Consider the following 56,844-nt stretch of genomic DNA (forward strand, 5'->3'; position numbering starts at 1 on the left):
TCGACTTGCATGTATTAGGCACGCCGCCAGCGTTCGTCCTGAGCCAGGATCAAACTCTCCATTAAGGTAGAACTTTGATTTGCACTCATTCACTGCTGACGAGAATTTGCATTCTCTTATACTGCTATTTACTCACTCGTTGATTCAGTTTTCAAAGGACAATCATTTAATCATACATTATATGCACTCACTTTAATTAAATGTTATTAACCATTTAATTTTAGCGGCGACTTTTTTAATATACCACACTAACCTACTTCAATGCAAGCTTTTTTTTGAAATTAAGGATAACAGGCTTGATCTTGTTGGTTTTATGCTTGTACCGTTTTTAGCGGCGAGATGTAATGTATCATACCCCTGCTGTATAAGTCAAGCAATTCATTTCAATTTATTTTAACGTTGCATTTTATTCCTCGCATATTTCGAAATTTCTCTGGGCGAAGCCAGCCTTGCATACATTCGAAAAATCACTTTGTAACGAGATTCAATCGCTTTCTTGACTTCATTATCCAATTTTTTATCATTTAAGTCGAACAGCATTTCATCCAATTCTTTTTTTAACACGTAGTCGAGCTCACTGCATTCCCTTGCATTGAACAAAAAACCGAGCATCAGCCTCAATGCCCCTTTCATCTGAAGTTATCCTGACCATCTGAAGACGCCAAAAAGCATGCAATGTTAAAGCACTGATCCATCCAAATTCACTTCGCGCTTTAAACCTGCATGCCTAAGCCAGTTAAGCAGCTCGTCTGCTTTACTGTTATGCACATATTTAGTTTTTTTATGCGGTATACGCGTTAACTTTTTACAAGCCAGTAGGTAAATGTACTTTCGATCAGCGCAGCTACCGTCAATGTAACAACAAGCACGAGCACGACAGGACCTATCGCCTTAGCAAAGCCTAGCAGCTCTTCTTTATAAGCATTCGGTCTATTCGGGCTTATTAGAGCAGCTAAAGACTTCATCATCAGAACACCCAGGCGCATACCAAACGCAGCTGCAATGATGATCGCCGGAATTTCAAGAATGCCGTGAGGGACGATACCTTTTAAAACAAAGAGCAGCGATTCTTTATGTGCAGACAAAGCTCCTATATAACCGAGCAGTAATCCGTTCGTTAGCAAAAAAAACAACGGTAATATCCCAAAAAAAGCGCCTAATGCGATGACCAGCAGCGTCTTCAATACATTATTCCAAAAAATCAGCCAGAACATCGACCATTGCGGATTCGGTTTGTCAGCCATTGATTGTGTAAGCTGCTCCAAGGCTTTTAACTGTGTTTCAATAAAAGTCTGGAATGAATCCGAAAATCCCGCTCCAAGTATCATCCCAACAACAAAGACAAGTGTCGCTGCGATAAAATAATGCTTCATTAGCTTGAGTTGTATTCTTATATTATTCATGATTTCTCATCTCCCTACGTTTATTCTATTGGTTTCACAAGTAGTAGCCAAGCTCTTATCATATCTTCCTTGTCCCAGCATACACTGTATTAAATGCAAAATATACAAGCCCTTCTTGGTAAGCAGGGCTGCCGGGAGGTTAGGTTCATGAATTACTTTTATGTGGTGAACGGGAAAAAAATTAAGCAAGTTTTTATTATTGCTGTAGCGATCATTTTTGCAATTGGTATTATTTATTCAGAGCGAGATCAAGTGACGGTCTTTTCGCAAAGTGAGCCTGCAGCCATTTATAGTGTACAAACCGAGAAAAAGTGGATAGCACTTACCTTTGACATCAGCTGGGGAGACAAACGAACCGAACCTATCCTCAAGATTTTGGAGGACAAAGGGGTAAAGAACGCTACTTTCTTCCTCTCTTCACCCTGGAGTAAGGATCATCCCGAGATGGTGCAGCGAATTGTTAAAGGTGGATGGGAGGTTGGGAGTCACGGGCATAAGCATGTAAACTACAGCAGCCTCAACGACGATGAGATTCGGACACAAATTAAAACAGCCAACCAAATCTTAAACCAGGTTACTGGTAAAAATCCGAATCTGATCCGGTTACCTAACGGTGATTTTGACAAAAGAGTGCTCCGCATCGCTCACGAGCTTAATTACACGGTCATCCAATGGGATACAGATTCTATGGATTGGATGAATAAAGGCGTCGATAATATTATTAATCGTGTTGTATCCAAGGCTCACCCCGGAGACATCGTACTTATGCATGCCAGCGACTCCGTCAAGCAAACTCACGAAGCGCTGCCCGTCATTATCGATCAGCTTCGCGCCAAAGGCTATGAGTTCGTAACGGTCAGTGAGCTGATGAAGCAAACAGAAGTTCGCAACAAACCACCCGTCGAAGACCAAGCCATGAAACAGCTTCAATGATTCAGTGTTGACTAATAGAAATTAAGAAGAGCCGTCACAGCGGCTCTTTGTTTGTTTTTAGCACTTTCGATAAAATCAATATTTGCCATGCATTGCAAGCAAGCAAAGGGATCATCATAAAGAGAGTTGAAGCTGCACTATTGATCCTGAGCGCTGGTACTGCTTCGATGGCCGTAACGGCTGTCATAAAAAATAACGTAGGGATAAATCCATTTCTGTTGGTCAGCTTCACCTTCCACCAAGAAGTGGAGAACGCGACAACAAGTAAAATAAGCGGCAGCATCATGTAGGTAAGCCAGCTTTCTTGCGCATCTTCATGTCTTAGAAACACCAAATCGACCAAGGCAATAAGGACACAGATCAACTGCAGTGTATCTGTAATCCATTTAGCTCTTATCATGCCCATCACTATAAAACGAACAATCAAGTAAGAGAAAAAACCCATTTGACTGAGAACGCTGATCATGGCCCCACCAAGCAGCATCGTCACCATGTTAAAACCAATTTCATTACCATTAAGCACACTTATCTTCTGATCGGTGGACTGTAAAATAAAACCGATAATTAAAGCTGCTACAGCTCCAATCACAAGTGTCGTCCAGAATAAATAAAACCATTTACGTAATGTCACAACTTTTACCCCCAGCACATGCGTCTTTTCTGATGCTAATTGTACCAACCTTCTCAATAAAAAGCTAATGGGGAGGGGATTTCAAATAAGGCATTTTGGCGAATACTACACACAACAAATCATGAAAGGAGCCACGAAGTCATGAAATCTCAATGGTTGCGTCAGGTTGTTCTTCTCATTCTTATTGGGATGGTATTATCTTCTTGCGGCTCGGATAGCAGCTCTTCACAATCGCAAAACGGCGGTTACAAGGATACCAAAACGATGGTGCTCGACATATTAAAAACCGAGGATGGGCAAAAGGCTATACTCACAGCATCGCAAAAAGCAGCAGCACAAGACGGAGGTCAGTTAAAGTTATTGTCAGCCGGTGATGCCCAGCACATTCAACTTGCGGTTAAGGACGTACTTACCGATACGAGCAATAATAAATTTTTACAAACGGTTATTACAGATCCTAAATTTGCTGGTGAATTTGCCAAGGCGATTCAAAAGGAAATGAAGCAGCTGCAAAAGGATTTAATGAAAGACCCTGAATATCAGCAAGCACTGGTCAGCACCATGAAAAATCCGGATTTTGAAAAAATGCTTCTGGATACATTGAAAAGCACTCCTTATAGACAGCAGACCAAAACCGTCATTCAGGAATCCATGCAAAGTCCGTTGTTTCGTCTTGATTTAATGAATGTGATGAAAAAGGTGCTTGAGGAAGAATCACAACCCAAGGGGCAGAGTAAGTCAGGAGGAGAAAGTCAGAGTGGCGGCGGCTCTCAGGAAAGCGGCGGCGGTGGCAATCAGAAGAAATAATTCGAGAAGGCCAGAAAAAGCAGTTCAAAACAACTCACAAAAAAATGACCGCCCGATTACGATCTCGGACGGTCTGTTTATTTCTGTATTATTTATTAATGACCTTTAGTGCAAGTTCTTTATATAGGTTACCCGTTTCGGATTCAGCTTTGTAAACCGATGGTGAATAATCAGACTCAGCAGGGTGATTATCAGGCGCACCCAAAGGGATTTGAGCAAGCAGCTCTGTATGCAGCTCTTCTGCCAGCTTGCCGCCGCCACCTCTACCAAATACATAAGCCTTCTCACCACTAGAATCCTTGTAATAAGACATATTTTCAACGATTCCAATAATTTCATGCTCGGTATGTATAGCCATAGCACCAGCCCTTGCAGCAACAAAAGCTGCAGTAGCATGTGGAGTTGTGACAATAATTTCTTTGCTTTGCGGGATCATCTGATGTACATCCAAGGCAACATCGCCTGTACCGGGCGGTAAATCCAACAAAACGTATTCGACATCACCCCAGGTCACTTCCTGGAAAAAGTTCCGCAGCATTTTGCCAAGCATCGGACCACGCCAAATGACTGGCGTATTGTCCTCTACGAAGAAGCCCATAGAGATTACTTTGACTCCAAATCGCTCAATCGGCACGATTTTATTGTCAATAAGCTCAGGCTTATGGTCGATCCCCATCATATCCGGCACACTGAAGCCATAAATATCTGCATCAATAAGGCCTACTTTTTTGCCCAATCTTGCAAGCGCTACTGCCAGGTTAACGGTAACGGTGGATTTACCTACTCCGCCCTTGCCACTTGCAATAGCAATGAACTGCACACCCTCTGCAGCATCTAAAATATTACGAGCAGGCACTGAATGATCTGCAGGTTCCTTGGGTGTATCTGCTTGCTTTTGTGCCGAAGCAGCCTCCTGGATTTTGCGCGAAGCTTCATTCCGATCAAATTCAGATAGCCCTCGGAAGCGTAAATGCACCTCTTGAGCACCCACTTTTTGAAAAGCGGCTGTAATTTGATTTTCCAGAGTTGTTCGGTAGTCTTCACTTTCGTTGGACAACAGCACCGTAGCTGCGACACGCTCTTCTTTAATAACCATATCTCGAATAAAATGCAGCTCCACCAAATCCAGCAAAAACTCCTGATCATGAATTGAGCGGACTGCATCTAATAATTGTTCCTTCGTAACCATAGATTCACCCCAGCAATCTGTATTCATACTTGAGTGTTATTATAACATAGTTTGTTTATAAACCCACTTTTTCACCTGAGTAATATCTGAGTACACCTTGATAGATAGCAGCCGCGAGTTTCTTTTGATAATTACGACTCTTCAGCTTGTCAGCCTCCGGAGGATTCGATAGAAAACCTACCTCAATCAAGGCACTGGGCATTTGCAAAGTTTTTAACAAGAACACATTCCCTACTGGCTTTGCGATACGCTCTGTATTATTCAGATTGGTTTTCAGTTCCTCCTGGATGAACGTCGCCAATACAATACTGTCTTTATGATTAGGATAGTAGAACGTCTGTGCCCCAGACCATTTAGTAGAGGGTATGCTGTTTACATGGACACTTAGGAACAAGTCCGATTTTTTCTGATTAATAAATTGTGCACGATTCATAAGATCCTCGGTCTTTCTCTTACTGTAGCCCTTGGTGGAGGAGTCTGCCAAATCCTTATCGTCCTCTCGGGTCATTACAACGAGTGCGCCGGCTTCCTGCAAATAATCTCGGAGGTGCAATGAAATATTCAGGTTAATGTCCTTTTCTACAGTTCCATCCTTGCTTTCCGCTCCTCCATCAGGGCCACCATGGCCTGGATCAAGTGCAATGACCTTTCCAGACAAGGGCATCGTCCAGTATGTCCATGTTTTGGTTGCAGGCAATTCATAACTAAACATAATCAGCATGAGGGCAATAAGCAGAGCTGAGAGCCCGATCTTTAAGCTGCTTTGCAGAGTGAGCCATATGACGATTCGCTTCCTTCTTTTCCACATCAAAAATCCACCTCAAGTCCCTATAGATTCTGTACATCTATATGGGTTGAGGTGGACAAATATACCTTATGACTGTAAGCGTAATCCGTATGAATTTATACTTCGTTGTCCGGCTCCTTCATGCCTTCAATCAGCACTTGAGCTACTTCTGGTCGAGTAAATTCACCTGGTGGACATTGTCCATCACGCAGCAGGGCGCGAACCTTGGTACCAGACAAATGCAAGTGCTCTGAAGCGTCATGAGGACATGTTTTGCTTGAAGCCATGTTGCCGCATTTTTTGCAAAAGAAGCTATGCTCAAAAAACAACGGTGTAATACCCAGCTCATGCTTGGTGAAATTGCTGAATATTTCTTGAGCCTCATACGTGCCGTAATAGTCTCCCACACCTGCATGATCACGACCTACGATGAAATGCGTGCAGCCGTAATTTTTGCGAACCATTGCGTGAAAAATCGCTTCCCGAGGTCCTGCATAACGCATGGCTGCAGGGAATACCCCTAAGGATACACGATCCTTCGGATAGTAGTTTTCCAGCAATACCAGATAGCTTTTCATACGAACATCAGCCGAAATATCATCAGACTTCGTTTCGCCTACCAACGGATTCAGAAACAGACCATCCACGATTTCCATCGCTGTTTTTTGTATATACTCATGAGCACGATGCACAGGGTTGCGGGTTTGAAAACCAACAACCGTCTTCCAGCCCTTCTCAACAAATAAGCGGCGGGTTTCTGCGGGATCGAAATAAAACTCCTCAAACTTCTCTGCTTTGGGTCTGTTTAATACCTGCACGGATCCACCTAAATGGGTAGCAGGGCGGGAAAACAATTTTTGGACGCCAGGATGGGCAGAATCGTCGGTTTTAAACACTTTTACAGCCTCATGCTTATGGTCGACACTATAGACGCTTTGAACGTCCAGAATGCCATATATAACGTCATCTGCTTCACCAACCAGTGCGATTTGCTGTCCGATTGAAAAGCCTTTACCAATATGGGCCTCAACAGGAAGAGTTACCGGAATACTCCATACCGTACCGTCAGCCAAGCGCATCCGTTCAACAACAGATTGATAGTCCTCTTCTCCCAAAAAGCCGGTAAGTGGTGAAAATGCTCCTACCCCAATCAAATCCAGATCCGAGATAGCCCATGCACTTATTTTAAGTGTGTACAAAGTTTTGGCAAGCTCCAGCAGGTGCTCTCTCTCTGCACCTTCCACGATTCGGTTGATCAACGTGCCTCCATGAGGTTGAATCGTTTCGGTCATAGGTTCGCAAATCTCCTTTATAATTATTTGTGAAGTCCGCATTCTGTTTTTTCATTGCCAGCCCAACGCCCGGCCCGAGGATCTTCACCAGCAGCGACTTGACGTGTGCAATGCGTGCAGCCAATGCTTGGATAGTTGTTGTCGTGCAATGGATTATACAAAACATTGTTTTTGCGGATATAATTCCATACGTCTTCACTTGTCCAGCTAGCCAATGGGTTGAATTTTACTAAACCAAACTTGGTATCATATTCAACTTTTTTGGAATTAGCACGTGTCGGTGCCTGATCTCGGCGAATACCAGTAATCCATGCATCATAATTTTTCAAAATATCGGTTAATGGATCTACTTTTCTTATATTGCAGCATTGATTCGGACTGCTTTTCCAAAGCTCATCACCAAATTGTGCAGCTTGTTCGTCTAAAGTTAACTTCGGAAGTACTTGGACAAACTCCAAACCGTAGTGCTGCTGCAATTTATCACGTGTATCGTACGTTTCCTGAAAATGAACATTTGTATCTAAATAAAATATGTCTGTTTTCGGACTCAGCTTCTGCAGCATATCAACTAATACTACATCCTCTGCGCCGAAACTACAGGCTAATGTAATATTGGGAAACTTCTCTACAGCCAGTTCGATCAATGTTTCTGCTGACAGATTCTCATAATGCTCCGCTGCTTCCTGAATCCACCGCTCTTTTTCAAATAAATTCATTACAATTCCTCCCAAATGATTAATTCCGAGTATATTAATATGCTTTCTTTGTATAATTCCATTATAATGCCACCAGACTTTTTGTCAAATTAAATTTTTCTTCTGCCATTTGGAGTAAAACGACTACTATATCGATATGCAAATGCATAACAAAAAAAGCCTTTCCACCAAAACGGCAGAAAGACTTTTTTTTGTTCGATATGTGTATATCTTAACGCTTGGAGAACTGAGGAGCACGACGAGCGGCTTTCAATCCATATTTTTTACGCTCTTTCATACGTGGATCACGAGTCAGAAAACCCGCTTTTTTCAACGATCCGCGCAATTCAGGATCTACCTTCAGCAATGCACGAGAAATACCATGACGGATCGCTCCTGCTTGTCCAGAGATACCTCCACCGTTAGCAATAACCAATACATCGTATTGACCCAAAGTCTCTGTAAGATTCAATGGTTGCTTAACGATAAGCTTTAAAGTTTCTAAACCAAAATATTCATCCAATTCACGTTTGTTGATCACAATTCGGCCTTCGCCTGGTACTAGACGTACGCGAGCTACCGAATGCTTCCTACGACCTGTTCCATAGTATTGAACCTGTGCCACAAGATAGCCTCCTTTTAACTAACCGCGAAGTTCCCAGACTTCTGGTTGTTGTGCTTGGTGCGGGTGTTCGGATCCTGCATATACTTTAAGTTTCGTTTTCATTGCATCACCTAAACGGTTTTTCGGAAGCATTCCGAAAATTGCCAATTCAAGGACACGTTCTGGTTTGTTAGCAATCATGTCTTGAGCGGATGTTACTTTCAAACCGCCTGTGTACATGGAGTGACGGTAGTACATTTTGTTTTGCAATTTCTTACCTGTTAAATGAATCTTTTCTGCATTGATGACGATAACAAAATCTCCTGTATCCACATGAGGTGTGAATTGTGGTTTGTGTTTGCCGCGAATTAATGCTGCTACTTCGCTTGCAAGACGACCCAGAGTTTTATCTGTAGCGTCAACAATGAACCATTTGCGTTCTACTTCATTAGGCTTAGCCATGTATGTCGTGCGCATTTCGTTGTTCCTCCTAAACATTTTGCATATCGGTAATTGATTGATGACACAGTTTCGCTTTTGATACCGAGACAACCTGTCATCTCATCATCCAATTTATCTGTATCATTTAATTAATATGGTTTATACGGCTCCTGCTTGATCCGGGGCCGTGGGTTAGCCGATCAAGAAACGCCAAGTTGTATTATACTACGTACGGAAGATTAAATCAAGAACTAATCTCATCGTTATCGTATAAAACTTCCCAGAGTACCAGCCCATGAGGCATAGCGGTTGGTCCGGCCAACGCACGGTCTCGTAAAGACAGAATCTCACTCATTGCATCAGCTGATCGTTTGCCTTCTCCGATCTGGATCAGCGTACCGACAATAATTCGAACCATATTGTATAAAAAACCATTTCCGGTCACATGAATATGAATACCATATGATTGCAAAATGGGATCCACCGGTTCACATTCCAATGAGGCGGCATATATCGTCCGTACATTGGACTTCTTGGTAGAACGAATTGAGCAGAAAGAAGTAAAATCATGTTCTCCCACCAAACAGGGCAAACTTGATTGCATGGCTTCCGTATTCAATGGTGTAGGATGGAAGTATTCCTGGTTACGACGAAATAAATCAGGGTGTTTGCCGCAACGGATGGTATATCGGTAGGTTTTGCGGTCTGCACTGCGTCTCGAATGGAAATTATCATCGACCTGCCTTGCGTTACTAACGATAATGTCAGCAGGCAGAAGCGTATTTAAAGCCAAGCACCAACGAACGAGAGGAATCGGGGATGAGGTGATAAAGTTGATAACCTGGCATCTGGCATGAACACCTGCATCGGTACGTCCAGAAGAGGTTATTTTGATCGTCTCACCCGTCAGAGAACGTATCGCACGCTCCAGAATGTCCTGAATCGTGTTGTTGCTTGGCTGTGTCTGAAAGCCGTGATAAGCCGTTCCGTCATAGCTTACGGTCATGCATATATTTCTCAAGGCTAACCTCCGTCTCATATCCATAAGCTGAGGCTACAAAAAAAAGGGCTTCAGCAGAATCATAAGATCCTGTCCACCCTTTCCAATCCCTTTATGCACGATCTACTAGCTCTAAGTAAACCATTGGTGCAGCATCGCCGCGACGTGGTCCAAGCTTTAAGATACGTGTATAACCGCCTTGACGTTCCGCGTAGCGAGGAGCCAGATCAGCAAACAGCTTTTGGATAGCGTCCTGGTTTTCATTCGCTGCTTCGCGGCGAACAAAGGAAGCCACCTGACGACGTGCATGAAGATCTCCGCGTTTTGCCAAAGTGATTAATTTTTCTGCAATAGAACGTAATTCTTTTGCTTTAGCTTCTGTCGTTTGAATACGCTCATAAATGAACAGATCCGTTACCAGGTCACGAAATAATGCTTTACGTGAACTGGAATCACGACTTAACTTTTGATGTTGTGCCATTGTATGTGTAACCTCCTTATGCTTAATAATCGTTGACGTCTAGTCTTCCATTCGAAGACCAAGACCCAGCTCTTCGAGCTTCTCTTGAACTTCTTCAAGGGACTTGCGTCCAAGATTACGAACCTTCATCATATCTTCTTCGGTTTTCGTAATCAATTCTTGTACGGTATTAATACCCGCGCGCTTCAAACAGTTGTAAGAACGAACTGAAAGATCAAGCTCTTCGATCGTCATCTCAAGCACTTTCTCTTTTTTGTCCTCTTCTTTTTCAACCATGATCTCAGCATCTTTAGCTTCATCAGTCAAACCGACGAATAACATCAAATGCTCAGTCAAAATTTTGGCGCCCAAGCTTACAGCTTCTTCAGGTCGAATACTTCCATCGGTCCACACTTCAAGAGTCAGTTTATCATAATTGGTAACCTGGCCTACGCGAGTATTTTCGATGTTGTAATTGACACGAGTGATTGGCGTGTAAATCGAATCAATCGGTACTAAACCGATAAGCTGCTCTTCTTTTTTGTTCTTATCCGCTTGTACATATCCACGTCCACGATTTGCGTGAATTCGCATATGAAGACGGGAATCGGATGAAAGTGTAGCAATGTGCAAATCCGGATTAAGGATTTCAACATCACTATCACCACGAATATCGCCAGCTACGACCGCTCCTTCGCCTTCAGCGTCAATCTCCAACACTTTATCCTCGTCGGAATGAATTTTAAGCGAAAGTCCCTTTAAGTTAAGGATAATCTCAGTGACATCTTCCTTAACACCAGGAACGGTTGAAAACTCGTGCAGCACTCCGTCGATTTGAACCGAGGTAACCGCCGCCCCCGGTAAGGAGGACAGCAAAATTCTGCGCAGCGAGTTTCCCAAAGTTGTTCCATAGCCTCTTTCCAAAGGCTCTACAACAAACTTACCGTAAGTGCCCTCTTCGCTTAATGCTACGGTTTCTATTTTCGGCTTTTCGATTTCGATCAATGATAACCCTCCTTCAAAACGTCGTTTCCCTCTGGATAACTTAAGACGCATAAAACGTGCAGTATTCTTATCCACATAGTATTGTCAACTTTTGGATAAATATACCACTCTTCGTAATCTCAATTAGACACGACGACGTTTTGGAGGACGGCAACCGTTGTGAGGTACAGGAGTTACGTCTTTAATCAGGTTAACTTCCAGACCAGCTGCTTGAAGCGAACGAATTGCTGCTTCACGACCAGCTCCTGGACCTTTAACCATAACTTCAACGACTTTCATCCCATGCTCCATTGCCGCTTTAGCTGCTGTTTCAGCAGCCATTTGTGCTGCGAACGGAGTGCTTTTACGTGAGCCTTTAAAGCCCATGTTACCAGCACTCGCCCAAGAGATTGCATTACCGTGAGGATCGGTAATAGTTACGATGGTATTGTTAAACGTTGAACGGATATGTGCTACTCCGGTGTCAATGTTTTTCCGATCACGACGTTTCGTACGAACAACTTTTTTAGGTTTAGCCATTTTCAGTGTTAACCCCCTTTACTATTTTTTCTTATTAGCTACAGTACGACGAGGACCTTTACGCGTACGGGCATTTGTTTTAGTACGTTGACCACGAACAGGTAAACCGCGACGGTGACGAACACCACGATAGCAACCAATTTCGATTAGACGTTTAATGTTCAGAGCAATTTCACGACGAAGGTCGCCTTCTACTTTGACAGTTTTGTCAATAGCATCACGAAGCTTGCTTACTTCATCTTCGGTCAAATCGCGAACGCGAGTTGCCGAACTTACACCGGTTTCGGCCAAAATCTTTTGGGATGTTGTTTTACCGATACCAAAAATGTATGTCAGGGCAATTTCCACGCGCTTTTCACGAGGTAAGTCTACACCAGCAATACGTGCCATTTATACAAGCACCTCCTTAACCTTGTTTTTGTTTGTGCTTCGGATTTTCGCAAATAACCATTACATTGCCTTTGCGACGAATGACTTTGCATTTCTCACAAATCGGCTTAACCGACGGTCTAACTTTCATTTTTATTACCTCCTAAGAGTTTGCTTTAGCAAACTGACTTCGTAAGCATAAGCTGAGTTTTCAAGAGAAAACTGTCTTCGTAAGCATGAGCCGAGAAAGCTTTAGTGAGCTATCTTGGTAGGCATAGGTATATATATTCATACATTTATTTAAAACGATAGGTTATACGGCCTCTAGTCAAATCATAAGGTGAAAGTTCCACCGTTACTTTATCTCCAGGCAAGATCCGGATAAAGTGCATTCTGATTTTACCGGATACGTGAGCAAGTATCTTATGACCGTTTTCCAGCTCCACTTTAAACATTGCATTCGGAAGAGGTTCAATCACTGTACCTTCAACTTCAATAACATCTTCTTTGGCCACAGTCATTCTCCTTTCTCTTGTGCTTCTGATTGAATTTGGTTCACAACCTTATTGATTACAAAGCGCAATTTACTATTGGTTACACGTCCGCTATCGCTCATGCTTTCCACAACTTCGCTGCTAACCGTTGGTAACAATTCGAGATGAAGTATATTTTTCTTCTTAGGCTGGTCGAATCTCCGTTTGTCGCCGTCTACAATCCACACGAATCGTTGGTCTTCGACATTTATGATGACAGCGTACTTCCCGGAATCGTTGCCGCGAATAATCCTAACTAATTGTCCAAGCTGTGGTTTGTTTACCGAATTCACAAGGCTCACCTACGCTTTAGGCTTTTGTAAATATTTCGTAACCATCCGGCGTAATTGCAATGGTATGCTCAAAATGCGCGCACAGTGTGCCATCCACTGTAACAACCGTCCAATTGTCTTTCAGTGTCTTAACATAACGTTCACCGACATTGACCATGGGTTCGATTGCTAATACCATTCCCGGCTTCAGTCGAGGTCCTCGTTCTGGTAAACCGTAATTTGGAATCTGCGGCTCTTCATGTAATTTGGAGCCAATTCCATGCCCAACATATTCTCGAACAATTGAAAAACCTTCGTTCTCGACGTACTTTTGAATAGCATGAGAAATTGTATACAACCGAGCATCCGGTTTAGCTTCCTCTAGTCCTTTGTATAAGCATTGCTCAGTTACCTCCAAAAGCTTCTTGGCTGTATCCGATATGGTTCCAACACCATAAGTCCAGGCTGAGTCACCATGATATCCTTTATACTGAGCTCCGATATCAATACTGATGATGTCGCCATTCAACAACTTACGCGGTCCGGGTATACCATGTACCAATTCATCATTGACTGAAGCACAGATACTTCCAGGAAAACCGTTGTATCCTTTAAAAGATGGGATTGCTCCTTGACTGCGAATATATCCTTCTGCGATTTGATCGAGCTCCTTGGTTGTAATATCGGGCTGAACGGCCTTTTGTAATAAGCGATGCGTTTCGGCTACAATTCGACCTGCTTCTCTCATTAAGTCCAACTCAGCTGGAGATTTACAAATGATCATTTCGCTTGACCTCGCAATAGTAAGCTGATTTGTGCAGCAACCGTACCTATTTCTTGCTCACCGTTAACCTCACGCAAATTTCCTTTGTTACGATAATACGATAAAAGCGGTGCTGTTTTATTCAGATACTCGTCAAGCCGAGTTCCTACTTTTTCTTCGGTATCATCTGATCTTTGGTACAATTCGCCTGAGCATTTATCACATACATTCTCAGTATGAGGAGGGTTAAACAAGACATGATACGTAGCACCACAAGATCTACAAATTCTGCGACCTGTTAATCTCGCCAAAAGCAGGCTGCGATCAACATGAAGGTTTATAACATGATCAATGCTTGAACCTAAAGAATCCATGATCTTATCGAGAGCTTCCGCTTGCTCGATCGTTCTTGGAAATCCGTCAAGCAAAAACCCTGACTTACAATCAGGAAGCTGAAGTCGTTCTTTTACGATACCAATCGTAATTTCATCCGATACAAGCAAACCCTGATCCACATATTTTTTTGCTTCCAACCCAAGGGCCGTACCTTGCTTCATGGCTAAACGAAAAGCGTCGCCGGTTGAAATATGCGGGATTTGAAACTCATTGACGATTGATTCCGCCTGTGTACCTTTGCCTGCACCAGGAGGACCCATAAATATTACGTTCATAATGATTCCTCCCTATCACAGCAAATGATGCAACCAGAACAATAGGTGCCGATAGTGAAAGTTCACTATCAGAACCTATTTACTATTTATTGATAAAACCTTTGTAATGACGTTTGATCAGTTGACTTTCAACCTGCTTCATCGTTTCCAATCCTACACCAATAACAATTAGCAAGGAAGTTCCTCCAATACGAACCGACTCCGGCAAGCCTGCAAGATGGCCCAGTACCATTGGAATAATGGAGATCGCAGCCAAGAAAAGAGCACCAGACAAAGTAATGCGAGTCATTACTCTGGTCAAGTATACAGAAGTTGTTTTCCCAGGACGAATTCCTGGTATGTAACCTCCGTTTTTCTTCATTTGGTCAGCCATCTGTTCAGGATTAATCTGAACAAACGTGTAGAAGAAGGTGAACCCAATGATCAATAGTACATACAGTACCATACCGAGTGGTGCTGTATAATTTAAATTCGTAATGATCCAATCTGCTACTACATTACCTCTCCAAAAATTAGCAAGTGTTGGAGGAAAAACAAGTAATGATAAAGCAAAGATGACTGGAATTACACCCGCTGCATTTACCTTTAATGGGATGTGTGTCGATTGCCCACCATAAGTCTTGCGACCTACAACCCGTTTGGCGTATTGCACCGGAATTTTACGAATGCCTTGTTGTATGAAGATAACCCCAGCGATCAACGCAATAATAACAACTACGATGAGCACGACTTTGATAATATTCAAGAACAGTGCATCTCCAGCATCGGCTAATTGAGTTTTGTAAATCTGTGAAATTCCTGTCGGAATTGCAGCTACAATCCCCGCGAAGATGATAATGGAAATACCATTTCCAATTCCATTTTCAGTGATTTGTTCCCCTAACCACATCAGAAATGCAGTTCCCGCTGTCAGAACGATTGCGATCAAAGCATACGTTGTGAACGTAGGATCCACAACTAACCCTGTGTAGATTCGGTTAAATCCGATAGCCAAACCAAATGCCTGGATAATCCCTAATCCAATTGTACCGTAACGGGTAATCTGCGCTAACTTCTTTCTGCCCACTTCCCCTTCTTTTGCCCATTGAGCAAAACGTGGTATTACATCCATCGATAAAAGCTGAACGATGATCGAGGCTGTAATATAAGGCATAATTCCCATCGCGAAGATCGAGAATTGGAACAATGCGCCACCGGAAAAAGTATTCATCAAACCAAACACACCACCTGTGTTGGCTTGATCCTGAAGTTTGATAATATCTGTGTTGATGTTAGGTACCGGAATAAAAGCACCAATTCTGTAGACGATCAAAACGATTAAGGTGAAGAATATTCTTCTCCTCAGATCGTCTACTTTCAAAATATTGGATATGGTACGTAACATTAAATCACCTCGGTTTTACCGCCGGCAGCCTGAATTTTCTCTACCGCAGATTGAGAGAACTTGTTAGCTTTTACACTCAACTGAACAGTAAGATCGCCATTGCCCAAGATTTTGATTCCATCTCTTGCATTTTTGATAATACCGGACTCTTGAAGAATTTCTGGAGTCACTTCAGTACCAGCAGCAAATTTGTTAAGCTCAGTCAGATTTACAATAGCGAATTCCTTACGGAATCTGTTAGTAAATCCACGTTTAGGCAAGCGACGATATAGAGGATTTTGTCCCCCTTCAAAACCTGGACGAACACCACCGCCAGAGCGCGAATTTTGTCCTTTATGTCCACGAGTTGACGTTTTTCCCATACCACTACCGATACCACGACCCACACGCTTGCGGGCTTTACGTGCCCCGATAGCCGGAGTAAGCTCATGCAATTTCATCGTTTGCACCTCCTCTTAATACGTTTTGTAAAGCAAATTTATGCTTCCAGTTCAGTAACTTCAACTAAATGACTTACTTGATTAACCATGCCGCGAATCGCTGCATTGTCTTGTTGTACAACAGTTGAATTCAGTTTGCCCAGTCCAAGTGAAACTACAGTACGACGTTGTGTTTCTGGACGGCCGATCAAGCTGCGTTTGAGGGTAATTTGCAATTGTTTAGCCATGATATCCCTCCTACCCTAAAATCTCTTCAACAGTTTTGCCACGCAGCTTTGCAACTTCTTCAGCACGCTTTAGACGCTGTAAGCCTTCAAGAGTAGCATTTACCATGTTGATTGAGTTAGAAGATCCTAAAGATTTGGTCAAGATGTCGCCAACACCAGCAAGTTCCAGCACTGCACGAACTGGACCGCCCGCGATCACTCCAGTACCCTTGGAAGCAGGTTTCAAAAGAACATTACCAGCTCCAAATTTACCAATAACCAAGTGAGGGATAGTGGTTCCAACGATAGGTACATGAATCAGGTTTTTCTTAGCATCTTCAATACCTTTGCGAATTGCATCTGGTACTTCGCCAGCTTTACCGATTCCTGCGCCTACCCATCCGTTACCGTCGCCAACAACAACTAATGCACTAAAGCTGAAGCGACGTCCGCCTTTAACTACCTTAGATACACGATTAATGTTAACAACTTTTTCTGTTAACTCTAAAGTATTGGGATCAATACGCAAGTGATTTTACCTCCTTATATGTTCGATTAAAATTCAAGACCTGCTTCACGAGCTGCATCGGCTAATGCCTGCACACGTCCGTGGTACAAATATCCACCGCGGTCAAATACGATTTTTTCTACTCCGTTTTGCTTAGCGCGCTCTGCAATTAAAGCTCCGACCTTGCGAGCTGCTTCAGCATTACCACCATTGCCGATGTTTTCTTTCAACTCTTTATCTTGAGTGGAAGCAGATGCAATAGTTACACCTTTAACATCATCGATCAATTGTGCGTACATATGCTTGGATGAACGGAAGATATTCAAGCGCGGACGTTCAGTCGTTCCTTGAATTTTCTTACGGACACGTAAATGTCTTTTCAAACGAGCTTTGTTCTTGTCGCTTTTGTTAATCATTCGAGGTTTACTCCTTTCAACTTAAATGAAGGATGATCCTGCATTTATGCAAGCTTATTTCTTCTTACCAGCTTTACCTTCTTTACGAAGAATACGTTCGCCTTCGTACTTAATACCTTTACCTTTATAAGGCTCAGGCTCACGAACAGAACGAATCTTTGCAGCAACTGCGCCGACCAATTCTTTATCAATGCCCTTAACCGTGATCTTCGTGTTTGATGGAACATCAAACTCGATACCGTTCTCCGGTTCAATTTCAACTGGATGCGAGTAACCAACGTTCAAAACCAGCTTATCACCTGTTTTGTTAGCGCGGTATCCAACTCCAACTAGCTCAAGGTTTTTTGCAAAACCAGTAGTTACGCCGTTTACCATGTTAGCAACAACGCTTCTTGTAGTACCGTGAAGAGAACGATGTAATTTATTATCAGAAGGACGCTCAACAGAAATTTCATTTTCTGCAACGACCAGCTTCATATCTCTGTGTAACTCACGAGACAAAGTACCCTTAGGGCCTTTTACTGTGATAAGAGTGTTATCAAGAGTGATGTTTACTTCACTCGGGATTGTAATGGGCTTGCGACCAATACGTGACATGGTATGCACCTCCGTTCATTTAAATTCTTTATTACCAAACGTAGCAGATAACTTCTCCGCCAGCTTTAGTTTGACGAGCTTCTTTATCGGTCATAACGCCTTGAGAAGTGGAAATAATCGCAATTCCCAAACCGCCTAGTACGCGAGGAACCTCTTGACTTTTTGTGTAAACACGCAAGCCGGGTTTGCTGATTCTTTTAAGACCGGAAATAACACGTTCATTGTTAGGTCCGTATTTCAAGAATACGCGGATAATTCCTTGCTTGTTATCTTCGATATATTCAGCGTCGCGGATAAAACCTTCTTTTTTGAGGATCTCAGCAATTTCTCTTTTGACCGTCGAAGCAGGGATTTCAACCGTTTCATGACGCACAACGTTTGCATTACGAATACGTGTAAGCATATCTGCAATTGGATCTGACATCACCATTTATGTGAACCTCCTTCCCGAAACTTGGGTAATTACCAGCTTGCTTTTTTAACGCCAGGGATTTGACCTGCGTGTGCTAATTCGCGGAAACAAATTCTGCAAATTTTAAACTTCCGAAGAACCGAATGCGGACGGCCACAGCGTTCGCAGCGTGTATAAGCCTGCACCTTGAATTTTGGAGTGCGCTGTTGCTTCACGATCATTGAAGTTTTTGCCACTTACTTTTACACCTCCGGTTGTACCGTACCTTATTTGGTAAACGGCATTCCTAATTGGGTTAATAACTCACGGGACTCTTCGTCCGATTGGGCTGTAGTTACGATAACGATATCCATACCGCGTACTTTATCAACTTTATCGTATTCGATTTCAGGGAAAATTAATTGTTCTTTCAAACCCAATGTATAGTTACCGCGTCCATCAAATGCTTTAGAAGAAACACCGCGGAAGTCACGAACACGAGGAAGCGCAACATTGAACAATTTGTCCAAGAAATGATACATGCGCTCGCCGCGAAGCGTTACTTTTACACCGATCGGCATATTTTCACGCAATTTGAAGCCTGCGATTGATTTCTTTGCTTTAGTAACAACCGGCTTTTGACCAGCGATTAACTGAAGATCCTGAACAGCTACATCCAACACTTTGGAGTTCGAAACTGCTTCACCCACACCCATGTTAATGACGACTTTCTCAATCTTAGGCACCTGCATAACCGTTGTATAACTGAATTTCTGCATCAAAGCAGGAGTTACTTCATTCAAAAAACGATCTTTTAACCTTGCTGCCATCTTTCATGTACCTCCTTTCCTAACTTTTACGATTAATCGATAACTTCACCGGATTTACGAGCTACACGTACTTTTGTACCGTTGTCCAGAACTTTGTAACCTACACGGGTAGGCTGGCCGCTCTTCGGATCAATCAGCATCACGTTCGATACGTGAATAGGTGCTTCTTGCGAGATAATACCACCCTGTGGGTTAGATTGCGAAGGTTTGCTATGCTTCTTGATCATATTTACACCTTCAACCAACACGCGATTTTCACGAGGGTATGCTGCAATTACACGGCCTTTTTTACCTTTATCTTTGCCAGTAATTACGAACACTTTATCGTCTTTTTTAACATTTAGTTTGTTATTATGAGACTCCAATTTCTTGGGTTGCTTTGGCATTGAGTTTCCACCTCCTGAGAGCATTCGTAGAATGCTAACTTCGTAAGCATATTCTTCGTTTTCGTAAGAAAACTGTCTTAATAAAAACCATTTCTTCTATCGTGCAGCTGCTTAAGCAGCATTTAAATTAGATAACTTCTGGAGCCAGAGAAACGATTTTCATAAAGTCGCGATCACGAAGTTCACGAGCAACTGGTCCAAAGATACGAGTTCCACGAGGACTCTTATCATCCTTAACGATTACAGCTGCATTTTCATCAAAAGTAATGTAAGAACCATCTTTACGGCGTGCACCGCTCTTTGTACGAACGATTACCGCTTTGACAACATCACCCTTTTTGACAACGCCACCTGGTGTTGCTTCTTTTACCGAGCAGATGATCAAATCACCGATATGACCCACACGACGTCCAGTACCACCAAGAACGCGAATGCACATCAATTGCTTTGCTCCTGAGTTGTCAGCCACTTTTAAACGAGATAGAGGTTGAATCATTGTTTAAACCCTCCTTCCGGAATTGATGCTTCGTATCTTTTTTATACCAAAACAGCTTTTTCTACAATTTCAACCAATCTCCAACGCTTGTCTTTGGACAAAGGACGTGTTTCGGAAATTTTCACAACATCACCGATTTTGGCCTCATTGTTCTCGTCATGCGCTTTGAATTTCTTCGTATATTTAATTCTTTTGTGATAAAGATCGTGTTTTTTGTATGTTTCAACCGCAACAACGATGGTTTTTTCCATTTTGTCACTCACGACTTTACCGACTTGAGTTTTACGATCGTTACGTTCACTCATGGAAGATCCTCCTCTCTCACTCATTAACTAATGATCCCCAGTTCTCTTTCACGCAAAACAGTCTTTGCACGAGCAATCTCTTTGCGGACTTCCCGGATCTGTACTGGGTTTTCCAGTTGACCGGTAGCTAGTTGAAAACGGAGGCTAAAGAGTCTTTCTTTAAAGCCGGCAATTTTTTGTTCAATTTCAGCAGTGGTTAGGTTGCGAAATTCACTAGCCTTCATTTGCTTCACCACCTACATCTTCTCTTTTAACAAACTTGGTTTTGATCGGAAGCTTGTGAGAAGCCAGACGTAATGCTTCACGAGCAATTTCCTCACTAACACCGGCAAGTTCAAACATAATCTTACCTGGTTTTACAACGCAAACCCATTTCTCTACGCTACCTTTACCGCTACCCATCCGTACTTCAAGCGGTTTTTGTGTTGCCGGTTTCGAAGGGAAAATTTTGATCCATACTTTACCGCCCCGTTTGATGTAACGAGTCATCGCAATACGAGCAGCCTCGATTTGACGGTTGGTAACCCATGCAGGCTCCAAAGCTTGCAATCCGAATTCACCGAAACTTACTTCTGTTCCGCCTTTAGCGCGACCACGCATTTTACCACGAAACTCTTTACGGTGTTTGACACGTTTAGGAACTAACATTCTTAGTTGCCTCCTTCCGTAACAGCCTTTTTCTTAGCCGGTGGAAGAACTTCGCCGCGATAGATCCATACTTTTACTCCGATACGACCATAAGTAGTATGAGCTTCCGCTGTACCATAGTCAATATCCGCACGCAATGTATGAAGAGGCACTGTACCTTCACTGTAGCCTTCATTTCTAGCGATTTCCGCTCCGCCCAAACGACCACTTACTGCTGTTTTGATTCCTTTTGCTCCGGCTCTCATCGATCTTTGGATCGATTGCTTCATAGCACGACGGAATGAAACACGACGTTCCAATTGTTGTGCAATGCTTTCAGCAACCAAAATTGCATCCAATTCAGGATTTTTGATTTCAGAGATATTGATGTGAATCTTTTTGCCGTTCGACAGATTAGCAATGTAGTTACGAATAACTTCGATTTCTGCTCCGCCTTTACCGATAACCATACCAGGCTTAGCTGTTTGAATGGTTACATTCACACGGTTAGCAGCACGTTCGATTTCAATATGTGAAACAGCTGAATCTTTCAGCTTCGTTTTTAAGTATTCGCGGATTTTAACATCTTCAATAAGAAGATCGCCGAAATCTTTACCTGCGAACCATTTGGATTCCCAATCGCGAATAATCCCAACTCTAAGTCCTACTGGGTTTACTTTTTGACCCACACGTTATCCCTCCCTTATTTTTCGGATACCACTATTGTAATGTGGCTGGTACGTTTATTAATGCGGCTAGCACGTCCCATTGCACGTGGACGGAACCGTTTCATTGTTGGTCCTTGGTTAACAAATGTTTGTGATACGACCAAGTTGTTCGGATCCATGGAGTAGTTATGCTCAGCATTAGCAATGGCAGAGTTCAAAACCTTCTCAACGATCGGCGAAGCGGATCTTGGTGTATGACGCAGAATCGCAATTGCTTCTCCTACTTGCTTGCCGCGGATCAAATCAACAACCAGCTGCGCTTTACGGGGAGCAATACGAACGAATCTTGCAATACTTTTTGCTTCTGACATGTGTTGTACCTCCTCTCATTTACTGCTTATTACACAAGCAAAGCTCTAATTAGCGCTTGCTCGTCTTCTTGTCATCATCATGACCTTTGTAAGTACGAGTTGGAGCAAACTCACCAAGTTTGTGACCAACCATATCCTCTGTAACGTAAACCGGCACATGCTTTTTACCATCGTATACCGCAAAAGTAAATCCGATGAATTGCGGGAAAATAGTCGAACGACGCGACCAAGTTTTAATAACTTGTTTCTTCTGAGTGTCGCCTTGCGCTTCAACTTTCTTCATAAGATAGCCGTCAACGAAAGGACCTTTTTTTAAACTGCGACCCATATTTCGTTCCTCCTTTCTTCAACCCTTGCTAGAATCCGATTATTTAGTGCGACGACGAACAATATATTTATCAGATGCTTTGCCTTTTTTACGAGTTTTGTAACCAAGAGTCGGTTTGCCCCAAGGAGACATTGGAGATTTACGACCGATAGGAGCACGGCCTTCACCACCACCGTGTGGGTGATCGTTAGGGTTCATTACAACACCGCGGACTTCAGGTCTTTGACCCAACCAACGCGAGCGTCCAGCTTTACCTACTTTGATCAATTCGTAATCTTCGTTACCAACAGAACCGATTGTTGCGCGGCAAACTTTCAAAACTTTTCTAACTTCGCCGGAAGTAAGACGAATCGTTACATAAGTTTCTTCTTTACCTAGCAATTGAGCTTCAGTACCAGCAGCGCGAACCAATTGAGCGCCTTTGCCAGGTTTCAACTCGATGTTGTGGATAACTGTACCTACAGGAATATTTTCAAGCGGTAAAGCATTACCGATCTTGATATCCGCTTTAGGTCCGGATTCGATTTTATCATCGACTTTCAAGTTCTTAGGAGCGATGATATAACGTTTTTCACCATCAGCATAATGAATCAAAGCAATGTTAGCGGAACGGTTCGGATCGTATTCAATCGTAGCAACGCGACCTGGTATTCCATCTTTATTCCGTTTGAAGTCAATAATCCGGTATTTACGCTTGTGTCCTCCACCTTGGTGACGAACCGTAATTTTACCTTGGTTGTTACGTCCCGCGTGCTTGAACAACGGAGCCAATAACGATTTCTCCGGTGTTGACGTTGTGATTTCTTCAAATGTAGAAACCGACATATGACGTCTAGCAGGTGACGTTGGTTTATATTTTTTAATTGGCACTTGGATTCCTCCTTACTTGAAAAGGTTAATTACACACTCTCAAAAAATTCAAGCTCTTTGCTATCAGCGCTTAACGAAACAATCGCTTTTTTCCATTCCGATGTATAACCGGCATGACGACCATAGCGTTTTGGCTTAGCCGGCATTCTCAAAGTGTTAACTTTCGTTACTTTTACTTTGAAAATTGACTCGATAGCCAATTTGATTTCCGTTTTGTTTGCACGGAGCTCAACTTCAAATACATATTTCTTCTCAGCCATCATATCACTTGTACGCTCAGTGATTACAGGGCGTTTAATAATATCGCGAGGATCTTTCATTATGCAAAAACCTCCTCTACCTTCTGTACCGCATCCTTAGTAATGATCAGCTTGTCGTAAACCATAACATCAAGCACGCTAATTCCGTCAGCAACTACAAATTTCACGCCTGGGATATTACGAGCGGATAATGCCACGTTTTCTTCATAACCAGCTGTTACTACTAAAGCTTTGCGATCCACTTTCAAATTGTTAAGAATCGCTGCAAATTCCTTGGTTTTCGGCTGATTCAATAGCAATTGATCCAGTACGATAATTTCGTTGCCAAGTACCTTGGAAGACAATGCAGACTTGATGGCGATACGACGAACTTTCTTAGGAAGCTTGTACGCGTAGCTGCGTGGAGTCGGTCCAAAAACGATACCGCCGCCCTTCCATTGAGGGGAACGAATACTACCTTGACGTGCACGACCTGTACCTTTTTGTTTCCAAGGTTTACGACCGCCACCACGAACTTCGGAGCGTCCCTTAACTTTGTGTGTACCTTGTCGTAACGAAGCACGCTGCATTAATACTGCTTCATTCAAAATGTGGGAATGGGGTTCAATACCGAACACGGAATCAGACAATTCCACTTCTCCCACTTGTGCACCACTTACATTATACAATGCTACTTTTGGCATCTGTTAATCCTCCTTCCTTGCTTTACTTAACTGTTGATTTAACACTCACGTAGCTATTTTTAGGACCCGGAATGGAACCTCTTACTAGGATCACATTACGTTCCGCATCGACTTTGATAACTTCAAGACGTTGAATCGTAACTGTTTCCGCACCCATATGTCCTGGAAGCTTTTTGCCTTTTGGAACACGGTTGGATTGGATGGAACCCATGGAACCTGGACCACGATGATAACGCGAGCCGTGAGCCATTGGACCAACAGATTGATTATGTCTTTTGATAGAACCTTGGAAACCTTTACCTTTAGAAGTACCGGTTACATCAACGAATTCGCCTTCTGTGAACAAGTCAGCTTTGATTTCTTGGCCAACTTCGTATTCAGAGATCTGAATACCACGAATTTCTTTAATGTAGCGCTTAGGTGTTGCACCAGCTTTTTTCGCATGGCCCAACTCAGGTTTGATAGCTCTACTTTCTTTCTTGTCATCAAAACCGATTTGAATAGCTTCGTATCCGTCATTCTCAGCATCCTTTTTTTGCAAAACCGTACAAGGACCTGCAAGAATTACCGTTACCGGAATTACCAAGCCTTCAGGAGTAAACACTTGGGTCATTCCAAGCTTTTTTCCTAAGATACCTTTAGTCATCGTTGACACCTCTTTTCTTCTTATGCTTTCAATTATTTATACACATGTGGATTACAATTTAATTTCGATATCCACACCGGACGGTAGATCCAAACGCATTAACGCATCTACAGTTTGTGGTGTCGGATTAACAATATCGATCAAACGCTTATGTGTGCGTTGTTCAAATTGCTCACGCGAGTCTTTGTATTTGTGTACCGCACGAAGAACAGTAATGATTGTTTTCTCCGTAGGTAATGGGATCGGACCAGATACGCTTGCACCTGAACGCTTTGCCGTTTCCACAATTTTTTCAGCAGATTGATCCAGAATTCTGTGATCATATGCCTTCAAACGAATACGAATTTTTTGCTTTGCCATAGTATTCCCTCCTTCTATCGCCCAATTTAGTATCGGACATACTCAGTGAAAATCTCCTGACGCCTTCCCCATGGCAAAGGGGCCGGGTGTGTCAGCAACCTCTCACATCATCGCAACGTCTCAGACCAACGTTCACTATTATATAAAAAATCAAAACAAAAAGCAAGAACATTTCCATTCTTTTTTTATAAATTTATAAATCCATTATTTGCAGTACAAATTAGCAAAAATAAAAGCCCTCCATCCAGTAATTGCGATGGAAGGCTCTCCGATCTATGATGATCTTATTTGCTGATTGTTGCTACTGCGCCAGCGCCTACTGTACGGCCGCCTTCGCGAATCGCGAAGCGAGTACCTTCTTCAATAGCGATTGGAGCGATCAGTTCAACAGTAACGGTGATGTTATCACCAGGCATTACCATTTCAGTGCCTTCTGGCAATGAGATGATACCAGTTACGTCAGTTGTACGGAAGTAGAACTGTGGACGGTAGCCTGTGAAGAAAGGCTTATGACGGCCACCTTCTTCTTTAGTAAGAACGTAGATTTGAGCGGAAAATGCAGTATGTGCTTTAACGGAACCTGGTTTCGCCAAAACTTGACCACGCTCAATGTCTTTACGGTCTACACCACGAAGCAATGCGCCAATGTTGTCGCCCGCTTGTGCGGAATCCAACAATTTACGGAACATTTCAACGCCTGTAACGATACATTTGCGAGTTTCTTCTTGAAGACCAAGAATTTCAACTTCTTCTTGAATTTTGATAGTTCCGCGCTCTACACGACCTGTAGCAACGGTACCACGACCTGTGATTGAGAATACATCCTCAACAGGCATCAAGAAAGGCTTGTCAGTTTGACGCTCAGGAGTTGGGATATAAGTATCAACTTGTTCAAACAATTCGATAATTTTATCAGCCCAAGGACCATCTGGGTTTTGCAATGCTTCACGAGCAGCACCACGGATGATTGGAGTATCATCGCCTGGGAACTCATATTCGTTCAGCAAATCGCGAACTTCCATTTCAACCAGTTCAAGCAACTCTTCGTCTTCTACCATATCGCATTTGTTCAAGAAAACAACGATGTAAGGTACGCCTACTTGGCGGGACAAAAGGATGTGCTCCCGAGTTTGTGGCATAGGGCCATCAGCTGCAGATACAACCAGAATAGCTCCATCCATTTGTGCTGCGCCTGTAATCATGTTCTTAACATAGTCAGCATGTCCTGGGCAGTCAACGTGTGCATAGTGACGGTTAGGTGTTTCATACTCAACGTGAGCTGTGGAGATTGTGATACCGCGCTCGCGCTCTTCTGGAGCTTTGTCAATTTGGTCAAACGCTACTGCTGCGCCACCGTATCTTTTGGACAATACAGTTGTGATAGCTGCAGTTAAAGTTGTTTTACCGTGGTCAACGTGACCGATAGTTCCAATGTTAACATGCGGTTTATTACGTTCGAATTTCGCTTTTGCCATGGCTTGGATTGCCTCCTCGATTAACTTATATTTGTATTAAGCACCCTTATGTTTAGCAACAATTTCTTCTGCAATTGACTTAGGCACTTCTTCATAATGGGACAATTCCATCGAATATACGCCACGTCCTTGAGTACGTGAACGCAAAGTTGTGGAGTAACCGAACATCTCGGAGAGAGGCACCTTAGCACGGATAATTTGTGCACCAAAGCGGGAATCCATACCTTCGATACGACCACGACGGGAGTTCAAATCACCCATAACATCGCCCATATATTCTTCTGGAACGGTAACTTCAACTTTCATGATTGGCTCAAGCAAAACTGGACGACATTTTTCTGCCGCTGCCTTTAATGCCATTGAACCTGCAATTTTGAACGCCATTTCGTTGGAGTCAACATCATGGTAAGATCCGTCAACAACAGTTGCTTTAATATCAACCAGCGGGAATCCTGCCATAACACCGTTCTTCATTGATTCTTCGATACCGGCTTGAATTGGAGCGATGTATTCTCTTGGAATCGAACCACCCACAACCTTGCTTTCGAACAAGAATCCTTCACCAGCTTCTTGAGGTGTGAAGATAACCCAACAATGTCCATATTGACCGCGGCCACCGGACTGACGAACAAACTTACCTTCAACTCTAGCTTCTTGACGGAATGTTTCACGGTAAGCAACTTGTGGTTTACCCACGTTTGTTTCTACCTTGAATTCACGCAACATACGATCCACTAGAACTTCAAGGTGAAGCTCACCCATACCTGCAATAATCGTTTGTCCAGTTTCCTCATCTGTGTGTGCACGGAAAGTCGGATCTTCTTCGGACAGCTTGGATAAAGCAATACCCATTCTGTCTTGGTCAGCCTTCGTTTTCGGCTCAACAGCGAGCTGAATAACCGGTTCAGGGAAATTCATTTTTTCAAGGATTACTGGGCTTTTCTCTTCACAGAGTGTGTCACCCGTTGTAGTATCCTTCAAGCCTACAGCAGCCGCAATATCACCCGCATATACAATGCTGATCTCTTGACGCGTGTTTGCATGCATTTGAAGAATCCGTCCAACTCTTTCGCGTTTACCTTTAGTAGCGTTAAGAACATAAGAACCTGAATTTAACACACCAGAGTATACACGGAAGAAAGTAAGCTTTCCTACATAAGGATCCGTCATAATTTTAAAGGCAAGTGCTGAGAAAGGCTGGTCATCCGAAGACTTACGAATGACTTCAGTACCGTCATCAAGTACACCTTTAATATCAGGTACATCAAGAGGGGATGGAAGGTAATCTACTACCGCATCCAACATCAATTGAACACCTTTGTTTCTATATGAAGAACCACAAATAACAGGGAAGATTTTTACTTGGCATACACCAATACGAAGTGCTTTTTTGATTTCCTCGACAGTGATCTCTTCACCTTCGAGATATTTCATTGTCAGCTCTTCGTCTAGCTCTGCAACTTTTTCAATCAGTTCAAGTCTTAATACTTCAACTTGTTCTTTGAATTCATCTGGGATATCAACTATCTCGATGTTTTCACCTTTGTCATCTTTGAATATATGTGCTTTTTGTTCAACCAAGTCAATGATGCCGTCAAAATCACTTTCAGAACCAATTGGCAATTGAATAGCAACTGCATTAGCTCCTAATTTCTCGCGCATTTGCTGGATCGCACCAAGGAAGTCAGCACCAATAATATCCATTTTGTTAACATAGGCAATCCGAGGAACATTATAACGGTCAGCTTGACGCCATACCGTCTCCGACTGAGGCTCAACGCCTTCTTTGGCGCTGAATACTCCAACTGCCCCGTCCAATACACGCAGGGAGCGTTCCACTTCAACAGTGAAGTCAACGTGTCCCGGGGTATCGATGATATTGATGCGGTGACCCTTCCAAGCAGCAGTAGTAGCAGCGGAAGTAATTGTAATTCCGCGCTCCTGCTCTTGTTCCATCCAGTCCATCGTAGCAGCGCCATCATGCACTTCTCCGATTTTGTGAGTACGACCTGTAAAGAATAAGATACGCTCGGTCGTGGTCGTTTTACCTGCATCAATATGCGCCATAATCCCAATATTACGTGTATCTTTCAAGGAGAACTCTCTAGCCATCAGGATGTCTCCTTTCAAATTATAAGGAATTTAGATTCTACCAGCGATAATGAGCGAAAGCTTTGTTAGCTTCAGCCATTTTGTGTGTATCTTCGCGTTTCTTAACGGAAGAACCTGTGTTGTTGCTGGCATCAATAATTTCTTGTGCCAATCTTTCTTCCATTGTTTTCTCACCACGAAGGCGAGAATAATTCACCAACCAACGAAGTCCCAAAGTCGTACGACGATCAGGTCTAACTTCGATTGGCACTTGATAGTTTGCTCCGCCTACACGACGAGCTTTAACCTCAAGAACAGGCATAATATTTTTGATGGCTTGTTCGAAAACTTCCATCGGCTCTTTACCTGTACGATCTTGAATCATTTTGAATGCATTGTACAAGATGGTTTGAGCAACACCTCTTTTGCCATCGAGCATAATGCGATTGATAAGACGAGTAACAAGTTTGCTGCTATAGATTGGATCTGGTAATACGTCTCTGCGAGTAACTGGACCTTTACGAGGCATAGTTATCCCCCTTTCTGAAAAAATCATCCGTTTTTATTTGCTTTATTTACTTCTTAGCTGCTTTAGGACGCTTCGCACCATATTTGGAACGAGCTTGTTTACGGTTGTTCACACCGGATGTATCCAATGCGCCGCGAACGATGTGATAACGTACCCCTGGAAGATCCTTAATTCTACCTCCACGAATCAATACCACACTGTGCTCTTGCAAGTTGTGTCCAATACCCGGAATATAGGCAGTAACTTCAACACGATTTGTCAAACGCACACGAGCATATTTACGAAGTGCAGAGTTTGGTTTCTTCGGCGTCATTGTACCTACACGCGTACATACACCACGCTTTTGAGGAGCGCTAATGTCGGTTGCTTCTCTTTTCAAGGCATTAAATCCTCTTTGAAGAGCTGGTGATTTGGATTTCTCCACTTTTGCTTTACGTCCTTTACGAACGAGTTGGTTAATTGTTGGCATATCGCCACCTCCTTCCAATCTTATTAGTTCTCTTTCAAGCCCACAGATCCAGGCGAATCATAAATGAACAAACGAAAAGCTTTTGCCGCCAACATTTCTGTTATTGAACAAAAACGGATTTGCTTTATTCATTCACTATTGCTGCCACAGCAGCTCCAACATCAATACCGCACGCTTTACCCAATAACTTCATGGAATCAACGTAGGTCACTGGAATACCCTCTTTCTTGCAAAGGGCTACCATCTTTATCGTTATTCGCGGATCTGCATCTTTGGCTACAAAAACTTCGGATGATTTATTCATCTCGACTGCTCTTGCAGTTTGTTTCATGCCAATACTAATGTTAGCAGCCTGTTTTACTTTTTCATAAGACATATAAAATATCCTCCAAAGGACAGGAAACACTTCACAAAATGGCACACTTCGATATAATAGCACTTTGAAAGTGCCGTTGTCAAGACAATTACCTGCCCTTACAAAGAATTTACACAATCTCTCAGCAAGGGCAAGTATCTCATCCTTCTATAAGCAATTAGTCAGCCGAAACGACTTCTAATTCTAAAGATTTGTTATCAGCTTCCACTTCATTCGGATTCGTGATCCGGATGTCACGGTATCTATGCATACCTGTTCCCGCAGGAATCAGCTTACCAATAATAACATTTTCCTTCAATCCGAGTAGTTTATCAACCTTGCCCTTGATGGCAGCATCAGTCAATACACGTGTAGTTTCCTGGAAGGAAGCTGCGGACAGGAAGGAATCCGTCTCAAGCGAAGCTTTGGTAATACCGAGCAGAACCGGTTTGGCAACCGCTGGCTCTTGTCCGGAGTACAAAGCGACCTTATTGGCTTCTTCGTATTCATGGATATCCACAAAGGAACCTGGAAGCAGCGTCGTGTCACCAGAATCAACGATACGTATTTTACGAAGCATCTGGCGAACCATAACCTCGATATGCTTATCGTTGATTTCTACACCCTGGTTCCGATAAACACGTTGAACCTCTTGAAGAATGTAGTTTTGTACACCACGGATACCCTTGATGCGAAGCATTTCCTTAGGATCGATCGATCCTTCCGTCAACTCATCGCCCGCCTCAACCTGTTGGTTAAGCGATACACGAATACGTGAACCATAAGGAACTGCATAAGTTTTGGATTCAGCTTCACCGAGAACTTCGATTTCACGACGATCCTTGGCTTCACGAATCTCCTTAACTACCCCATCAATTTCCGAAATGATCGCTTGACCTTTCGGATTTCTGGCTTCAAACAACTCCTGAATACGCGGCAAACCTTGTGTAATATCATCTCCAGCAACACCACCGGTATGGAACGTACGCATGGTCAGCTGCGTTCCTGGTTCTCCGATAGATTGTGCAGCGATAATACCTACAGCTTCACCAATCTCTACAAATTGTCCAGTTGCCAGGTTACGACCGTAGCATTTTTTGCAAACGCCATGATGGGAACGGCAGCTCAGAACGGACCGAATCTGTAGTTTTTCAATGCCGGCTGCGATGATTGTATCCGCGATGTTCGCTTCTATCAATTCATTGCGTCCAACAATCACTTCACCGGTTTGTGGATCACGAATCACTTCGAATGCATAGCGGCCTTCAATCCGGTCATACAGATCCTCGATAACCTCTTTACCATCCTGAATCTTGTTAACGGTAAAGCCTTTATCCGTACCACAATCCTCATCGCGAACGATAACATCCTGTGCTACGTCTACCAGACGACGTGTCAGGTAACCGGAGTCAGCTGTACGAAGTGCTGTATCGGCCAAACCTTTACGCGCACCATGCGTTGAAATAAAGTATTCCAAAACCGTTAAGCCTTCACGGAAGTTCGACTTAATTGGTAACTCAATGATTTTACCAGACGGGTTGGCCATCAGACCACGCATACCGCCCAGCTGTGTAATTTGTGATTTGTTACCCCGTGCCTTGGATTCCACCATCATGTTGATGGAGTTGTATTTGTCTAGGGATTTCATCAGGATATCCGTGATTTCATCCTTCGCTTTACTCCAAATCGTAATAACACGATCATAACGTTCTTCATCGGTTATCAAACCACGACGATATTGGTTCGTTACCATATTGACTTTATCATCGGATTCTTTAAGGATGGCATCTTTTTCAAGCGGTACCGTTACATCCGCAACTGCGATTGTAATACCGGATTTCGTTGAATAAGTAAAACCAAGCTCCTTGATTTTGTCCAATATAACCGAAGTTTTGGTTGTATGGTATTTCCGGAAGCACTCAGCAATAATCAAGCCCAAATACTCTTTACCTACTGCTTTGCCCTCTGGAAGCTCCTGCATGATTTTACGTATATCAGCGCCCTTTTCAAACACGAAATATTGATCGGATGCACCATTCAATAAATTCGATTTGGTAGGTTCATTGATATAAGGCAAATCTGGAGGGTAAATTTCATTAAAGATTACCTTACCGATCGTTGTAATCAGCATCGCTTCTTGCTGTTCCGGGGTAAAGCTTGTTTTGTTCAATGCTTTGGCTGGAATAGCAATACGCGCATGCAGTGCAGCTGCTCCACGTTGGTACAAGGATACAGCTTCATGTACAGTACGAACAATGGTTAAGGCGCCATGTGCTTCCTTATTATCGGTTGTCAGATAGAAGCTTCCCAAGATCATATCCTGTGAAGGTGTAACTACCGGCTTACCGTCTTTTGGATTCAAGATATTACCGGCTGCCAGCATCAGCAATCGAGCTTCTGCTTGTGCTTCTGCAGACAGTGGAACGTGAACCGCCATTTGGTCTCCGTCAAAGTCAGCATTATAAGCGGTACATACCAATGGATGCAGCTTAATTGCACGGCCTTCAACCAGAATCGGTTCAAACGCTTGAATACCTAGTCTATGCAGTGTAGGTGCACGGTTCAACAGAACCGGATGCTCCTTAATGACTTCTTCCAATACGTCCCAAACTTCAGGACTTACGCGCTCCACTTTACGTTTTGCACTTTTGATATTGTGGGCAAGCCCTTTATTGACTAGTTCCTTCATCACAAAAGGTTTAAACAATTCAAGTGCCATTTCCTTCGGAAGTCCGCACTGGTACATTTTCAAGCTTGGACCTACGACGATAACCGAACGACCGGAATAATCGACACGTTTACCGAGCAGATTTTGACGAAAACGTCCTTGTTTCCCTTTGAGCATGTGACTTAAGGATTTTAACGGACGGTTGCCCGGACCCGTTACTGGACGGCCGCGGCGGCCATTATCGATTAGAGCATCGACGGCTTCCTGCAGCATCCGTTTTTCATTTTGAACGATAATATCCGGTGCACCCAGATCCAACAGCCTTTTCAAGCGGTTGTTCCGGTTAATAACGCGGCGATACAAATCGTTCAAATCTGAGGTGGCGAATCTTCCTCCATCCAATTGAACCATCGGACGAAGCTCTGGTGGTATAACAGGGAGGACATCAAGAACCATCCAGCCCGGTAAGTTTTTTGAATTACGGAATGCTTCCATAACTTCAAGACGTTTGATCGCACGATTACGGCGCTGACCTTGTGCTGTTTTCAGCTCTTCCTTCAGCATTTCCACTTCACGTTCGATTTCAATGTCCTGCAGTAATTTCTTTACAGCTTCGGCTCCCATACCTGCCTGGAACGCATAACCGTATTTTTCACGGTAGCTGCGGTATTCCTTCTCGGACAAGAGCTGCTTTTTCTCAAGCGGTGTATCTCCGGGATCTGTAACCACATAGGATGCAAAGTAGATAATTTCCTCGAGTGAACGAGGAGACATATCAAGCGCCAAGCCCATACGGCTTGGGATTCCTTTGAAATACCAAATGTGTGAAACCGGAGCTGCGAGTTCAATGTGACCCATACGCTCACGGCGAACCTTTTGACGGGTTACTTCCACTCCGCAGCGATCGCAAACAACACCTTTATAACGTACACGTTTGTACTTACCGCAATGACATTCCCAGTCTTTAGTAGGCCCAAAAATCTTCTCGCAAAACAGACCTTCCTTTTCAGGTTTCAAGGTTCTGTAATTGATCGTTTCTGGCTTCTTCACTTCTCCGCGGGACCACGAACGGATCTTTTCTGGAGAAGCTAATCCAATTTTCATAAATTCGAAGTTGTTAACATCCATCAAGGAGCCACCCTCCTTATGTTTTATGGGAAACCTTAAGTGCAAGATAGACCTGTGAACATACGATGGAACTGGGTTATTCTACACCCAGTTCTGAACCTTCCAGATTGAGATTCAGCTTATCGCTGCTAACCTCATCATCATCGTCTGTTTCCCTCATTTCGATCTCTTTTTCATCGCCAGACAAGATTTTAACATCCATGCCCAAGCTCTGCAGCTCTTTAATCAATACTTTGAAGGATTCAGGAACGCCCGGCTCTGGAACGTTCTCGCCTTTAACGATCGATTCGTACGTTTTCACACGTCCGACTACATCATCGGATTTAACTGTCAAAATTTCCTGCAACGTGTAAGCCGCTCCATAGGCCTCCAACGCCCAAACTTCCATCTCACCGAAACGTTGTCCACCGAATTGAGCTTTACCGCCCAGTGGTTGTTGGGTAACGAGTGAGTAAGGACCTGTAGAACGGGCATGGATTTTATCGTCAACCATGTGGGCAAGCTTGATCATGTACATGACACCAACCGTAACCTCACGCTCAAACGGGTCACCAGTACGGCCATCATATAGAATGGTTTTACCATTACGCTGCATACCTGCTTCAACCATCGTATCGAACACGTCATACTCACGGGCACCGTCAAATACCGGCGTTGCTGTGTGTATTCCGAGATACTTGGCGGCCATTCCTAAATGGACTTCCAGCACCTGACCGATATTCATCCGTGAAGGAACTCCCAGAGGATTCAATACAACTTGCACAGGTGTACCATCCGGCATAAACGGCATATCTTCTTCCGGCAAAATACGCGCGATAACACCCTTGTTACCATGACGTCCAGCCATCTTATCGCCTTCGGAAATTTTCCGTTTTTGTGCGATATAGACACGTACCAGTTGATTCACGCCTGGAGGCAGCTCATCACCGTTTTCACGGGTAAACACTTTAACGTCCACAACAATACCATCCGTACCATGAGGCACTCGAAGCGACGTATCACGAACCTCACGTGCTTTCTCACCAAAAATTGCGTGTAGCAAGCGTTCTTCAGCAGTAAGCTCTGTAACACCCTTAGGCGTAACTTTACCAACCAGAATATCACCAGCACCAATTTCGGCTCCGACACGAATAATTCCGCGCTCGTCCAAGTTCTTCAGAGCATCTTCACCTACGTTAGGAATGTCACGAGTAATTTCTTCAGGTCCCAACTTCGTGTCACGGGCTTCTGATTCATATTCCTCGATATGGATAGAGGTGTAAACATCCTCTTTAACCAGCTTTTCGCTAAGCAGGATCGCATCCTCATAGTTGTAGCCTTCCCAAGTCATAAAGGCAACGACCACGTTACGACCTAACGCCAGCTCGCCCATTTCCGTAGAAGGACCATCCGCAAGAATATCTCCGACCCGAACTTGCTCGCCTTTATGGCAAATCGGACGTTGATTGATGCAAGTTCCTTGGTTAGAACGCATAAATTTATGCAATTTATGTTTCACCAGGTCCCCGTTAACCAGTTTGCCGTCTACCATTGCTTGGCGGCGCACCCATATTTCGTTAGCTGAAACACGTTCTACAACACCATCTATTTTGGACACAATACATACACCGGAGTCTTTAGCCGACTTATGCTCCATACCCGTACCCACCAATGGTGACTTCGGAATAAGCAAAGGTACAGCTTGACGTTGCATGTTGGATCCCATTAACGCACGGTTGGAGTCATCGTTTTCCAAAAACGGAATTAATGCCGTAGCCACGGATACAACCTGTTTAGGGGATACATCCATGTAATCGACACGGTCTTTGGGAAGAATCAAGTTATCATCTTTGTAACGTACGATAACCATATCGCTCTTCAAATGACCTTCTTCACTTAGCTCCGAGTTTGCTTGGGCAACAACGTAGTTATCTTCTTCATCAGCTGTCAGGTAAGCAATCTGCTCAGTAACGATGCCGGTTTTCGGATCTACCCAACGGTATGGAGCCTCGATAAAGCCATACTCATTGATTCTCGCAAAAGAAGACAAAGAGTTGATCAAACCGATATTCGGACCTTCCGGTGTCTCAATCGGGCACATACGACCATAGTGAGAGTGATGCACGTCACGGACTTCAAAGCCCGCACGTTCCCGAGTCAAACCGCCGGGTCCGAGAGCAGACAGACGACGTTTGTGAGTCAGTTCAGCCAATGGATTCGTTTGGTCCATAAATTGCGACAACTGGGAGCTACCAAAAAACTCTTTAATTGAAGCGATAACGGGACGAATATTGATTAACGCCTGTGGCGTGATCACATTGGCATCCTGAATGGACATCCGCTCGCGTACAACACGCTCCATACGAGACAATCCGATACGGAACTGATTTTGCAGCAGTTCGCCAACTGAACGTAATCTACGATTACCCAGGTGATCGATATCATCTGTACTGCCAATACCATGAAGAAGATCAATAAAGTAATTAATCGACGCAATGATATCTGCAGGCATAATATTTTTAACTGATTTATCTATTTTACCGTTGGCAATCACTTTAACAATCTTGCCGTCTTCAATCGGTGAATACACATTAATACACTGAAGTGGAATACGTTCCATTTCAGCAATACCATTAGAGGCTGTGTATTCTTTGAAACCTACGCTCTTTTCCAGAAAAGGTAGAACCTCATCCAGCAGTCTGCGATCCAGCAGTTGACCTGCTTCTGCGATGATTTCACCCGTTTCCGGATCAACCAAGGTTTCAGCCAATCGTTGGTTAAACAAACGGTTTTTGATATGCAGCTTTTTGTTGATTTTATAACGCCCTACATTTGCCAAATCATAGCGCTTTGGATCAAAGAAACGTGCAACCAGCAAGCTTCTTGCATTATCCAATGTAGGTGGTTCACCTGGACGCAAGCGTTCATATATTTCAATTAGCGCTTTATCCGTTGAATCTGTATTATCCTTGTCAAGCGTGTTACGAAGATATTCATCGTCGCCCAACAGCTCCAGAATTTCCGCGTCGGTACCAAAGCCCAATGCACGCAGTAAAACAGTAACTGGAATTTTACGGGTACGATCAATTCTTACATAAATAATATCTTTTGCGTCAGTTTCCAACTCCAACCACGCACCGCGGTTAGGAATTACAGTTGCTGTATACGTTTTTTTACCGTTCTTATCTATCTTCGTACTGAAGTAGACGCTCGGAGAACGAACTAGCTGACTGACGATAACCCTTTCAGCGCCATTGATAATAAAGGTTCCAGTTTCCGTCATCAGAGGGAAGTCTCCCATAAACACTTCCTGCTCTTTAACTTCTCCAGTTTCTTTATTGATCAAGCGTACCTTCACACGAAGTGGAGCTGCGTAAGTGACGTCCCGTTCCTTGGATTCATCGACCGAATACTTAGGCTCGCCTAAGTTGTAATCGATAAATTCCAGTATCAAATTTCCCGTAAAGTCTTGAATTGGGGAAATATCCTGAAACATTTCACGCAATCCCTCTTCCAAAAACCAATCGTATGATTTTTGTTGGATCTCAATAAGGTTAGGAACCTCCAAAACCTCATGAATCCGAGCGTATGACCTGCGTTTACGTCGACCTAATTGAATAAGATGACCCGCCAAGTTTGATTCACCCCTCATGTCTACTCAATAGAACAAAATAAAAGCCTCTCCTGAAGCCTTCTCGAGTAAATACTGCCCGAAGTGTCACTTCTTACAGAAGCTTTCCATGCATAAAATTCATTTAACCGATAGTTCCCTTACCTTTTGCTATGGTGCACCTAAAATTTACACATTATACGTATAAAGTGTCAATTTTATTCACCAAAGATAAAATAACGCTTGACATTTTAGCTAACTAAAGACAAAAACCCCATCTTTAATGCTGACATTTTATTATGATAACATAAAGGAAATGTCAAGTCAATAATATTTGTGAAAAATATGCATTTACTTTTGCGCTTTGATGATTCGATACCCTTTATCCTTGCCCATCTCCTGCACTTGTGCAAATAAACTTTCCAGCTTTGCATAGGCAGATGGAGCCCCCTGCTTTTTTTGAATCACAATCCAAAGGCTGCCTCCATCTCTCAGCACTTGATGCGCTTGCTCAAAAATCTGATGGACGGTTTCCTTGCCTGCCCGAATAGGCGGGTTCGTAATGACAACATCAAAGGTGCGATTAATGACAGCATCCAGCTTATCACTCTGCATAATTTCGACATTCGTCACTCGATTGCGTTCGGCATTCATTCGCGCAAGCTCCACGGCTCTTTCATTTATATCAACCATGGTGACTGTTCCATGAATGGCCAACCCTGCTGCCGCAATCCCCATCGGACCATAGCCACAGCCTACATCAAGAACCTCGCTGCGTTCAGAAATTTGTAAACTTTCGATCAGTACCTTAGAGCCATAATCTACGCCTTTTTTAGAAAAAACGCCTGCATCCGTCACAAATGTATAGGTACGGCCGCGCAATGTCTCCTGGATTTGGTGGAGATCATGTGCCGCTGTCGGCTTTTGTGAATAGTAATGCTCAGACACTAATTTCACCTCTTCGAAATCAGTTATATAGAAATGGAAAACCCCTTGAAGAAAAACTTCAAGGGGTTTTAAGACAAAAAATTACTTAACTTCTACAGTTGCGCCAGCGCCTTCAAGTTTCGCTTTAACAGCTTCTGCTTCTTCTTTGCCCACTTTTTCTTTGATTGGTTTTGGAGCGCCGTCAACCACGTCTTTAGCTTCTTTCAAGCCAAGACCAGTGATTTCACGAACGATTTTGATAACGTTGATTTTGGAAGCGCCAGCGCCTGTCAAAATTACGTCAAATTCTGTTTGTTCAGCAACTTCAGCTACTGCTGCGCCGCCGCCAACAGCAACTGGAGCTGCTGCAGTAACGCCGAATTCTTCCTCGATCGCTTTTACAAGATCGTTCAATTCCAAAATAGTCATTGCTTTAATTTCTTCCAAGATTGTTTCCTTACTCATTTGTGTATACCTCCGTTAATTGTTTTATGAAATATTTATTATTCTTAAATTAAGCTTCTTGCTTTTCTGCAACAGCTTTAACTGCAAGAGCGAAGTTGCGAACAGGAGCTTGTAGAACGCTAAGCAACATGGAGAGCATACCTTCTCTGGAAGGCAGATCCGCCAATGCTTTGATTTGATCAAAGCCAACAACTTTACCTTCAACAACGCCTGCTTTAACGCTAAGCTTGTCGTTCTTTTTAGCAAAATCCGTTAAGATTTTTGCAGGAGAAACGATGTCATCTTTGCTGAATGCAATTGCCGTAGGACCGGTCAAAAATTCATCCAGTGCAGATAGGTCAGCACTTGCAGTTGCGCGTCTAGCCAAAGAGTTTTTCAGTACTTGAAATTCAATACCAGCCTCACGCAATTGTTTGCGAAGTTCGGTAACTTGAGATACGTTCAATCCACGGTAATCCGTTACGATTGTGCAAGAGCTGCCTTTTAATTTCTCAGCTACTACATTCACTTTCTCGGCTTTTAATTCAATTGTTTTCGTGTTTGCCATTTTTGCACCTCCTAAGAGCATCTGTAAAGATGCTTTCTTCGTAAGCATAATCTTAACTTTCGTAAGAAAGTTATCTTCGTAAGCATCTACCCAGCATTCGTAAGAATGCTTTCTTCGTAAGCATAATCTTAAAGTTGAACTCAGCACGTAAACGAAGGCATCCGTAAAAGTAAAGATGCCTCCGCAGACGCTGCGAAGGCATGATGATTCACGTTATCTTTGGTCGAACAAAGAAACCCGATTCTATATCATAACACCTCGGCAGGACATTAAGCTCTAAACGAGCACCTGCTGTCTACGGTAAGTCATATTCGATTATCAGCTAGAATAGGTTATCATGACCTTCATAAAAAGTCAATCCAACTTATCTATATGTTTGTGTGTTAACGCGAGCAGCAGGACCCATTGTTGAGGAAACTGCGATGTTTCTAAGATAGATACCCTTAGCAGCAGCAGGCTTCGCTCTAACCAAAGCGTCGATCAATGCGCGGAAGTTTTCAGCCAACTTCTCGTCATCAAAGGAAACTTTGCCAATTGGAGCATGGATTTGTCCGGCTTTATCCAAACGGTATTCGATTTTACCTGCTTTAATCTCCTGAACTGCTTTCGCTACATCAAATGTAACGGTACCAGCTTTAGGGTTAGGCATCAAACCTTTACCACCCAAGATACGACCCAACTTACCCACTTCACTCATCATGTCGGGAGTTGCTACGCACACATCAAAATCAAACCAACCTTGTTGGATTTTGTTAATCATGTCTTGATCGCCTACGAAATCAGCACCAGCCGCTTCCGCTTCTCTTACTTTATCACCTTTGGCAAATACAAGAACACGTTTAGTTTTACCAGTACCGTGAGGCAATACAACAACGCCACGAACAGCTTGGTCTTGCTTTCTTGGGTCTACACCCAGACGAACTGCAACTTCGACAGTTTCATCAAATTTGGCAGTTGCCGCTTTTTTAACAAGCTCAATTGCTTCTTTAGCTTCATACAAAGCTTCTGCATCAAACAGTTTAACTGCTTCTGCATATTTTTTACTAACTTTAGCCATTTGGTTATCCTCCTATGTGGTATTAGCGGAATTTCCTCCCACTGTGCATGGAACTAGTCTTTGATAACTACGCCCATGCTACGTGCAGTACCTTCAACCATACGCATTGCAGCTTCAACAGATGCAGCGTTAAGGTCAGGCATTTTTTGTTCTGCAATTTCACGAATTGTCGCACTTGTTACAGTTGCAACTTTCTTCTTGTTCGGTTCACCGGAGCCTTTAGGAATTCCAGCAGCAACGCGCAGCAATACAGCAGCCGGTGGCGTTTTGCAGATGAATGTAAAGGAACGATCCTCGAAAACTGTGATTTCAACAGGAATAATCAAACCCGCTTGATCGGCAGTACGAGCGTTAAACTCCTTACAAAAAGCCATGATGTTAACACCTGCTTGACCCAGAGCCGGACCGATTGGTGGAGCCGGATTCGCTTTAGCGGCACTAACTTGCAATTTAACAATTTTAATAACCTTTTTTGCCATTGTGTTACACCTCCTTGCGCTAGTATACGATATTACCCTTTAGATCTTCTCTACCTGATGGTAGTCAAGCTCCAAAGGCGTTTCTCTTCCGAACATGTTGACATGTACCTTCAGCTTGCTTTTGTCGACCAGAATTTCTTCAATGGATCCAACAAAATTAGCAAAAGGTCCTTCTTTGACACGTACGGTTTCCTTCAATTCGAAGTCAATCTTAGGCTTAGGCTCTTCCATGCCCATATGCTTAAGAATGGCCTCCACTTCTTCAGGAAGCAAAGCAGTTGGTTTCGAGCCTGATCCCGTCGATCCGACAAAACCCGTGACACCCGGCGTATTACGCACAACATACCACGAATCATCCGTCTGAACCATTTCAACCAGCACGTAACCCGGATATACTTTACGCATAACCGTTTTCTTCTTGCCGTCCTTGTTTACAATCTCTTCTTCCATCGGAACCAAAACGCGGAAAATTTTGTCTGTCATATCCATAGACTCTACGCGTTTTTCCAAGTTTGCTTTGACCTTGTTCTCATACCCGGAATAGGTATGTACAACGTACCATCTTTTTTCCATTTCCATAATCGCCACCTATAACTCCCGCTTATTTAAAAATAAGGCGTAGCAGCTCAGAAATACCCAAATCCAGCACATAGAAATAAACAGTGACAAAAGCAACTGTAAACAGAACAACCAGCGTGTAGCTGATCAACTCTTTACGATTTGGCCATTTTACTTTTTTCAATTCGGCCCAACTGTCCGCGAAAAAAGAAAATGTGTTACCGAAGCTTCGCTTCATTCGAACCAGAAATGACAAAACTACACCTCCAAGAAACTACCTAGTTTCGCGATGAGCAGTATGTTCATTGCAAAACTTACAAAACTTCTTCAACTCCATGCGGTCCGGGTTGTTGCGCTTATTTTTGTTGGACGTATAGTTCCTTTGCTTGCAGTTCGTGCACGCTAACGTAATAATTACCCGCATGATGTACACCTCCTACGGTCCCAGCCTCATATTTGAATCCTTAAAAAGAGCAAAAAAAGCCTACCAGTTTTAAGGCTACCTGATTACTTTAGCATAGCGCTATTTTCATGTCAAGGAAAACCTATTTACCAGTATATACGAAGAATTGGGAAACTAAACTAGCAAAAAAAATAAAGCACCGTATAATCAACAGGCGCTTTACCTTGCATCTCTAACTTCCAAATACCGTTCCAGCTTTCGTTTGACACGCTGCAAAGCATTATCAATCGACTTCACATGACGATCCAGATCTACTGCAATTTCCTGATAGGAACGGCCGTCTAAATATAGCATCAGCACTCTGCGTTCCAGATCGCTTAAGATTTCACCCATTTTATCTTCCAACCCGCTGAATTCTTCTTGGTTAATAATCAATTCCTCAGGATCGGTCACACGTGATCCGCAGATGACATCAAGCAGGGTTCGATCGGAGTCTTCATCATAAATCGGTTTATCGAGCGAAACATAGGAGTTGAGAGGAATATGCTTCTGGCGGGTTGCGGTTTTGATCGCCGTAATGATTTGACGGGTGATGCAAAGTTCAGCAAAGGCTTTGAAGGAGGCAAGCTTGTCTCCACGAAAGTCACGTATGGATTTATATAAACCTATCATACCTTCTTGCACGATATCTTCCCTGTCGGCACCTATTAGAAAATAGGAGCGTGCTTTGGCGCGAACGAAGTTTTTATACTTGTTAATCAAGTACTCCAATGCGTCGCTATCCCCTTCGCGGACCGCTTCGACAATGTCTTCATCTGCCTTGAGGTCGTATTCGCACATTCTCAATTCTTTGAGGTCGACACTCAAAATAATCCCTCCGGCCTAGGCAAGACTCATAATCTACTTGATCCTAAAAGATAGGATAAGTATACATTATGTAATCTATTATCGTCAACCGAATTCACGATAGCATGGGCTTTATTCATTCTATCGTTATCGGCCTCTGCGCCATTTTTCAAAGAGATCTTTCATCTCGCTGCTTAGCTTGCTATCAAATGTATTTCGCCTTCGTGACGTGTCCTGCTCGATTTTGTTATCGATTTCCCGCTTGGCATGCTTGACCTTCACCAGAAGCTCACTGGCCGGAATACGAAATGCACCTTTTCCAAAAATCACATTCTGCTCGGTCATATCAGAGGTGGCCACATAAATCTGCTTGCGCCGCCCCACATGCTCGGTAACCAAGCGTTCAATCAGTTCATCCGCCGTCTCCTTTTCCTTCGTATAATAAATTCGCAGCTTGCTGTGCTCATACTTGCCTCCCAGGCCGGGCACATAGTAAGCATCGAACACCAGCAGTACTTTGATACCGGAAAAGGATTGATATTCAGCCAGCAGCTCGATTAATCGGTCACGCGCATCCTCCAGGCTAATATCCTTAAGCTTCTGCAGCTCGGGCCAATCGCCAATAATGTTGTATCCGTCCACAATGAGAAACTCCTTGAATGCCGGAGCTACCATCTATTTCACAGCAAGCCGCTGACGGACTACCTCGTACATAAAGACGGATGCAGCCACGGAGGCATTCAACGAATTGACATGTCCGAACATGGGAAGCTTGAGCAGGAAGTCACATTTTTCCTTGATTAATCTGCCTACGCCTTTATTCTCATTACCTATGACGATAGCGAGCGGAATGGTCAGATTGGTCTGATAAATGGGTTGATTGGCAGCAACATCCGTACCCGCTACCCAAACGCCACGCTCTTTTAATTGCTCGATCGTTTGCGCCAAATTCGTAACCCGCGCCACTCGAACGTACTCCACAGCTCCCGCCGAGGTTTTGGATACAGCAGCCGTCAAACCTACCGCTCTGCGCTTGGGAATGATAACACCATGCACCCCCGTACAGTCAGCAGAACGAAGAATCGAACCCAAATTATGCGGGTCCTCAATCTCGTCTAATATAAGGATAAATGGCTCTTCATTGCGACTTTTGGCAAATTCCAGAATATCCTCAATCTCCACATAAGCATAAGCGGCAACCTGAGCGACAACACCTTGATGCGGCACCTCTTCGACCATCTGATCAAGCTTGCGCTTGTCCACAAATTGGACGATGATTCCCTTCTGTTTGGCCTCAGTTACGATCGGCTGAGTCAATTGCTTCTGAGCGCCCTCAGCGATCCATATTTTATTAATCGTTCGTCCTGAACGCAAAGCCTCAAGCACCGAATGCTTGCCGGCAATATACTCTTCTTCCTCCATGCTCGTTCTCTCCTTTATGCAAAACCTGGCTTACCTGAATGCCATAGTCATTTTGCGTCCTGCTGATAGGGTTCAAGTGTTTGCATCATGATGTATTGAAGCCTTTCCAACTGCTTCGTGTAATATAAGTAGCCAAGCAAGCATTCGAATGCTGTACTGTGGCGATATTCCAATATATCTGCATTTTTCGCTGATGTCCCTGACTTGGCATTACGTCCACGCTTGACGATATCCGCTTCCTCTTCGCTCAGTATCGGCATGAGACGCTGCAGATTTTTGGCCTGCGCCTTCGCCGAAACATATTGTGTAGACAGACGATGCAGGTGATTCGGACGTTGATTGGCCATTGAAATGACGTATTGTCGAATAAATACCTCATAGATCGCGTCCCCGATATAGGCTAATACGATCGGACCGAGCAGCTTCGGTTCTTTGGCGGGAGGAAAGCAGAATAAGTCAGTCTCCATAACAAAGGGTTCTTGGCTCATTATTTCCTCCGCCAACGAATACCTTGTGCCGTATCCTCCAGTGTGATCCCCTTTTCAGTCAACAGATCGCGGATTTCATCCGCACGCGCCCAGTTTTTCGACTTGCGGGCTTCCGTGCGATCAATAATCAATTGTTCGATTTCCTGATCCAGCAGCTGCTCCGCTGGTTGGGCTAATATTCCTAATACTTTATCCATCGTTTCAAAACGCTCCAGCAGCAGCTGCAGCGAGCTGCGTGTCACTTCCGCCTGCTGTAGATATGGATTCGCTGCACTAACCAGTTCAAATACAGCCGTAATCGCATCCGGTGTATTAAAGTCATCATTCATTTTCAATTCAAATTGTCGCTGTACTTCAGCAACCGCGTGTAGGATTTCTTCGGCAACCTCTCCTTCAGGAGCCGTAGACAAACGATGCTTAATATTGGCCAGACAATTCTCGATTCGCGCCAATCCATTGTTGGCTTGCTCAATAGTCTCTTCACTGAAGTTCAGCGGGTTGCGATAATGAACCGACAGCATGAAGTATCGCAAGGTTTGCGGGCTGATCGTTTTTAACAGCTGATTGACATTGACACCGTTACCGAGTGATTTGGACATTTTTTCATTATCAATATTAATATACCCATTATGCATCCAGTAGTTAGCCATAGGGTGGCCAGTCAAGCATTCAGATTGCGCAATTTCACATTCATGATGAGGGAACTGCAGATCTTGTCCTCCCCCGTGGATGTCGATCGTATCACCTAAATATTTGCGTACCATCGCGGAGCACTCGATATGCCAGCCAGGTCGTCCCTGGCCCCATGGACTGTCCCATGAGATTTCGCCTAGCTTGGCAGCCTTCCAGAGTACAAAATCCTGTGGGTTTTCCTTACGATCATCAACCTCTACACGGATGCCGAATTGCAATTCATCCAGATTTTGATGCGACAGCTTGCCGTATTCTGTGAACTGCGTTGTACGGAAATACACATCACCACCGCGCTCATAAGCGAAGTCTTTTTCAAAAAGACCCTCAATGAATACGATGATTTCGTCAATATTCTCAGTTACACGTGGGTTTAATGTGGCTCTTCGGATGCCTAAGCCTTCCGTATCCTCATAAAACTTTTGAATAAACATATCCGCCACTTCAGGGACGGATAATTCCATTTGCGCTGCTTTTTTAATCAGCTTATCGTCCACATCGGTAAAATTGACAACATAATTGACTTCATAGTTGATGGATTCCAAATATCTCCGAACGACATCAAAGAACACCATCGGACGCGCATTCCCTATATGGATGTAATCATATACGGTCGGACCACATACGTACATTTTTACTTTTCCAGACTCGAGAGGCTGAAATTCATCCTTTGCTCTTGTTAGTGTATTATAAATTTTAAGCACCATGATCCTGGCTACCTCCACTTGTCTGTTTGATAGTCTCTACTTCCAATTTCAAATCATCAATCTGCTGCTGCAGCTGTCGAAACATATCGATAACCGGATCAGGCAAATTATTATGATCCAACCGTCCCACACGAACCCCATCCCGCTTCACGATTCGTCCAGGTATACCTACAACTGTACTATTGGGCGGCACCTCACTGAGTACAACCGCATTGGACCCGATGCGTGAATTATCGCCTACAAGAAAAGAGCCCAATACCTTGGCTCCGGAGGCAATTACTACGTTACTGCCGATCGTCGGGTGACGTTTTCCCTTTTCCTTACCGGTGCCTCCAAGGGTTACCCCTTGATAGAGCACGACATCATCGCCAATCTCACATGTCTCTCCGATAATTACTCCCATACCGTGATCGATGAAAAAACGGCGACCAATAACAGCTCCCGGATGAATCTCAATTCCGGTCATGAAACGGCTCCATTGAGATATCACTCTGGCAATCGTATACCAATGGTTTTTATACAGGTGGTGTGCCACACGATGCGCCCATAGCGCATGCAGTCCTGAATAAGTAAAGACCACTTCAAACCAGCTGCGAGCCGCCGGGTCATTTTCGAATATCGTAGAAATATCTTCTTGCATGAACTTCAACAAGCCATTCCACCTGCTTTCCTTCTTGTCGTAGGCTGACCAACAAGCTGTACACATAGAAAAGCCCCCACAGCCTTGAAGGCTGCAGAGGCGAAAAAGTCGCGGTTCCACTCTGCTTGGACAGCATAATCCTATCCATCTCAACTGTTCGTAACGTGAACAGGTACGGTAAGACTACCTTGACTTCAGCTATGCCCATTATAGGCATCCATCTGAAGCAGCTCGTCAATACGGCTCCCAGGTGCATTTCCAACGAAAGGATATGGACAGCTTTCAGCTCGGGCTGTATGGCCGCGGTTGTCCTCTCTGTAAAACCCTTACTCGATTGTACTCTCCTGATCTACGCCACGATTGTTATATTAGGATTAGTATAACGAAAAAGCATTCGGTTTACAATAATTTGTTCAACCGTGCAACAACCTTCTCTTTTCCAAGCAAAAACACAGTCATATTGAGGTCAGGACCATGCGTTTGACCCGTTAAGGCAACACGAATCGACATAAAAAGCGGCTTGCCTTTATAGCCTGTGGCCTTCTGGACAGCTTTCAGCATAGCTGGAATAAGCTCTGCTTCAAAGGCTTCAGCACGTTCCACTTCGTCCAGGAACCCGCGAATGACAATCGGCGCATATTCTTCAGCCAAGATGGCCTTTGCTTCTTCTTCCTCATAGGAAACATCTTCCTCGAAAAAGATTTGGCTCAGCTGGACGATCTCTCCAGCGTACTGCATACGGTCTTGATTCAAGCCTACAAGCTTGTTAATCCAATCTTCCTGCTCGGAGCTCAATGTCTGCGGAACCAGTCCGGCATTTTGCAAATGCGGCAGCGAAAGCGCCACGACACGAGACAGCTCCGTTTTTTTCATATAATGGTTGTTCATCCAGTTCAGCTTGTCCATATCAAATACCGCAGGGCTTTTGGACACACGGCTTAGATCGAATTGGTCAATAATTTCTTCTTTAGTGAAAATCTCTTCTTCGCCTACTGGAGACCATCCGAGTAAAGTAATAAAGTTCAGCACCGCTTCAGGCAAATAGCCTAAATCCCGGTATTGTCCGATAAACTGGACGATCGACTCGTCGCGCTTGCTCATTTTCTTGCGGTCCGGATTTAATATGATCGACAAATGAGCAAATTCCGGTATCGGTAACCCCAGTGCTTCATACATCAGGATCTGTCTTGGCGTATTCGACAAGTGCTCCTCGCCGCGAATAACAAGGTTAATTTTCATCAAATGATCATCCAGAATAACAGCAAAATTGTAGGTCGGGATTCCGTCCGCGCGTACAATGATGAAGTCACCAATCCCATCGGATTCAAATTCCACATGCTCACGAATTCGATCCTTAAAAGCGATCAGACGGCCCTCGGGCACACGGAACCGTATCGACGGCTTACGTCCTTCAACCTCATAAGCAGCAATTTGTTCCGAAGTTAAATAACGGCCCTTTCCTGAATAACGGGGCATTTCCCCTCTTGCTTCCTGCTCGGCACGCTCCTGCTCCAGCTCCTCCTCGGAACAATAACAGGGATAGGCATGTCCGCCTGCAAGAAGCTGCTCCACGAAAGGCTTGTACAAATCCAGACGCTCCATTTGACGGTAAGGTCCGTACTCGCCACCAATGTCGAGACTCTCATCCCAATCCAAACCAAGCCACTTTAATCCATCCAGTTGATTGCTGACTCCGGACTCAATATGGCGGCTTTGATCGGTATCCTCGAAGCGAATAATAAATTGCCCACCATCTTTACGAGCCATCAAATAATTAAATAATGCTGTTCGCGCTCCACCTATATGTAATTGACCGGTTGGACTTGGCGCATATCTTACACGCAAATGATCTGACATCATAATGGCTCCTCTCCTGTATTAAAAACCGTTAACCTAATAATAATAGTTGTTATGATAGCACATTTCTTATTAGACAAACAACCGATTGTGAAGCAATTCCTTCACCGCGTCCTGTAAAACCCAACTGTTCAGTAGTGGTTGCTTTGACATTGACCTGTGAAGGCTCCGCTTCCAGTGCTTGAGCAATACGTTCCACCATCGCCGGAATATAGGGAGCCATCTTGGGTTTCTGGGCAATAATCGTTGAATCGATATTTCCCAGCTTATAGCCCGCCTCTTTGGCCAACTGCCACACCTGCACCAATAGCTGGTAGCTATCGGCATCCTTGAATGACTCATCCGTATCCGGAAAATGCTTGCCGATATCTCCCATGCCAAGCGCTCCAAGTATCGCATCGCTGATCGTATGCAGCAATACATCCGCATCCGAGTGACCGAGCAGCCCTTTTTCATAAGGAATTTCAATTCCACCGATTATACATTTACGCCCTTCCACCAGCTGGTGTACGTCAAAGCCTTGTCCTACTCGAATCATGGTTGCTTCTCTCCCCTAACATTATGGATAATCCAATTGGCCCAAGGTAGGTCCTCCGGCGTTGTAATTTTAATATTGTAATAGTCCGCTTCTACAACCTGAACGCTTATGCCCAATTGTTCAACAAGCATGGCATCATCCGTACCGATAAATCCTGTCTTCTTTGCCTGCTCATAAGCTTCCAGCAGCAATGAAAAGCGAAAAGCCTGTGGGGTTTGAATAGCCCACAAGCTTCGACGATCAGGCGTGGATTGAATCTTTCCCGTCGTGTCAACTACTTTAATCGTATCCTTAACGGGTACTGCCAGAACAGCTGCTCCCGTTTCCATTGCTTTATGCCAGCAAGCGATAATATGCTCCTTGGCTGTAAAAGGCCGGACACCATCATGCACCAATACCCATTCCGTATCCGTGGTCAGCATCTGTAAACCTTTGTAAACGGAGTCCTGCCGTTCTTGGCCACCTGCGACAACTGATTGCACCTTGGATAGCCCATACTGCTTAATATAGCCCCTACAGCGTTCTACATCATCGGCACCCGTTACGAGTACGATGGAATTAACCTGTTCCATCTTTTGAAAAAGACTCAATGTATGTACAAGAATCGGCTTTCCATCTAAAACCAGAAACTGTTTGCTTTCCACGGTTTGCATTCGCGAACCTTTGCCCGCAGCCACAACAACAACCGCCAGTTGACTCATATATCTTATTCACCTGCCGTCTGCATCCTAGCGCCTTCTCACCCTTACGCTGCTGGTGTCATTATGTTCCCAACATGGTTTCAAAGGTACTGCACTCCTCTATCATATACGTTTCAGAGTGCTTTTTCCAATAATTTCGGTTTGGCAAAAATCATTCGGCCGGCAGAGGTCTGCAGCACACTGGTCACCATCACTTCAAGCGTCGTCCCGATGAACTCCCGTCCACCTTCCACAACGATCATCGTACCGTCATCCAGGTAAGCAACCCCTTGTCCGTGCTCCTTGCCGTCCTTAATGACCTGAACCAAAATTTCTTCTCCCGGTAGCACAACCGGTTTAACTGCATTTGCCAAATCATTAATATTGAGAACCGATACCCCTTGCAGCTCGCACACTTTATTCAAATTAAAATCATTGGTGATCACTTTGCCCTGCAGCACCTTGGCGAGCTTGACCAGCTTGCTGTCCACTTCGGAAATCTCTTCGAAATCTCCTTCATAGATCAACACCTTCACATCAAGTTCCTTTTGGATTTTATTCAAAATATCCAGCCCACGGCGACCTCGGTTCCTTTTAAGCAAATCTGATGAATCCGCAATATGCTGTAGTTCCTCCAACACAAACTCAGGAATAACCAGCGTCCCCTCAATAAATCCGGTTTTGCAAATGTCGGCGATGCGGCCGTCGATAATGACACTGGTATCCAAAATTTTATGTTCCTCAAAGCCCTTCACTTCGCCTGCTGCTGCACGTTCTCTGGAAGAACGACTTTTGGTCAGCAAACTGATGAATTCCTCACGTTTGGCGTAGCCCAGACGAAATCCTACAAAGCCCAGCATCGCGGTCAATACCGTATGCAAGAATGGAGATAATAAACCAGCTTGCTCAAAAGGCGTCAACAGGTTGACTGTCAGCAGCAAACCTACCCCAAGCCCAAGTATCCCTGATATCAAATCAGCAATAGGGATATGCCCAATCCACTTCTCCGCGCGCTGCAAAAGCTTCCATCCATAATCAGCTACCCAAGCGCCTATCCCATAAAATAGCAAAACCCCAATAACCATCATCCAATAGCCTTGTCCTGCCACTTCCTTGATACCAAAAACGGTATCCAGCATACCAAAAAAAGGTTTACCAACGATAGCACTCCACTCAAAACTCAATAGACCTCCAATAACGGCAAAAACACATTGAAACCATTTTTTCATCAATAGGGTCACCTCCATGCTCCTTTTCATACGTTCAGGTTCGTTAACATTATGAACCAAAAGCTTGCTGCCTAATCCTCAGTTATGTAAAAAAAAACAAAAAAAGCATTTAAATTCCGAATACGGAAAATAAATGCTTTTCATTTTCGACTTATTTTAAAGAGATGGAGTTTCCGGCTTCACATCATCACCGGATTTACGTGATCTTTTACGCTTTGTAAACAGTCGTTCAGCGTTTTTTTTTAAGCCGTACAGCGCATAAAGAAGCAGCGGTACAAAAATCATTTTAGATAACGTTCCTGGAAATTGAATCGCTACGACAACGGCGATGATTACAACAACCGGTGTAATCCAAATCGCTTTTTTGGGAATGCCCATTTTTTTGAAATTGGGGTATTTGACAGTGCTAACCATCAAATAGGATAACAACAATGTACTCAACACGAGTACAAACGTATTTAATTCATTGTGAAAGAGCGCCAATGTACACAAGACACCACCAGCAGCCGGAATCGGCAAGCCGATAAAATAACCCGGAGTACCCGCAATCACGTTAAACCGTGCCAAACGAAGTGCACCACAAATTGGAAAAGCTGCAGTTGCAATCCAGGCTGTCGCGGCATTCAATTCTGTAAAAGCCACAACATACATAATAAAAGCCGGTGCTACACCAAACGAAATGACATCGGATAGGGAATCCAATTCTTTACCAAATTCACTTTGTACGTTCAACGCTCGAGCAACTCGTCCATCCAAACCATCCAGAAGCATGGCAATGATAACCATAATAGCAGCTAAGTCCGGTTGCTTATTGAAAACGAGAATGATCGCGATAATTCCCAAAAATAGATTTCCTATTGTGAAAATATTGGGAAGAGATTTTGTCAGCATGTTTTGTCCACCTCTGGTTTTACTTTACCCTAATACTTCTTACTATATTAAGGCACCCACTGATTGTTTGCAAGCTAAATGTGTCTGTCAATGAATACTTGGTCCTTGATTCTTTTCAAACCTTCTTTGATTGTCCTTGCCCGAACCTCCCCAATTCCTTCCACTTCGTCCAATTCGCCGATCGTAGCCATCATCAAATGAGGGAGACGTCCAAACCGTTCCACAACATTTTGAATGATCGTAGAGGGCATCCGAGGAATCTTGTGCAGCACACGATAGCCCCTCGGGGAAACGGTTTCTTCAGCGCTGTTGCTGGCAGTTGGATAGCCGAGCAGTCGAGCCACGTGATAATGGTCAAGCATCTCTTCGGATGCCAACCGTTTGAGACTGTTGGTCAAATCCTTGATTTTGTCCTCATTCAAATCCTTCACATAATCCTTGAGCAGCAAATAAGCATCGTATTCAATTGTACCTACTAGCTCTTCAAGCTGCATGCTGATGAGTCTTCCTTCGGTTCCAAGCTCCACAATGTATCGCTTGATTTCAGCCTTGATGCGCAGCACCATCTCAACCCGTTGAATAACATTGGTCACATCATGCAGCGCAACCAGTTCTTCAAATTCAGAGGCGCCCAGGTTGGTCAGAGCCTGGTCAAGCACCGATTTATATTTTTCCAGCGTCTGAATCGCTTGATTAGCTTTGGTAAGAATAACGCCTATATCTTTTAACGAATAGCGCAGATTTCCTTGATACAGGGTGATTACGTTACGTCTCTGTGATATGGATACCACAAGCTTGGAGGTTTGCTTCGCTACACGTTCAGCTGTACGATGCCGTATTCCCGTCTCAGAGGAAGAAATGGTGGAGTCCGGTATCAGCTGGGTATTGGCATACAAAATCATTTTAACATCTTCACTAAGAATGATCGCTCCGTCCATCTTGGCCAGTTCATATAAATAGTTGGGAGAAAAATCACAATTAATCGAAAAACCGCCGTCAACCAGTTCCATCACTTCCGGACTGTAGCCTACAACAATCAAGGCTCCGGTCTTGGCACTAAGCACATTGTCGAGCCCAGCTCTAAAAGCAGTGCCTGGCGCAACTAATTGCAATAGCTGGTTCATTACATCTCTCTTTACTTCTTCCTTGCTCATGTTGTTCCTCCCTGCCGGCCCTGTTTTTACATCTATCCTAGTGCTGCTTTTAATGCTTCTGATACTGTGTTTACGCCTATGATTTCTATGCCCGTGGGCGGTGTCCAGCCCTTCAGGCTTTTCTCAGGGACTATTACTCTGCGAAAACCAAGCTTCTCAGCTTCCCTGACTCGTTGATCGACACGGGAAACTCCGCGTACCTCACCCGTTAACCCGACTTCGCCAAATACGACATCAAAAGGCTGTGTTGGCTGGTCTCTGAGACTGGAGGCGATACTGACCGCTATGGCCAAATCAACAGCAGGTTCATCCAGCTTAATGCCACCGGCAACATTGACATAGGCATCCTGATTTTGCAAAAACATGCCCATACGTTTTTCCAATACTGCGATAATTAAAGCGAGACGATTATGATCGATGCCTGTAGCCATCCGCCGCGGTGAAGGAAAATTCGTTGACGATACGAGAGCCTGGAGTTCCACAAGGACGGGTCTCGTTCCCTCCATGCTGGCGACAACCGTAGAGCCGGCGACCCCAAGCGGCCGTTCCGATAAAAATAGCTCCGACGGATTGCTTACCTCAACCAAGCCGGTTTCCCGCATCTCAAAAATACCGATTTCGTTTGTTGAGCCAAACCGGTTTTTCACCGCACGGAGAAGCCGATAGGAGTGGTGCCGTTCTCCTTCAAAGTAGAGAACACAATCGACCATATGCTCGAGCATCCGCGGGCCGGCAATTGCCCCTTCCTTAGTAACATGACCCACAAGCACCGTGGCAATACCTTTGATTTTGGCAATTCGCATAAAATGGCCTGTGCATTCTCTAACTTGGGATACACTTCCAGGAGCCGAGGTTACAGCCGGATGGTATACCGTTTGGATCGAATCGATAACCAGAAAATCCGGTTGAACCTCTGCAATGGACTCCTCTATCAGCTCCAGGTTCGTTTCACAAAGTACATACAGCATTTCCGAGGACGCATTCAACCGATCAGCCCGAAGCTTGGTTTGGCGTATCGATTCTTCTCCGGAAACATAGAGAACTTTTTTTCCCACCTGCGTCAGATCATGCGAGGTTTGCAGCAGCAGCGTTGATTTACCAATACCAGGGTCGCCACCAACCAGAAGCAAGGAACCCGGCACCAAGCCTCCTCCCAGTACACGGTTCAACTCTTTATTACCCGTTAGTATACGCTGTTCCTCTCCACTTTTTATATTTATGATCGATACTGCCTTTTCTTTCGTATGGAGTAAAGAAGAATGTGTCATCTGTGTTTTGGATATGGTTTCTATTTCTTCTACAAACGTATTCCAAGCTTGACAACCCGGACACTTTCCTAACCATTTGGGCGAATCGTATCCGCATTCCTGGCAGCAGAATTTTGTTTTTTGCTTAGCCATCTGTAATCTCCCTGCTGATTTCAATTGTTAGCTTTATTATAATCGTATCCATCAAAGTTTACCATTTTGCACAAGTAATGAAAACCCTACACTGATAAAGAAAAAAGCACCCTTCCCCCCTATGTATCGAAGGAAAGATGCTCTCGCTTTTTAATAAAGTCATTGTTCAAAAAGTATCTGTCTTATTAAGACTGAGCTACGGTCAGTGCTCCATCTTTTTCGTCGATTACCAACGAATTACCCTTAACTATCGTGCCGCGGAGCAGCTCCTCAGAAAGACGGTCTTCAATATGTTTTTGGATCGCTCTACGAAGCGGTCTTGCACCATATGTCGGATCGTATCCTTCTTTGGCCAGGAATGCTTTGGCTTTGTCGGTGAGGATGAAATCAACATCCTGTTCCTTAAGACGCTTGCTCAGGTCAGCTGCCATCAATGTCACAATTTGACCGATATGCTGCTCATCCAAAGAATGGAATACGATGGTTTCATCGATTCTGTTCAAGAATTCAGGACGGAAGCTTTTCTTCAACTCGCCCATTACTTTATCCTTCATGTTGCTATAATCTTTACCTGCATCCTGGTTAGCGGTGAACCCAAGTGAAGAATTTTTCTTGATTACATCTGCCCCAACGTTTGAGGTCATAATAATCAGCGTGTTACGGAAGTCGACCGTACGGCCCTTGGAATCCGTTAAACGTCCATCCTCCAGCACTTGAAGTAAAATGTTGAATACTTCTGGATGCGCTTTTTCAATCTCATCCAGCAGTACTACGGAATAAGGCTTACGGCGTACTTTCTCGGTAAGCTGACCGCCTTCCTCATAGCCTACATATCCTGGAGGTGCTCCTACCAGACGTGAGGTCGAATGCTTCTCCATATACTCGGACATATCAATCCGAATGACCGCATTCTCATCACCAAACAACGATTCCGCTAACGCACGTGCCAGCTCGGTTTTACCTACACCTGTAGGTCCCAAGAAGATGAATGATCCAATCGGACGTTTCGGATCCTTAAGTCCTGCTCTCGCACGACGTATCGCGCGGCTGACAGCTTTTACAGCTTCTTCTTGACCGATGACACGATCATGTAAAATGGATTCCATTTTGAGCAGGCGTTCGGTTTCTTCTTCAGCCAGCTTGAGGACCGGGATACCCGTCCAGCTTGCTACAACCTGAGCGATATCCTCAGGAGTCACCTCGGAATCCGTACTTCCTTGCTTTTCTTTCCATTCGTTCTTCGTGGAATCCAGTTCCTCACGCATTTTTTGCTCGGTATCACGCAGTGACGCAGCCTTTTCAAACTCTTGGCTCTGTACGGCAGCATCTTTTTCTTTGCGCACATCCTCCAGCTTGCTCTCCAGCTTTTTCAAATCCGGTGGTACGGTGTACGAGCGAAGTCTCACTCTGGAGCCTGCTTCATCCATCAAATCGATGGCTTTATCCGGAAGGAAACGATCAGGGATGTATCGATCCGATAATTGAACAGCTTGCACAATTGCTTCATCCGTAATTTTCACACGGTGATGGGCCTCGTAGCGGTCACGTAAGCCGTACAAAATTTGGATCGCTTCTTCTGGTGAAGGCTGGTCGACCGTGATCGGCTGGAACCGTCTTTCCAAAGCAGCATCTTTCTCAATGTACTTACGGTACTCATCCAGCGTCGTTGCACCGATGCATTGAAGCTCTCCACGAGCCAGAGCCGGTTTTAAAATGTTGGATGCATCGATAGCACCTTCAGCGCCACCAGCTCCAATCAAGGTATGAAGCTCATCAATGAACAGTACGATATTGCCCGCTTGACGAATTTCATCCATGATTTTTTTAAGACGATCCTCAAATTCACCACGGTATTTAGTACCTGCTACTACAGATCCCATATCGAGTGTCATAACACGTTTATCACGAAGGGTTTCCGGAATTTCGTTGTTAATAATTTTTTGAGCCAAGCCTTCAGCAATCGCTGTTTTCCCGACTCCAGGCTCACCTATAAGAACAGGGTTGTTTTTGGTTCTACGACTCAACACCTGAATAACACGTTCGATTTCTTTGCTTCTTCCGATAACCGGATCCAGATGGCCTTCCTTCGCATAAGCAGTCAGATCGCGAGCCAAACCATCCAACGTAGGCGTGTTTACATTTACTGTATTGGCATGGCTTGTTGTTACAGTCTCACTGCTGCCCAGTAATTGCAGAACTTGCTGACGCGCTTTATTTAAGCTCACACCCAAATTATTCAATACTCGCGCGGCTACACCTTCACCTTCACGAATAAGACCAAGCAGGATATGTTCTGTTCCAACATAAGTATGGCCAAGCTTGCGTGCTTCATCCATGGACAGCTCTATAACTTTCTTGGCACGTGGTGTGTATGCAATGTTGGTCGGCTGCTCTTGACCCCGGCCTATCAAAGCTT

The 56,844-nt window shown here is 44.0% G+C and carries 73 protein-coding genes, 1 rRNA gene and 1 other annotated feature (1 of these 75 only partly in view); of the genes, 2 read left to right on the forward strand and 72 right to left on the reverse strand.

Annotated features, from left to right (window positions below; genetic code table 11):
* The 3 genes from BK127_RS35750 to BK127_RS35760 all read right to left on the reverse strand — a co-directional run.
* Nucleotides 1-65: ribosomal RNA gene (locus tag BK127_RS35750) — 16S ribosomal RNA — on the reverse strand; the annotation flags it as partial.
* Between the two features lie 328 nt (nt 66-393).
* Entirely contained in the window at nt 394-612 is a 219-nt protein-coding gene (locus BK127_RS35755) for a hypothetical protein (RefSeq protein WP_076237547.1), read from the reverse strand.
* Nucleotides 613-797: 185 nt separating this feature from the next.
* Nucleotides 798-1,403 carry a stage II sporulation protein M gene (locus BK127_RS35760; protein ID WP_076237384.1) on the reverse strand — a complete coding sequence of 202 codons (606 nt, stop codon included), beginning with the start codon at nt 1,401-1,403 and terminating at the stop codon, nt 798-800.
* 147 nt (nt 1,404-1,550) lie between these two features.
* Between BK127_RS35760 and pdaB the strand changes: the two genes are divergently transcribed.
* Nucleotides 1,551-2,336: a polysaccharide deacetylase family sporulation protein PdaB gene (gene pdaB, locus BK127_RS35765; RefSeq protein ID WP_076237386.1), complete on the forward strand. Its 786-nt coding sequence runs from the start codon at nt 1,551-1,553 to the stop codon at nt 2,334-2,336.
* Nucleotides 2,337-2,370: 34 nt separating this feature from the next.
* Here pdaB and BK127_RS35770 read toward each other — a convergent pair whose 3' ends face one another.
* Complete coding sequence (locus tag BK127_RS35770) at nt 2,371-2,967, reverse strand: KinB-signaling pathway activation protein (protein ID WP_076237389.1); 597 nt, start codon at nt 2,965-2,967, stop codon at nt 2,371-2,373.
* A 141-nt stretch (nt 2,968-3,108) separates the two neighbouring features.
* Between BK127_RS35770 and gerD the strand changes: the two genes are divergently transcribed.
* The gene (gerD, locus tag BK127_RS35775) at nt 3,109-3,774 is read left to right on the forward strand and encodes a spore germination lipoprotein GerD (protein WP_076237391.1); all 666 of its coding nucleotides are present in this window, start codon (nt 3,109-3,111) and stop codon (nt 3,772-3,774) included.
* An 88-nt stretch (nt 3,775-3,862) separates the two neighbouring features.
* Here gerD and BK127_RS35780 read toward each other — a convergent pair whose 3' ends face one another.
* The 68 genes from BK127_RS35780 to clpC all read right to left on the reverse strand — a co-directional run.
* Nucleotides 3,863-4,963, reverse strand: coding sequence for an Mrp/NBP35 family ATP-binding protein (locus BK127_RS35780; RefSeq protein ID WP_076237394.1), 1,101 nt, complete (start codon nt 4,961-4,963; stop codon nt 3,863-3,865).
* A 55-nt stretch (nt 4,964-5,018) separates the two neighbouring features.
* Nucleotides 5,019-5,771, reverse strand: a complete 753-nt coding sequence (cwlD, locus tag BK127_RS35785; RefSeq protein WP_076237396.1) for an N-acetylmuramoyl-L-alanine amidase CwlD — start codon at nt 5,769-5,771, stop codon at nt 5,019-5,021.
* Nucleotides 5,772-5,866: 95 nt separating this feature from the next.
* The gene (sat, locus tag BK127_RS35790) at nt 5,867-7,042 is read right to left on the reverse strand and encodes a sulfate adenylyltransferase (RefSeq protein WP_076237399.1); all 1,176 of its coding nucleotides are present in this window, start codon (nt 7,040-7,042) and stop codon (nt 5,867-5,869) included.
* A gap of 23 nt (nt 7,043-7,065) precedes the next feature.
* A complete protein-coding gene (locus tag BK127_RS35795) occupies nt 7,066-7,758 on the reverse strand; it encodes a phosphoadenylyl-sulfate reductase (RefSeq protein WP_076237402.1) in 693 nt (230 codons plus the stop codon).
* A gap of 211 nt (nt 7,759-7,969) precedes the next feature.
* Nucleotides 7,970-8,362, reverse strand: coding sequence for a 30S ribosomal protein S9 (rpsI, locus tag BK127_RS35800; protein WP_076237405.1), 393 nt, complete (start codon nt 8,360-8,362; stop codon nt 7,970-7,972).
* A gap of 18 nt (nt 8,363-8,380) precedes the next feature.
* On the reverse strand, nt 8,381-8,818 hold the full coding sequence (gene rplM / locus BK127_RS35805; RefSeq protein WP_076237407.1) for a 50S ribosomal protein L13: 438 nt from the start codon (nt 8,816-8,818) through the stop codon (nt 8,381-8,383).
* 208 nt (nt 8,819-9,026) lie between these two features.
* Nucleotides 9,027-9,803: a tRNA pseudouridine(38-40) synthase TruA gene (gene truA, locus BK127_RS35810; RefSeq protein ID WP_076237409.1), complete on the reverse strand. Its 777-nt coding sequence runs from the start codon at nt 9,801-9,803 to the stop codon at nt 9,027-9,029.
* Between the two features lie 91 nt (nt 9,804-9,894).
* Nucleotides 9,895-10,263, reverse strand: a complete 369-nt coding sequence (rplQ, locus tag BK127_RS35815; protein WP_076237411.1) for a 50S ribosomal protein L17 — start codon at nt 10,261-10,263, stop codon at nt 9,895-9,897.
* Nucleotides 10,264-10,302: 39 nt separating this feature from the next.
* Nucleotides 10,303-11,247, reverse strand: coding sequence for a DNA-directed RNA polymerase subunit alpha (locus BK127_RS35820; RefSeq protein WP_076237413.1), 945 nt, complete (start codon nt 11,245-11,247; stop codon nt 10,303-10,305).
* Between the two features lie 123 nt (nt 11,248-11,370).
* Complete coding sequence (gene rpsK, locus BK127_RS35825; RefSeq protein ID WP_076237415.1) at nt 11,371-11,766, reverse strand: 30S ribosomal protein S11; 396 nt, start codon at nt 11,764-11,766, stop codon at nt 11,371-11,373.
* Between the two features lie 21 nt (nt 11,767-11,787).
* Entirely contained in the window at nt 11,788-12,156 is a 369-nt protein-coding gene (gene rpsM / locus BK127_RS35830; protein ID WP_076237417.1) for a 30S ribosomal protein S13, read from the reverse strand.
* 16 nt (nt 12,157-12,172) lie between these two features.
* On the reverse strand, nt 12,173-12,286 hold the full coding sequence (gene rpmJ / locus BK127_RS35835) for a 50S ribosomal protein L36 (RefSeq protein ID WP_003333770.1): 114 nt from the start codon (nt 12,284-12,286) through the stop codon (nt 12,173-12,175).
* 145 nt (nt 12,287-12,431) lie between these two features.
* On the reverse strand, nt 12,432-12,650 hold the full coding sequence (gene infA, locus BK127_RS35840; RefSeq protein ID WP_009676800.1) for a translation initiation factor IF-1: 219 nt from the start codon (nt 12,648-12,650) through the stop codon (nt 12,432-12,434).
* Between the two features lie 2 nt (nt 12,651-12,652).
* Entirely contained in the window at nt 12,653-12,961 is a 309-nt protein-coding gene (locus tag BK127_RS35845; protein ID WP_076237420.1) for a KOW domain-containing RNA-binding protein, read from the reverse strand.
* A 16-nt stretch (nt 12,962-12,977) separates the two neighbouring features.
* Entirely contained in the window at nt 12,978-13,724 is a 747-nt protein-coding gene (gene map, locus BK127_RS35850) for a type I methionyl aminopeptidase (RefSeq protein ID WP_076237423.1), read from the reverse strand.
* Nucleotides 13,721-14,374: an adenylate kinase gene (locus BK127_RS35855; protein WP_076237426.1), complete on the reverse strand. Its 654-nt coding sequence runs from the start codon at nt 14,372-14,374 to the stop codon at nt 13,721-13,723. Before BK127_RS35855 ends, map begins: the two co-directional genes overlap by 4 nt.
* Before the next feature lie 82 nt (nt 14,375-14,456).
* A complete protein-coding gene (gene secY, locus BK127_RS35860) occupies nt 14,457-15,758 on the reverse strand; it encodes a preprotein translocase subunit SecY (RefSeq protein ID WP_076237429.1) in 1,302 nt (433 codons plus the stop codon).
* Nucleotides 15,758-16,198 (reverse strand): 50S ribosomal protein L15, encoded by a 441-nt coding sequence (gene rplO / locus BK127_RS35865; protein ID WP_076237431.1) that lies wholly within the window; start codon nt 16,196-16,198, stop codon nt 15,758-15,760. Before rplO ends, secY begins: the two co-directional genes overlap by 1 nt.
* A gap of 38 nt (nt 16,199-16,236) precedes the next feature.
* Nucleotides 16,237-16,425 (reverse strand): 50S ribosomal protein L30, encoded by a 189-nt coding sequence (gene rpmD, locus BK127_RS35870; RefSeq protein WP_076237434.1) that lies wholly within the window; start codon nt 16,423-16,425, stop codon nt 16,237-16,239.
* A gap of 10 nt (nt 16,426-16,435) precedes the next feature.
* On the reverse strand, nt 16,436-16,933 hold the full coding sequence (gene rpsE, locus BK127_RS35875) for a 30S ribosomal protein S5 (RefSeq protein ID WP_076237436.1): 498 nt from the start codon (nt 16,931-16,933) through the stop codon (nt 16,436-16,438).
* 26 nt (nt 16,934-16,959) lie between these two features.
* Entirely contained in the window at nt 16,960-17,328 is a 369-nt protein-coding gene (gene rplR / locus BK127_RS35880; protein ID WP_076237438.1) for a 50S ribosomal protein L18, read from the reverse strand.
* Between the two features lie 54 nt (nt 17,329-17,382).
* Nucleotides 17,383-17,925, reverse strand: a complete 543-nt coding sequence (rplF, locus tag BK127_RS35885) for a 50S ribosomal protein L6 (RefSeq protein WP_076237440.1) — start codon at nt 17,923-17,925, stop codon at nt 17,383-17,385.
* Between the two features lie 31 nt (nt 17,926-17,956).
* Nucleotides 17,957-18,355 (reverse strand): 30S ribosomal protein S8, encoded by a 399-nt coding sequence (gene rpsH / locus BK127_RS35890; protein ID WP_076237442.1) that lies wholly within the window; start codon nt 18,353-18,355, stop codon nt 17,957-17,959.
* Between the two features lie 32 nt (nt 18,356-18,387).
* Nucleotides 18,388-18,573: a type Z 30S ribosomal protein S14 gene (locus BK127_RS35895; protein ID WP_076237445.1), complete on the reverse strand. Its 186-nt coding sequence runs from the start codon at nt 18,571-18,573 to the stop codon at nt 18,388-18,390.
* 30 nt (nt 18,574-18,603) lie between these two features.
* Complete coding sequence (gene rplE, locus BK127_RS35900; RefSeq protein ID WP_076237448.1) at nt 18,604-19,146, reverse strand: 50S ribosomal protein L5; 543 nt, start codon at nt 19,144-19,146, stop codon at nt 18,604-18,606.
* A 32-nt stretch (nt 19,147-19,178) separates the two neighbouring features.
* Nucleotides 19,179-19,532 (reverse strand): 50S ribosomal protein L24, encoded by a 354-nt coding sequence (rplX, locus tag BK127_RS35905; protein ID WP_076237451.1) that lies wholly within the window; start codon nt 19,530-19,532, stop codon nt 19,179-19,181.
* 127 nt (nt 19,533-19,659) lie between these two features.
* On the reverse strand, nt 19,660-20,028 hold the full coding sequence (gene rplN / locus BK127_RS35910; protein ID WP_076237453.1) for a 50S ribosomal protein L14: 369 nt from the start codon (nt 20,026-20,028) through the stop codon (nt 19,660-19,662).
* Between the two features lie 41 nt (nt 20,029-20,069).
* Nucleotides 20,070-20,333: a 30S ribosomal protein S17 gene (gene rpsQ / locus BK127_RS35915; protein WP_076237456.1), complete on the reverse strand. Its 264-nt coding sequence runs from the start codon at nt 20,331-20,333 to the stop codon at nt 20,070-20,072.
* 23 nt (nt 20,334-20,356) lie between these two features.
* Nucleotides 20,357-20,557 carry a 50S ribosomal protein L29 gene (rpmC, locus tag BK127_RS35920; RefSeq protein WP_076237459.1) on the reverse strand — a complete coding sequence of 67 codons (201 nt, stop codon included), beginning with the start codon at nt 20,555-20,557 and terminating at the stop codon, nt 20,357-20,359.
* The gene (gene rplP, locus BK127_RS35925) at nt 20,547-20,981 is read right to left on the reverse strand and encodes a 50S ribosomal protein L16 (protein WP_076237462.1); all 435 of its coding nucleotides are present in this window, start codon (nt 20,979-20,981) and stop codon (nt 20,547-20,549) included. The genes rpmC and rplP overlap by 11 nt, the downstream gene beginning before the upstream one ends.
* Before the next feature lie 2 nt (nt 20,982-20,983).
* Nucleotides 20,984-21,649, reverse strand: coding sequence for a 30S ribosomal protein S3 (gene rpsC / locus BK127_RS35930; protein WP_076237465.1), 666 nt, complete (start codon nt 21,647-21,649; stop codon nt 20,984-20,986).
* A gap of 14 nt (nt 21,650-21,663) precedes the next feature.
* Complete coding sequence (rplV, locus tag BK127_RS35935; RefSeq protein ID WP_076237468.1) at nt 21,664-21,999, reverse strand: 50S ribosomal protein L22; 336 nt, start codon at nt 21,997-21,999, stop codon at nt 21,664-21,666.
* A gap of 49 nt (nt 22,000-22,048) precedes the next feature.
* The gene (rpsS, locus tag BK127_RS35940) at nt 22,049-22,327 is read right to left on the reverse strand and encodes a 30S ribosomal protein S19 (RefSeq protein ID WP_076237471.1); all 279 of its coding nucleotides are present in this window, start codon (nt 22,325-22,327) and stop codon (nt 22,049-22,051) included.
* Nucleotides 22,328-22,366: 39 nt separating this feature from the next.
* Nucleotides 22,367-23,197: a 50S ribosomal protein L2 gene (gene rplB / locus BK127_RS35945; protein ID WP_076237473.1), complete on the reverse strand. Its 831-nt coding sequence runs from the start codon at nt 23,195-23,197 to the stop codon at nt 22,367-22,369.
* A 29-nt stretch (nt 23,198-23,226) separates the two neighbouring features.
* Nucleotides 23,227-23,517 carry a 50S ribosomal protein L23 gene (gene rplW / locus BK127_RS35950; protein WP_076237476.1) on the reverse strand — a complete coding sequence of 97 codons (291 nt, stop codon included), beginning with the start codon at nt 23,515-23,517 and terminating at the stop codon, nt 23,227-23,229.
* Nucleotides 23,517-24,140: a 50S ribosomal protein L4 gene (rplD, locus tag BK127_RS35955; RefSeq protein WP_076237479.1), complete on the reverse strand. Its 624-nt coding sequence runs from the start codon at nt 24,138-24,140 to the stop codon at nt 23,517-23,519. Before rplD ends, rplW begins: the two co-directional genes overlap by 1 nt.
* A gap of 22 nt (nt 24,141-24,162) precedes the next feature.
* The gene (rplC, locus tag BK127_RS35960) at nt 24,163-24,786 is read right to left on the reverse strand and encodes a 50S ribosomal protein L3 (protein WP_076237482.1); all 624 of its coding nucleotides are present in this window, start codon (nt 24,784-24,786) and stop codon (nt 24,163-24,165) included.
* 51 nt (nt 24,787-24,837) lie between these two features.
* Nucleotides 24,838-25,146 (reverse strand): 30S ribosomal protein S10, encoded by a 309-nt coding sequence (gene rpsJ, locus BK127_RS35965; RefSeq protein WP_076237484.1) that lies wholly within the window; start codon nt 25,144-25,146, stop codon nt 24,838-24,840.
* A 284-nt stretch (nt 25,147-25,430) separates the two neighbouring features.
* Entirely contained in the window at nt 25,431-26,621 is a 1,191-nt protein-coding gene (tuf, locus tag BK127_RS35970) for an elongation factor Tu (protein ID WP_076237487.1), read from the reverse strand.
* Nucleotides 26,622-26,657: 36 nt separating this feature from the next.
* Nucleotides 26,658-28,733: an elongation factor G gene (gene fusA, locus BK127_RS35975; protein WP_076237490.1), complete on the reverse strand. Its 2,076-nt coding sequence runs from the start codon at nt 28,731-28,733 to the stop codon at nt 26,658-26,660.
* A gap of 37 nt (nt 28,734-28,770) precedes the next feature.
* On the reverse strand, nt 28,771-29,241 hold the full coding sequence (gene rpsG / locus BK127_RS35980) for a 30S ribosomal protein S7 (protein ID WP_076237493.1): 471 nt from the start codon (nt 29,239-29,241) through the stop codon (nt 28,771-28,773).
* Between the two features lie 46 nt (nt 29,242-29,287).
* On the reverse strand, nt 29,288-29,710 hold the full coding sequence (gene rpsL, locus BK127_RS35985) for a 30S ribosomal protein S12 (protein WP_076237496.1): 423 nt from the start codon (nt 29,708-29,710) through the stop codon (nt 29,288-29,290).
* Between the two features lie 124 nt (nt 29,711-29,834).
* Nucleotides 29,835-30,086 carry a 50S ribosomal protein L7ae-like protein gene (locus BK127_RS35990; RefSeq protein ID WP_076237499.1) on the reverse strand — a complete coding sequence of 84 codons (252 nt, stop codon included), beginning with the start codon at nt 30,084-30,086 and terminating at the stop codon, nt 29,835-29,837.
* A 157-nt stretch (nt 30,087-30,243) separates the two neighbouring features.
* Nucleotides 30,244-33,864, reverse strand: a complete 3,621-nt coding sequence (rpoC, locus tag BK127_RS35995; RefSeq protein WP_076237502.1) for a DNA-directed RNA polymerase subunit beta' — start codon at nt 33,862-33,864, stop codon at nt 30,244-30,246.
* A gap of 73 nt (nt 33,865-33,937) precedes the next feature.
* Nucleotides 33,938-37,474, reverse strand: coding sequence for a DNA-directed RNA polymerase subunit beta (gene rpoB / locus BK127_RS36000; protein WP_076237505.1), 3,537 nt, complete (start codon nt 37,472-37,474; stop codon nt 33,938-33,940).
* Nucleotides 37,475-37,801: 327 nt separating this feature from the next.
* On the reverse strand, nt 37,802-38,398 hold the full coding sequence (locus BK127_RS36005; RefSeq protein ID WP_076237508.1) for a class I SAM-dependent methyltransferase: 597 nt from the start codon (nt 38,396-38,398) through the stop codon (nt 37,802-37,804).
* An 81-nt stretch (nt 38,399-38,479) separates the two neighbouring features.
* The gene (gene rplL, locus BK127_RS36010; protein WP_076237511.1) at nt 38,480-38,842 is read right to left on the reverse strand and encodes a 50S ribosomal protein L7/L12; all 363 of its coding nucleotides are present in this window, start codon (nt 38,840-38,842) and stop codon (nt 38,480-38,482) included.
* Between the two features lie 49 nt (nt 38,843-38,891).
* Nucleotides 38,892-39,389 (reverse strand): 50S ribosomal protein L10, encoded by a 498-nt coding sequence (gene rplJ / locus BK127_RS36015; RefSeq protein WP_076237514.1) that lies wholly within the window; start codon nt 39,387-39,389, stop codon nt 38,892-38,894.
* A 161-nt stretch (nt 39,390-39,550) separates the two neighbouring features.
* Nucleotides 39,551-39,708: a sequence feature (ribosomal protein L10 leader region), on the reverse strand.
* A 45-nt stretch (nt 39,709-39,753) separates the two neighbouring features.
* Complete coding sequence (gene rplA / locus BK127_RS36020) at nt 39,754-40,446, reverse strand: 50S ribosomal protein L1 (RefSeq protein WP_076237517.1); 693 nt, start codon at nt 40,444-40,446, stop codon at nt 39,754-39,756.
* Nucleotides 40,447-40,499: 53 nt separating this feature from the next.
* On the reverse strand, nt 40,500-40,925 hold the full coding sequence (gene rplK, locus BK127_RS36025; RefSeq protein ID WP_076237519.1) for a 50S ribosomal protein L11: 426 nt from the start codon (nt 40,923-40,925) through the stop codon (nt 40,500-40,502).
* 39 nt (nt 40,926-40,964) lie between these two features.
* Nucleotides 40,965-41,498, reverse strand: coding sequence for a transcription termination/antitermination protein NusG (gene nusG / locus BK127_RS36030; RefSeq protein WP_076237548.1), 534 nt, complete (start codon nt 41,496-41,498; stop codon nt 40,965-40,967).
* 28 nt (nt 41,499-41,526) lie between these two features.
* Nucleotides 41,527-41,739 (reverse strand): preprotein translocase subunit SecE, encoded by a 213-nt coding sequence (gene secE / locus BK127_RS36035; RefSeq protein WP_076237522.1) that lies wholly within the window; start codon nt 41,737-41,739, stop codon nt 41,527-41,529.
* Between the two features lie 18 nt (nt 41,740-41,757).
* A complete protein-coding gene (gene rpmG, locus BK127_RS36040; protein ID WP_028552031.1) occupies nt 41,758-41,907 on the reverse strand; it encodes a 50S ribosomal protein L33 in 150 nt (49 codons plus the stop codon).
* Between the two features lie 198 nt (nt 41,908-42,105).
* The gene (gene sigH / locus BK127_RS36045; RefSeq protein WP_076237524.1) at nt 42,106-42,753 is read right to left on the reverse strand and encodes an RNA polymerase sporulation sigma factor SigH; all 648 of its coding nucleotides are present in this window, start codon (nt 42,751-42,753) and stop codon (nt 42,106-42,108) included.
* Nucleotides 42,754-42,879: 126 nt separating this feature from the next.
* Nucleotides 42,880-43,407: an NYN domain-containing protein gene (locus tag BK127_RS36050; protein WP_076237527.1), complete on the reverse strand. Its 528-nt coding sequence runs from the start codon at nt 43,405-43,407 to the stop codon at nt 42,880-42,882.
* On the reverse strand, nt 43,408-44,154 hold the full coding sequence (rlmB, locus tag BK127_RS36055) for a 23S rRNA (guanosine(2251)-2'-O)-methyltransferase RlmB (RefSeq protein ID WP_076237529.1): 747 nt from the start codon (nt 44,152-44,154) through the stop codon (nt 43,408-43,410).
* Between the two features lie 47 nt (nt 44,155-44,201).
* Nucleotides 44,202-44,642: a Mini-ribonuclease 3 gene (locus tag BK127_RS36060; RefSeq protein WP_076237531.1), complete on the reverse strand. Its 441-nt coding sequence runs from the start codon at nt 44,640-44,642 to the stop codon at nt 44,202-44,204.
* Nucleotides 44,642-46,039 carry a cysteine--tRNA ligase gene (cysS, locus tag BK127_RS36065; RefSeq protein ID WP_076237532.1) on the reverse strand — a complete coding sequence of 466 codons (1,398 nt, stop codon included), beginning with the start codon at nt 46,037-46,039 and terminating at the stop codon, nt 44,642-44,644. Before cysS ends, BK127_RS36060 begins: the two co-directional genes overlap by 1 nt.
* Nucleotides 46,029-46,679: a serine O-acetyltransferase gene (gene cysE / locus BK127_RS36070; RefSeq protein WP_083689852.1), complete on the reverse strand. Its 651-nt coding sequence runs from the start codon at nt 46,677-46,679 to the stop codon at nt 46,029-46,031. The genes cysS and cysE overlap by 11 nt, the downstream gene beginning before the upstream one ends.
* The gene (locus BK127_RS44160) at nt 46,645-46,887 is read right to left on the reverse strand and encodes a hypothetical protein (protein ID WP_179097725.1); all 243 of its coding nucleotides are present in this window, start codon (nt 46,885-46,887) and stop codon (nt 46,645-46,647) included. Before BK127_RS44160 ends, cysE begins: the two co-directional genes overlap by 35 nt.
* Before the next feature lie 191 nt (nt 46,888-47,078).
* Complete coding sequence (gltX, locus tag BK127_RS36075; protein ID WP_076237549.1) at nt 47,079-48,536, reverse strand: glutamate--tRNA ligase; 1,458 nt, start codon at nt 48,534-48,536, stop codon at nt 47,079-47,081.
* A gap of 52 nt (nt 48,537-48,588) precedes the next feature.
* Nucleotides 48,589-49,074, reverse strand: coding sequence for a 2-C-methyl-D-erythritol 2,4-cyclodiphosphate synthase (gene ispF / locus BK127_RS36080; RefSeq protein WP_076237536.1), 486 nt, complete (start codon nt 49,072-49,074; stop codon nt 48,589-48,591).
* Nucleotides 49,071-49,775, reverse strand: a complete 705-nt coding sequence (ispD, locus tag BK127_RS36085) for a 2-C-methyl-D-erythritol 4-phosphate cytidylyltransferase (protein WP_076237538.1) — start codon at nt 49,773-49,775, stop codon at nt 49,071-49,073. Before ispD ends, ispF begins: the two co-directional genes overlap by 4 nt.
* Before the next feature lie 113 nt (nt 49,776-49,888).
* On the reverse strand, nt 49,889-50,986 hold the full coding sequence (locus BK127_RS36090) for a PIN/TRAM domain-containing protein (RefSeq protein WP_076237539.1): 1,098 nt from the start codon (nt 50,984-50,986) through the stop codon (nt 49,889-49,891).
* A gap of 153 nt (nt 50,987-51,139) precedes the next feature.
* Nucleotides 51,140-51,874 carry a CDP-diacylglycerol--serine O-phosphatidyltransferase gene (gene pssA, locus BK127_RS36095; protein ID WP_076237540.1) on the reverse strand — a complete coding sequence of 245 codons (735 nt, stop codon included), beginning with the start codon at nt 51,872-51,874 and terminating at the stop codon, nt 51,140-51,142.
* 74 nt (nt 51,875-51,948) lie between these two features.
* A complete protein-coding gene (gene disA / locus BK127_RS36100) occupies nt 51,949-53,028 on the reverse strand; it encodes a DNA integrity scanning diadenylate cyclase DisA (protein WP_076237541.1) in 1,080 nt (359 codons plus the stop codon).
* Nucleotides 53,029-53,060: 32 nt separating this feature from the next.
* On the reverse strand, nt 53,061-54,428 hold the full coding sequence (gene radA, locus BK127_RS36105; protein WP_076237542.1) for a DNA repair protein RadA: 1,368 nt from the start codon (nt 54,426-54,428) through the stop codon (nt 53,061-53,063).
* A 185-nt stretch (nt 54,429-54,613) separates the two neighbouring features.
* Nucleotides 54,614-56,844, reverse strand: partial view of an ATP-dependent protease ATP-binding subunit ClpC gene (clpC, locus tag BK127_RS36110; RefSeq protein ID WP_076237543.1) — the 3' portion only. The gene runs 193 nt beyond the window's last position; 2,231 of the gene's 2,424 nt are visible here — the last part of the coding sequence; its start codon lies off the right edge, out of view — the gene reads right to left on this strand; the stop codon is at nt 54,614-54,616.

The organism is Paenibacillus sp. FSL H7-0331 (assembly GCF_001956045.1).

Coding starts and splice junctions, on each gene's coding strand:
- BK127_RS35755 (WP_076237547.1), bottom strand. CDS start 612: ATGCTCGGTTTTTTGTTCAATGCAAGGGAATGCAGTGAGCTCGACTAC.
- BK127_RS35760 (WP_076237384.1), bottom strand. CDS start 1,403: ATGAATAATATAAGAATACAACTCAAGCTAATGAAGCATTATTTTATC.
- pdaB (WP_076237386.1), top strand. CDS start 1,551: ATGAATTACTTTTATGTGGTGAACGGGAAAAAAATTAAGCAAGTTTTT.
- gerD (WP_076237391.1), top strand. CDS start 3,109: ATGAAATCTCAATGGTTGCGTCAGGTTGTTCTTCTCATTCTTATTGGG.
- BK127_RS35780 (WP_076237394.1), bottom strand. CDS start 4,963: ATGGTTACGAAGGAACAATTATTAGATGCAGTCCGCTCAATTCATGAT.
- cwlD (WP_076237396.1), bottom strand. CDS start 5,771: ATGTGGAAAAGAAGGAAGCGAATCGTCATATGGCTCACTCTGCAAAGC.
- sat (WP_076237399.1), bottom strand. CDS start 7,042: ATGACCGAAACGATTCAACCTCATGGAGGCACGTTGATCAACCGAATC.
- BK127_RS35795 (WP_076237402.1), bottom strand. CDS start 7,758: ATGAATTTATTTGAAAAAGAGCGGTGGATTCAGGAAGCAGCGGAGCAT.
- rplM (WP_076237407.1), bottom strand. CDS start 8,818: ATGCGCACGACATACATGGCTAAGCCTAATGAAGTAGAACGCAAATGG.
- rplQ (WP_076237411.1), bottom strand. CDS start 10,263: ATGGCACAACATCAAAAGTTAAGTCGTGATTCCAGTTCACGTAAAGCA.
- rpsK (WP_076237415.1), bottom strand. CDS start 11,766: ATGGCTAAACCTAAAAAAGTTGTTCGTACGAAACGTCGTGATCGGAAA.
- rpsM (WP_076237417.1), bottom strand. CDS start 12,156: ATGGCACGTATTGCTGGTGTAGACTTACCTCGTGAAAAGCGCGTGGAA.
- rpmJ (WP_003333770.1), bottom strand. CDS start 12,286: ATGAAAGTTAGACCGTCGGTTAAGCCGATTTGTGAGAAATGCAAAGTC.
- map (WP_076237423.1), bottom strand. CDS start 13,724: ATGATCATTTGTAAATCTCCAGCTGAGTTGGACTTAATGAGAGAAGCA.
- BK127_RS35855 (WP_076237426.1), bottom strand. CDS start 14,374: ATGAACGTAATATTTATGGGTCCTCCTGGTGCAGGCAAAGGTACACAG.
- secY (WP_076237429.1), bottom strand. CDS start 15,758: ATGTTACGTACCATATCCAATATTTTGAAAGTAGACGATCTGAGGAGA.
- rplO (WP_076237431.1), bottom strand. CDS start 16,198: ATGAAATTGCATGAGCTTACTCCGGCTATCGGGGCACGTAAAGCCCGC.
- rpmD (WP_076237434.1), bottom strand. CDS start 16,425: ATGGCTAAACAATTGCAAATTACCCTCAAACGCAGCTTGATCGGCCGT.
- rplR (WP_076237438.1), bottom strand. CDS start 17,328: ATGATTAACAAAAGCGACAAGAACAAAGCTCGTTTGAAAAGACATTTA.
- rplF (WP_076237440.1), bottom strand. CDS start 17,925: ATGTCACGTATTGGTCGCAAGCCCATTACAATCCCGAGTGAAGTAAAC.
- rpsH (WP_076237442.1), bottom strand. CDS start 18,355: ATGGTGATGTCAGATCCAATTGCAGATATGCTTACACGTATTCGTAAT.
- rplE (WP_076237448.1), bottom strand. CDS start 19,146: ATGGCAGCAAGGTTAAAAGATCGTTTTTTGAATGAAGTAACTCCTGCT.
- rplX (WP_076237451.1), bottom strand. CDS start 19,532: ATGCCAAAGCAACCCAAGAAATTGGAGTCTCATAATAACAAACTAAAT.
- rplN (WP_076237453.1), bottom strand. CDS start 20,028: ATGATTCAACCTCTATCTCGTTTAAAAGTGGCTGACAACTCAGGAGCA.
- rpsQ (WP_076237456.1), bottom strand. CDS start 20,333: ATGAGTGAACGTAACGATCGTAAAACTCAAGTCGGTAAAGTCGTGAGT.
- rpmC (WP_076237459.1), bottom strand. CDS start 20,557: ATGAAGGCTAGTGAATTTCGCAACCTAACCACTGCTGAAATTGAACAA.
- rplP (WP_076237462.1), bottom strand. CDS start 20,981: ATGTTAGTTCCTAAACGTGTCAAACACCGTAAAGAGTTTCGTGGTAAA.
- rplV (WP_076237468.1), bottom strand. CDS start 21,999: ATGTCAGAAGCAAAAAGTATTGCAAGATTCGTTCGTATTGCTCCCCGT.
- rpsS (WP_076237471.1), bottom strand. CDS start 22,327: ATGGGTCGCAGTTTAAAAAAAGGTCCTTTCGTTGACGGCTATCTTATG.
- rplW (WP_076237476.1), bottom strand. CDS start 23,517: ATGAAAGATCCTCGCGATATTATTAAACGCCCTGTAATCACTGAGCGT.
- rplD (WP_076237479.1), bottom strand. CDS start 24,140: ATGCCAAAAGTAGCATTGTATAATGTAAGTGGTGCACAAGTGGGAGAA.
- rplC (WP_076237482.1), bottom strand. CDS start 24,786: ATGACTAAAGGTATCTTAGGAAAAAAGCTTGGAATGACCCAAGTGTTT.
- rpsJ (WP_076237484.1), bottom strand. CDS start 25,146: ATGGCAAAGCAAAAAATTCGTATTCGTTTGAAGGCATATGATCACAGA.
- tuf (WP_076237487.1), bottom strand. CDS start 26,621: ATGGCAAAAGCGAAATTCGAACGTAATAAACCGCATGTTAACATTGGA.
- fusA (WP_076237490.1), bottom strand. CDS start 28,733: ATGGCTAGAGAGTTCTCCTTGAAAGATACACGTAATATTGGGATTATG.
- rpsG (WP_076237493.1), bottom strand. CDS start 29,241: ATGCCTCGTAAAGGTCCAGTTACTCGCAGAGACGTATTACCAGATCCA.
- rpsL (WP_076237496.1), bottom strand. CDS start 29,710: ATGCCAACAATTAACCAACTCGTTCGTAAAGGACGTAAAGCAAAAGTG.
- BK127_RS35990 (WP_076237499.1), bottom strand. CDS start 30,086: ATGTCTTATGAAAAAGTAAAACAGGCTGCTAACATTAGTATTGGCATG.
- rplL (WP_076237511.1), bottom strand. CDS start 38,842: ATGAGTAAGGAAACAATCTTGGAAGAAATTAAAGCAATGACTATTTTG.
- rplJ (WP_076237514.1), bottom strand. CDS start 39,389: ATGGCAAACACGAAAACAATTGAATTAAAAGCCGAGAAAGTGAATGTA.
- rplA (WP_076237517.1), bottom strand. CDS start 40,446: ATGGCTAAAGTTAGTAAAAAATATGCAGAAGCAGTTAAACTGTTTGAT.
- rplK (WP_076237519.1), bottom strand. CDS start 40,925: ATGGCAAAAAAGGTTATTAAAATTGTTAAATTGCAAGTTAGTGCCGCT.
- nusG (WP_076237548.1), bottom strand. CDS start 41,498: ATGGAAAAAAGATGGTACGTTGTACATACCTATTCCGGGTATGAGAAC.
- rpmG (WP_028552031.1), bottom strand. CDS start 41,907: ATGCGGGTAATTATTACGTTAGCGTGCACGAACTGCAAGCAAAGGAAC.
- BK127_RS36050 (WP_076237527.1), bottom strand. CDS start 43,407: ATGGTAGCTCCGGCATTCAAGGAGTTTCTCATTGTGGACGGATACAAC.
- rlmB (WP_076237529.1), bottom strand. CDS start 44,154: ATGGAGGAAGAAGAGTATATTGCCGGCAAGCATTCGGTGCTTGAGGCT.
- BK127_RS36060 (WP_076237531.1), bottom strand. CDS start 44,642: ATGAGCCAAGAACCCTTTGTTATGGAGACTGACTTATTCTGCTTTCCT.
- cysS (WP_076237532.1), bottom strand. CDS start 46,039: ATGGTGCTTAAAATTTATAATACACTAACAAGAGCAAAGGATGAATTT.
- cysE (WP_083689852.1), bottom strand. CDS start 46,679: ATGCAAGAAGATATTTCTACGATATTCGAAAATGACCCGGCGGCTCGC.
- BK127_RS44160 (WP_179097725.1), bottom strand. CDS start 46,887: ATGGGCATAGCTGAAGTCAAGGTAGTCTTACCGTACCTGTTCACGTTA.
- gltX (WP_076237549.1), bottom strand. CDS start 48,536: ATGTCAGATCATTTGCGTGTAAGATATGCGCCAAGTCCAACCGGTCAA.
- ispF (WP_076237536.1), bottom strand. CDS start 49,074: ATGATTCGAGTAGGACAAGGCTTTGACGTACACCAGCTGGTGGAAGGG.
- ispD (WP_076237538.1), bottom strand. CDS start 49,775: ATGAGTCAACTGGCGGTTGTTGTTGTGGCTGCGGGCAAAGGTTCGCGA.
- pssA (WP_076237540.1), bottom strand. CDS start 51,874: ATGCTGACAAAATCTCTTCCCAATATTTTCACAATAGGAAATCTATTT.
- disA (WP_076237541.1), bottom strand. CDS start 53,028: ATGAGCAAGGAAGAAGTAAAGAGAGATGTAATGAACCAGCTATTGCAA.
- radA (WP_076237542.1), bottom strand. CDS start 54,428: ATGGCTAAGCAAAAAACAAAATTCTGCTGCCAGGAATGCGGATACGAT.